Raw genomic sequence first — 57,492 nt, 5'->3', positions numbered from 1 at the left:
CGACGGGCGTCGCGAGGTCGGCGCCGACGTCGAAGAGGTCGTTCTGGATCTGCTGGAGCGGGGCGACGATCGCCTCGGGCGGGGCGCCGACCGACAGCGCGACGCCGATCGCGGCGTTCGCCTCCTCGGAGTCGGCGTAGGCCGACAGCCGGGGGTCGGTCTTGGGCACCCGGGAGAAGTCCGAGAGACCGGTGGTCCCGTCGTCGCCGGTGCGCGTGTAGATCCGGGTCAGGTGAACGGCCACGGCGTCAGTGTAGGGATGCCCTCATCGGTTCAGGGCCTGCGCGAAGAGCGGGGCGGCGCGGTCGAGCGCCGCCGCGGTGCCCGGCACCGAGCCGGACGAGAACGCGTCGCTGGTGGTCTTGTCGTCGAGGACCACGAGGTGACCGGCCTGGGCCGCCGGCGTGCGGGAGAGCACCGGGTCGGTGCGGATCGCGTCGGCGCTCGCGTTGATCGGGAAGACGACGGTGAGGTCGGAGGACAGCAGGCCGACCTGCTCGCCGGACAGCGAGACGTAGAACGAGCCGGCGGCCTGCGGGGCGAGCGCCGCGATCTGCGGCGGGGTGCGGAACCCGAGCCCGCTCATGACGTCGACGCGCGCGTCGCCGGGGACGTAGGCGCCCCACTGGCCGCCGAAGAACGCCCCGACCCCGGCCGCCTTGCTAGCGAACACCGGGTCGGCGGCGGTCGTCGCCCGGAACTTCTCCTCGAGCCCGGCGATCTGCTGCGCGCCCTCCTGGGGCTTGCCCAGCGCGCGGGAGACCATGTCCATCTGCTGGCGCCACGTCGTGCCGTACGCGGCCGCGAGCCCCGGCGGCGGGCCGACGGTCGGCGCGATGCGCGAGAGCGTGTCGTAGCGCTGACGGTCGCCCGAGGAGCGGGTGTCGAGGATGAGGTCGGGGCGCAGGGCGGCGACGGCCTCGTAGTCGAGCTGCGTGGTGCCGAGGATCGTGGGCGGCGTCGTGTAGGGCGGCGACCACGGGCCGACGCCCGTGCCGCCGGACCCGAGCCAGTCCGACGCGCCGACGGGCTGCACGCCGAGCACCAGCGCGGTCTCCGCGTCCGACCAGCCCAGCGCCACGATCCGCTGCGGCGGTTCGTCGATCGTCACGGGACCGAACTGCGTGTCGATCGTCGCCGGGTACGCCGTGCCGACCTGCGAGCCGGGCGGGGCGCCGCTCGGGGCGCCGCCACCGCTGCCGCAGGCCGCGAGGAGGAGCAGGGCGGCGGTGCCGACGGCGACGAGGAGCCGGTCGAGCGGGCGGGGGGACACACGGACTCCTGACGTGGGACGACATTCCGGACACCCTGAGGGTAGGCAACCCTAACGCGTTAGGCTGCGCGCCGTGGTGGTGGATCACGCCCGCGCGCCGGACGCCGGTGCCGGGCCACGCGGGTCGCGGCCCGGGTCGCGGACGGGCGCCGCCGCCCGCGGGTTCGGCCTGCTCGCGCTCGTGGGCGTCGCCCTGCTCGTGCTCCTCGTGAGCATCGGGTTGGGCTCCCGCGACATCGGCCTCACCCAGTCGTGGGCGCTGCTGTGGGGCGGGCCCGGCGCCGGCGACGGCACCGAGGCGGCCATCGTGCGCGAGCTGCGCGTGCCGCGCGGCCTGCTCGCGCTGGCCGTCGGCGCCGCGCTCGGGCTCGCCGGCGCGGTGATGCAGGGCCTGTCGCGCAACCCGCTGGCCGACCCGGGCCTGCTCGGCGTGAACGCCGGCGCCGCGGCCGCCGTCGTCGCCGCGATCGGCGTGTTCGGGGTCGGCACGATCACGGGCTACGTCTGGTTCGGGCTCGTCGGGGCGGCCGTGGCGATGGCGGTGGTGCACGTGCTCGGCGCGACCGGGCGTGCCTCCGGGACGCCGGACCGCCTGGTGCTCGCGGGCGCCGCGGTGACCGCCGTGCTCATCGCGCTGGTCAACGCGGCCCTCGTGCTCTCGCCGCGCACCTTCGACTCGTTCCGGTTCTGGAACCTCGGCTCGCTGTCCGGGCGCGGGCTCGACGTGCTCGTCGCCGTCGCCCCGTTCGTCGCCGTCGGCGTCCTCGCGGCGTTCGCGATGGCGCGCGCGCTCGACACGCTGGCGCTCGGCGACCGCGCCGGCCGGGCGCTCGGGCTGGACGTGGAGCGCACGCGGGTGCTCGCGGGCGCCGTCGTCACCGTCCTGGCCGGCGCCGCGACCGCGGCGGTCGGGCCGATCGCCTTCCTCGGGCTGGCGGTCCCGCACGTGGTGCGCTTCCTCGTCGGACCCGTCCACCGCTGGCTGCTGCCCTACACCGCCGTCCTGGGCGCGATCGTGCTGTTGGTCGCCGACGTCGTCGGGCGCGTCGTCGCCCCGCCCGGGGAGATCCAGGTGGGCGTCACGACGGCCGTGCTCGGCGTCCCCGTGTTCGTGGCCCTGTGCCGCAGGCGCCGGCTGGTGGGCGTGTGAGCGCGCCCCCGGTCACCGGACGCCTCGTCCGCCTCGCGGGGGGCCGCGTCTCGCTGCGCGTCGGGCCCCGCTCGGTGGTCGTGGGCGCGGTCGCGGCGCTGGTGGTCGTGGTCGGGGCCGTGGTGTCGATGACCACCGGCGAGTTCCCGCTGACGCTCGGCGAGGTCGGCGAGACGCTGGTGGGCCAGGGCAGCCGGGCGACCGAGTTCGTCGTGCTCACCCTGCGGCTGCCGCGCCTGCTGCTCGCGATCGGCGTCGGCGTGGCGCTCGCGGTCAGCGGTGCGGTGCTGCAGAGCCTCTCGCGCAACGCCCTGGGCAGCCCCGACGTCATCGGGTTCACCACCGGCGCGTCGACGGGCGCGCTCGTCGCGATCATCGTGCTCGGGGCCGGGACGCTCGGCTCGTCGGTGGGCGCGCTGATCGGCGGCGTCGTCACGGCGCTGGTCGTGGTGACCCTCTCAGCCGGCCGGGGCACGCAGGGCCTGCGCATGGTGCTGATCGGGATCGGCATCGGCGCGGCGCTGCTCGCGGTGAACAGCTGGCTGATCACCACGGCCGTCCTGCAGACCGCCGTCGACGCCCAGGCGTGGCTGCTCGGCGACCTCGGCAACCGCGGCTGGTCGCAGGTCGTCGCCCTCGCCGTCGTGCTGGTCGTGCTGCTGCCGGTCCTGCTCGGCTGGGCGCGGCGGCTCGCGCTGCTGGAGCTCGGCGACCGGCCGGCCGGCGCGCTCGGCATCGACGTCGGCCGCACGCGCACGGTGCTGCTGCTCGGCGCCGTGGGCCTGGCCGCCGCGGCCGTCGCCGCGGCGGGCCCGATCCCGTTCCTCGCCCTCGCGGCACCGCAGATCGCCCGGAGCCTGACCCGGGCGGCCACCCCGGTGCTCGTGCCCAGCGCGCTGGTCGGGGCGGCGCTGCTCGTGGTCAGCGACCTCGCCGTGACCCGCCTGCTCGCCCCGGTCCCGCTGCCGGTCGGCATCGCGACCGGCCTCGTCGGCGGGCTCTACCTCGTCGCGCTGCTGGTGCGCCTGTGGCGGGGGAGCACGACATGATCTCGGAGGGAGCAGCGTGACCCGCCTGCAGACGCAGGACGTGACGCTGGGCTACGAGGGCCGCACCGTGGCCCGGGACCTCTCGGTCGCGATCCCGGACGGCTCGTTCACCGTCATCGTCGGCCCGAACGCGTGCGGCAAGTCGACCTTGCTCGCGGCCCTGGCGCGGGTGCTGGCCCCGAAGGCCGGCACGGTGCTGCTCGACGGGGAGTCGATCGCGAGCTACCGGTCCAAGGAGGTCGCGCGCCGCCTCGGCCTGCTGCCCCAGACCGCCACCGCGCCCGGCGGCATCACGGTCGGCGACCTCGTCGCGCGCGGGCGCTATCCCCACCAGCAGCTGCTCAAGCAGTGGTCGGACGACGACGAGGTGGCCGTCGCCGAGGCCATGGCGCTGACGAACGTCGCGGACCTGGCGCCACGCCTGGTCGACGAGCTCTCCGGCGGCCAGCGCCAGCGGGTGTGGCTCGCGATGGCCCTGGCCCAGGAGACGCCGATCCTGCTGCTCGACGAGCCGACCACCTACCTGGACATCGCCACCCAGGTCGACGTGCTCGAGCTGTGCGCGCGCCTGCACGCCGAGCTGGGGCGCACCCTCGTCGCCGTGCTGCACGACCTCGACCAGGCCGCCCGCTACGCCACGTACGTCGTCGCCCTGCGCCCCGGTGGGGTCGTCGCCGCGAGCGGGCCACCCGGCGAGGTGGTCACCGAGGAGCTCGTCACCGACGTCTTCGGGCTGGCCTGCCGCGTGCTGCCCGACCCGGAGACGGGGACCCCCATGGTCGTGCCCCGCCGCCCCGTCCGTTCGGACGCACAGCGCTCCGCCGACGGGGCCTCGCCGGTGGGCGGGTAGCGTCCCCGCGCGATGAACGAGCACTTCGTGGTGCGCGGCTCCGGGCCGCTCGAGGGCGCGGTCGACGTCGTCGGCGCCAAGAACAGCGTGCTCAAGCTGATGGCGGCCGCGCTGCTGGCCGAGGGCCGGACCGTCATCACCAACTGCCCGGAGATCCTCGACGTCCCCCTCATGGCCGACGTGCTGCGCAGCCTCGGGTGCGCGGTGGCCGTGGCGGGCGACACGGTGACGATCGACGTGCCCCGCGAGCTGGCGCCCGAGGCCGACTACCGGTCGGTCTCCCGGCTGCGCGCCTCGGTGTGCGTGCTCGGGCCGCTGGTCGCCCGCTGCCGCCGCGCGGTGGTGCCGCTGCCCGGCGGCGACGCGATCGGCTCGCGCCCGCTGGACATGCACCAGGCCGGGCTGCGCCTGCTCGGCGCGTCGAGCGAGATCAACCACGGCTGCGTCGTCGCGGGCGCGGAGACCCTGCGCGGCGCCCAGATCTGGCTCGACTTCCCGAGCGTCGGGGCCACCGAGAACATCCTCATGGCCGCGGTGTTCGCCGAGGGCACCACAGTGATCGACAACGCGGCCCGGGAGCCCGAGATCGTCGATCTCGTGACGATGCTCCAGCAGATGGGCGCCAAGATCGAGGGCGGCGGGACCTCGACGCTCACGGTGCACGGCGGCGGCGCGCTCACGCCCACCACGCACCGGGTCATCGGCGACCGGATCGTCGGCGCGACCTGGGGCTTCGCGGCCGCGATGGCCGGCGGGGACGTCACCGTCCACGGCGTCGACCCCCACCACCTCGACCTCGTGCTCGACCGCCTCGGGCAGGCCGGCGCCGAGGTCTCGGCGAACGCCGACGGCTTCCGCGTGGTGATGGGCGGCCGGCCGCGCTCGGTGGACTGGGTGACGCTGCCCTACCCGGGCTTCGCCACCGACCTGCAGCCCATGGCCATCGCCCTCTCGGCCATCTCCGAGGGCACCTCGATGATCACCGAGAACGTGTTCGAGGGGCGCTTCCGGTTCGTCGAGGAGATGGTCCGCCTGGGCGCGGACGCCCGCACTGACGGGCACCACGCCGTCGTCCGCGGGGTGCGGCGCCTGTCGTCGGCGCCGGTGTGGGCCTCGGACATCCGGGCCGGCGCGGGCCTCGTGCTCGCGGGCCTGTGCGCGGACGGCGACACCGAGGTCTGGGACGTCGCCCACATCGACCGCGGCTACCCGCTGTTCGTCGAGAACCTCGCCGCCCTCGGCGGCGCCATCGAGCGGATCGTGGCGCCACCGGTCCGCTGACGCCTACGTGAGCGAACTTTGGTGCTATAGCCCCGAAGTTCGCTCACATGTCGTGGAGGGCCAGGCGGGCGTCGTCGGCGTCGGCCGGGAAGGCGAGCAGGCGCCAGCCGTCCTCGCCGCGGCTCACCGTCACCCGCACCTTCTCGCGTGCCAGCTTCGCGACGAGCACGTCGGCGGCCTCGCGGGTGGGGACGGTGGCGACGGTCTCGAGCAGGCCCAGGTCGCCGTTCTCGTCGGGCAGCGCGCCGGTGGGGCCGCGGCCGAACGTGTAGCGCAGGACGCCCGCGAGCAGGATGAGCAGCGAGATCGCCAGGAGAATCGGGGTGATGTCGCCGACCATCCCGCCAGTGTGGACGCTCCGGCGCCGGTGCGCTGCGTCGCTACCTGACCGATCCTGTGGCTGACGGCATCCCGCACGGCGACCCCACGTCCCGACCCGTCGGTAACATCAGCGGGTCATCCGCTCGGTGACGCCGTACGCACGGAGGTGCTCGACGTGCCCTACCCCAGCGACGACTCCCGCGACCGGCCGTGGGTCATGCGGACCTACGCCGGCCACTCGTCGGCGCGGGCCTCGAACGAGCTCTACCGGCGCAACCTCGAGAAGGGTCAGACCGGGCTCTCGGTCGCCTTCGACCTGCCCACGCAGACCGGCTACGACCCCGACGCCGAGCTGGCGAAGGGCGAGGTCGGCAAGGTCGGCGTCCCGGTGTCGCACCTCGGGGACATGCGGGCGCTGTTCGACGACATCCCGCTGGACGAGGCCAACACCTCGATGACGATCAACGCGACGGCGATGTGGATGCTCGCGCTCTACGTCACCGTCGCCGACGAGCAGGGCGCCGACCGCGCGAAGCTGGCCGGCACCACGCAGAACGACATCGTCAAGGAGTACCTCTCGCGCGGGACCTACGCGTTCCCGCCAGCGCCGAGCGTCCGGCTGATCACCGACATGATCGCCTGGACCTACACGAACGTCCCGAAGTGGAACCCGATCAACATCTGCAGCTACCACCTGCAGGAGGCCGGAGCGACGCCGACGCAGGAGGTCGCGTACACGCTCTCGACCGCGATCGCCGTGCTCGATGCGGTCCGCGACTCCGGCCAGGTGCCGGAGGAGGACTTCGGCACGGTCGTCGGGCGCATCTCGTTCTTCGTCAACGCCGGGCTGCACTTCATCGAGGAGATCGCGAAGCTCCGCGCGTTCGCCCAGCTCTGGGACGAGCTCTGCCGCGAGCGCTACGGCGTCACCGACCCCAAGATGCGGCGGTTCCGCTACGGCGTGCAGGTCAACTCGCTGGGGCTCACCGAGGCCCAGCCCGAGAACAACGTCCAGCGCATCGTGCTCGAGATGCTCGCGGTGACGCTGTCCAAGGACGCCCGGGCCCGCGCGGTGCAGCTCCCCGCGTGGAACGAGGCCCTCGGCCTGCCGCGCCCGTGGGACCAGCAGTGGGCGCTGCGGATGCAGCAGGTGCTGGCCTACGAGACCGACCTGCTCGACCACGACGACGTCTTCGCCGGCTCGCACGTCATGGAGGCCAAGACCGGCGCGATCGTCGAGGGTGCCCGCGCGGAGATGGCCAAGGTCGCCGAGATGGGCGGGGCGGTGCCCGCGGTCGACTCCGGCTACATGAAGTCGCAGCTGGTGTCCTCGCTGGCCCAGCGGCGCCTGCGCCTGGAGTCCGGCGAGGACACGGTCGTCGGCGTCAACAAGTTCACCTCCACCGAGCCCAGCCCGCTGCAGGCCGAGGGCGCGGACGCGATCTTCACGGTCGAGAAGTCGGTCGAGGACGAGGCGGCCCGCGCGGTGCAGGAGTGGCGCGCGTCGCGTGACCAGGACGCGGCCGACACGGCGCTCGCCCGCCTGCGCGAGGCCGCGGGCACCGACGAGAACCTCATGGAGGCCACGCTCGCGTGCGCGAAGGCCGGCGTGACGACGGGGGAGTGGGCCGCCGCCCTGCGCGACGTCTTCGGCTCCTACCGCGCGCCGACCGGCGTCTCGGCGGCGTCCTCGGGCTCCGGCGAGGCCCCCGAGGAGCTCGCCGCGGTCCGCGCCCGCGTCCGCGCGACCGCCGAGGAGATGGGCACGTCCGCCCTGCGCATGCTCGTCGGCAAGCCGGGGCTCGACGGCCACTCCAACGGCGCCGAGCAGATCGCCGTGCGCGCCCGCGACGCCGGGTTCGAGGTGATCTACCAGGGCATCCGGCTGACGCCCGCCGAGATCGTCGCGGCCGCCGTCCAGGAGGGCGTGCACGTCGTGGGCCTGTCGGTGCTCTCGGGCTCGCACCTCGAGGTCGTGCCCGCGGTGCTCGACGGGCTGGCCCGCGCCGGCGCCGACGACATCCCCGTCGTCGTCGGCGGCATCATCCCGCCCGACGACGCCGAGCAGCTGCAGCGCCTCGGCGTGCAGCGCGTCGTCACGCCGAAGACCTACTCGCTTACCGGGATCATGGGCGAGTTCGTCGACGTCGTGCGGGAGGCGAACGGGCTCGACTCCGCCGCCTCCTCGCCGGCGCCGGTCGCGGGGTCCTGACCTCGTCACACCTGATTCTGGCTGGGCACCTTGTCCAGGAAGCCGTGGACCCGCCGCAGGCGGCCGTCCTCGGCGACCTCGGCGACGTCGAAGCCGATCACCACGGGCTCGGCGCCCGCGGGCCCGAGGTGCCAGGTGAACCGGACGACGTCGTGGTGGGCGTCCACCAGCTCGCCGCGGGAGAACTCCAGGCCCGCGAACTGCTGCTGCGCGCCGGCGATGAGGGCGTCGACGCCGTCGTGCCCGGTGACGTCGGCCAGCGGGTCGACGTAGCGGGCGTCGGGGGTGAAGACGGCGGCGATCGCCTCCCGGCGGGCGGCGGGGTCGGTCGCGTTCCAGGCGGCGAGGTAGCGGTCGATGGTCTCCATGGGTCCTCCTTCGTCGGGGTGACGGGGAGAACCCTGACCGCGACGCGGTAGCCGGGTCGATGACCTCGCGGGTCATGGACGATCAGCGCCGCGCGGGTCGACGCTGGTGCCCGTGACCCCCGCCGAGCTCGTCGCCGCCATGCCCTTCGCCGCCGCCCTCGGGATCCGGATCGAGACCGCCGACGCCGACGAGGCCGTCGCGGTCCTGCCCTGGTCCGACACGCACACGACCCTCGGCGGGCTGCTGCACGGCGGCGCGATCATGACGCTCGCGGACACCACCGGCGCGGTCTGTGCGTTCCTCGGCCTCCCGCCCGGCGCCCGCACGGCGACGACGCAGTCCGGCACGCACCTGCTGCGCGCGGTGTCGGGCTCCGACGTGCGGGCCACGGCGCGCCCGGTGCACCGCGGCCGCACCCAGGTCGTCGTGCAGACCGACCTCACCGACGACCGCGGCCGCCTCGTCGCCCGGACGACCCAGACCCAGGCGGTGATCCCCGGGTGAGTGCTACTCGTCGTCGTCGCGGGCGCCGCGGCGCTTGAGGAACGAGAAGCCGGGGATGCCGTCGATGGCCTGGCGGAGGTCCTTGGTGACGTCGAGCAGCTCGTGCAGATCCGGTCCGACGCGGTCCAGGGTGGCGAGGATCGGCATGATGTCGGTGACCATGTGTTCGGTGAGCTGCGGCATCTGGTCGACCAGCTTGATCGCCGCGTCGACCTCCTCCGGGCTCAGCTCGTCGACGAACTTCCCGGCCAGCGGAGCGCCGCGCTCGAGCATCGGCCGGTAGAGGTCCAGCAGCTCCTGGGCCGAGCGGCTCGTGGCGCCGGCGCCCTCGACGATCTCCCGCGCGCCCTCGGTGATGGACCGGGCGTCGCCGACGACGCCCTCGGCGCCGCTGGTGATGGAGCGCGCGGCGTCGACGACCTCACTCGCCCCGCTGGTGATCCCGCGCGCCGACGTCACGACCTCCTCGGCGCCCGAGGTGATCAGGCGGGCCGAGCCGACGACCTCGTCGGCGCCGCTGGTGATCGAGCGTGCGGAGCCGACGACCTCCTCCGCTCCCAGGGTGATCTTGCGAGCGCTGCCGACGACCTCCTCGGCGCCGCTCGTGATCGTGCGCGCGGAGCCGACGACCTCGTTCGCCCCGTCGGTGATGCGCCCGGCCTCGGCGATGACGCCGTCGATCCGTCCGACGATGCCGTCGGCGCGGTCGACCAGGCCCTCGACGCGCCCCGCCAGGACACCCAGCACGCCGACCAGGCGGGTCACCTCGTCGAGCAGCGCGTCGACGCGTCCCGGCAGCCGGGCGCCGACGTCGACGACGTCGCCGACCCAGCCCGCGAACGTGCGGCCGTTCTCGACCACCTCGCCCGGCGTGGGCACCGACAGCGGACCGAGACGCACCAGCGACATGCCCCCACTGTGCCCGTTCCCCTGTGCCCGTTCCCCTGTGCCCGTCAGTCGCCCCGGAGCATCAACAGGGCGTAGGCGGCGAGGGTCTGCGCGTCGGTGATCTCGCCGCCGCGGGCGCGGGCCTCGAACTCCGCCCGCGACACCCAGGCGAAGCGCATGTCGGCCTCGGTCTCCTCGCGGTCGGGCTCGCCGGCCGTGAGGTCGGTGGCCAGGAACGCGCGGCCCCGCTGGGAGGACAGGCCGGGGGCGACGTCGAGCAGGCCGAGGTAGGTGAACGCGCCCGCCCGCAGGCCCGTCTCCTCCCGGAGCTCGCGGGCCGCCAGCTCCTCGGGCGGCATCTCGGCGCGGTCGGGCGCGGTGCCCTGGGGGAACTCCCAGCGCCGCAGCCCGAGCGGGTAGCGGAACTGCTCGACCATGGCGAGGTGGTCGTCCTGGAGGGCCAGGACCAGCGCGTAGTCGGGCTTGTCGACCACGCCGTAGATCCCCTCGGTGCCGTCGGGGCGGCGGATCGCGTCCTCGCGGACGGTCATCCAGGGGTTCGCGTAGACCTGCCGGCTCGCGCTCGTCTCCACGGCCAGCAGATCGTGCCCGATCATCATCAGTGCCGGGTTGCTAGGGTGAGCCCGCACGAGCGCAGTGACGGGCACCGACGGGAGAGCGCGCCGCCATATGAGCACGATTATCGCCGAGATCGTCGGAATCCTGATCATCGGCTACCTGCTGTACCGCTACGTGCTGCCGCCGCTGCGCACGATGACGCAGAACCGCGAGGAGCAGATCCGCCAGCAGGTGGAGGACTCCAAGGCCGCCCGCGAGCGCCTCGAGGCCGCGCAGCAGAAGTACGCGCAGGCCATCAAGGACGCCGAGCACGACGCCTCCCGCATCCGCGACGACGCCCGCGCCGACGCCGACCGGATCATCGAGGAGATCCGGCAGAAGGCCGAGGAGGAGGCGGAGCGCACCCGCCGCCGCGGCGAGGAGGCCCTCGAGAACGCGCGCCTCCAGGTCATCCGCGAGCTGAAGTCCGAGCTCGGCAGCCACTCCGTCGCGCTCTCGGACCGACTCGTGAAGTCCGAGCTCGGCAGCGACGAGGCCAAGCACCAGTCGGTGGACACGTTCCTCGACGAGCTCGAGCGCTCGGCGAACCTGTCGTCCAGCGCGCCGTCGGGCACCCCCACCAACCGGTCCTGACGCCTCCCGCCAGACTGTCCGCGTGCGACTCGTCATCGCCCGCTGCACCGTCGACTACGACGGTCGCCTGACCGCGCACCTGCCGAGCGCGCTGCGCCTGCTGCTGGTGAAGGCCGACGGATCCGTCAGCGTCCACGCCGACGACCGCGCCTACAAGCCGCTGAACTGGATGAGCCCGCCGTGCTGGCTCACCGAGGCCCCCGGCGTCTGGACGGTGCGCAACAAGGCCGACGAGACGCTGACGATCACCCTCGAGGAGATCCAGCACGACTCGTCCCACGAGCTGGGCCTCGACCCGGGTCTGGTCAAGGACGGCGTCGAGGCGCACCTGCAGCAGCTGCTCGCCCAGCACGTCACGACGCTCGGGGACGGCTGGACCCTGGTGCGCCGCGAGTACCCGACCGCGATCGGCCCGGTCGACCTGCTCTGCCGCGACGCCGAGGGCGCCTCGGTGGCCGTGGAGATCAAGCGCCGCGGCGAGATCGACGGCGTCGAGCAGCTGACCCGCTACCTCGAGCTGCTCAACCGCGACCCGCTGCTGACGCCGGTGGCCGGGGTGTTCGCGGCACAGCAGATCAAGCCGCAGGCCCGGACGCTGGCCACCGACCGGGGCATCCGGTGCGTGACGCTCGACTACGACGCCCTGCGCGGCGCCGAGGTCGACGAGTTCCGGCTGTTCTGATGTGGCCGTGAGGTGGACCCGGCGCCCGGCACGCGGTGATGGCGTCCCCGCCGAGATCGACGGCGAGTGCGTCTTCTGCCGCATCGTCGACGGTCGCGCCGAGGCCAGCACCGTCGCGTCGACCGAGCGGTGTGTCGCGTTCCTCGACCTGCAGCCGGTCACGCCCGGCCACGTGCTCGTCGTGCCCCGGTCCCACGCGGCCTCGCTCGCCGAGGTCGACGACGCCGACGGGGCCGCGGTCTGGTCGCTCGCGCGCCGGGTGGCGCAGGGGCTGCGCGACGCGGGGCTCGCCGACGGCGTGAACCTCCTGCTGGCCGACGGGGCGGTGGCCTGGCAGACGGTGTGGCACGTGCACCTGCACGTCATCGCCCGGCGCGCCGGCGACGGTCTGCGTCTGCACGCCGACTGGACCCGCCCGGACCGCGCGGGTCTCGATGCGACCGCCGACCGCATCCGCGCGCATCTCGAGTGATCGAAGTACCGATACGGACGCTGAGTGTCTGCGACGGCACTTCGCTGACAACCTCGTGGCAGTCGCGCCTGACCGCTACTCATGGGTAGATTCCGGGCATGACGAGCACCCGCGACGCGGTGTCGGTGCCCGCGGCCTCGGCGCAGGAGACGTTCGACTCCCTCGACCCCCGGTCCGGCGAGGTGATCGCGTCCTATCCGCGGCACACGCCCGAGCAGGTCGAGGCGACGGTCGCCCGGGCGCGGCGCGCGGCGCGGTGGTGGGCCGACCTCGGGTTCGACGGCCGCGCCCGCAAGCTCGCGGCGTGGCGCCAGCTGATCGACCGCCGGCGCGAGGAGCTCGCCGCGGTGGTCAGTCGCGAGACCGGCAAGCCGATGGACGACGCGCGGATCGAGGGGATCCTCGCGCTCGACCACCTGCACTGGGCCGCGACGCACGCGGAGAAGGTGCTCGGGCCGCGCAACGCCGCCGCCGGCCTGCTGATGATCAACCACAAGGCCACTGTCGAGTACCCGCCGCTGGGTGTCATCGGGGTGCTTGGGCCGTGGAACTACCCGGTGTTCACGCCGATGGGCTCGATCGTCTACGCCCTGTCGGCCGGCAACACCGTGGTGTTCAAGCCCAGCGAGCTCACCCCCGGCGTCGGGAAGTGGCTCGTCGACAGCTTCGCCGAGGCGGTCGGTGACGGCGGCGACCAGGTGTTCCAGCTCGTCACCGGGGAGGGCGAGACGGGCGCGGCGCTGTGCCGGGCCGGGGTCGACAAGGTCGCGTTCACCGGCTCGACGGCCACCGCGAAGAAGGTCATGGCCACGTGCGCCGAGCGCCTGACACCGGTGCTCGTCGAGTGCGGCGGCAAGGACGCGCTGCTCGTGGACGCCGACGCCGACCTCGACGACGCGGCGGCGGCCGTGGTGTGGGGCGCCATGTCCAACGCCGGCCAGACCTGCGTCGGCGTCGAGCGCGTCTACGTCGTCGACGAGGTCGCCGAGGACCTGCTCGACCGGATCGCGCGCCGCGCCGCGACCGTCGCGCCGGGCGGGGCCGCGGACTCCCAGTACGGGCCGATCACGATGCCCTCGCAGCTCGGGATCATCTCCGGCCAGATCGACGACGCGCTCGCCCGGGGCGGGCGCGCCGTGGTGGGCGGCCGCGACTCGGTGCGCGCGCCCTACGTCGAGCCCGTCGTGCTCGCCGACGTGCCGGAGGACTCCACGGCCGTCACCGACGAGACCTTCGGCCCGACCGTCGTGGTCAACCGCGTCCGCGACATCGACGAGGCCGTGGAACGCGCCAACGCTTCGCGCTACGGGCTCGGGGCCTCGGTGTTCGCGACGAAGCGCGGCCACGACGTCGCACGCCGCCTGCGCGCCGGGATGGTGTCGGTCAACGGCGTCATCGCCTTCGCCGGCATCCCGTCGCTGCCCTTCGGCGGCGTCGGCGACTCCGGCTTCGGGCGCATCCACGGCGTCGACGGGCTGCGCGAGTTCACGCGCCCGCTCGCGATCTCCGAGCGCCGGTTCCGCAGCGTCAACATCATGACGTTCGATCGCCCGGGCTGGATCGTGAAGATTCTCGCCGGGCTGGTCAGCGTGCTCTACGGTCGGAGGCGCTGATCACCTGACGCGCGGTCCCTGCGGGGGAGGCCGGCCGGCGGCGTCCCCGGCGAGAGGACCGCCATGCCCCTCGGTGACACCGTCCGGGTCGACGACCGGACGCTCCTGGTGACCGGCCAGGAGCTCGACGTCGCCCACGAGCAGCCCGACGTCGGGAACGCGCTCGTGCACCGGACCGGCGAGTACCTGGTGCTCGTCGACACCGGCGTCACCACGGCCTTCCGGGACGCCGTGCGCCGTGCCGTCGACCAGGTCGGGCCGTGGTCGCGGCTGCTGCTGATCACCACCCACGGGCACACCGACCACGTCGGCAACAACGACCTCGTCGACGAGCTCGCCGCCGAGCGCGGGGTGACCGCCGAGCACTGGGTCCCGGCCCGCGACGTCGAGCAGATGTGCGACCCGGTCTCCTACTGGGAGCGCGCGTTCGACCGCCTCGCCGGCGTCGCCCCGATGCCCGCGCCCCCGGAGCTGTCGGCGAAGAAGGTCGTGTCGCTGTTCCAGCCGCTGCACCCGTTCGGGGCGACGACGCGGGTCCTCGAGGAGCGCCCGCTCGAACGCCTGTCGCTGGGCCCGGCGCGGATGACGGGGTGGTCGTTCGCCGACGGCGCGGTCCGGGTGCTGCGCAGCCAGGGGCACTGTGCCGGCCACGTGATCGTCCACCTGCGGGACGCCGGTCTCGTCCACCTCGGGGACGAGGTCAACGGCCCGTGCGGCGCGATGCGCGACGCCGACCAGCTCAAGCTGGCGACGGTGTTCGGCGCGGTGGCCACGGCGGCGGCCGACGGCGCGGTCTCGGTGATCACCGAGGGCCACGACGACACCGTCCGGCGGGGGGCCGACGCGGTCGCGCACCTCGACGGCATCCTCGACCAGGTCGTGGCGCTGCAGGAGGCCGCCCTGGAGATCACGCGCGGGCACGACACCGTGGCCCCCGGCGAGTTCACGACCGACCTCGGCCGCCGGGTCGCCGAGCTGGGCGGCGGCGGCCCGAACCCGAACCCCGTGTTCAGCGGGATGATGGCGGTCAACATGCTCGGCGAGCTCGGGCTGCGGCCGGCGGGCGGTCGCACCGACGAGCCGTGGTCCCGCCCGTCGCTGGCGGACCCGGAGCCCGTGTCCGGCATGCCGCACGGTGTCGCGCTGCTGCCCGCGGCCGCAGCGATGGTCGGCTGGAAGCTGCGCGGGCGCGACAGGTGAGCGCGCCCGGCGGGGACCCGAAGCGATGGCTCGTGCTGGTCGCCATGACCGGCTCGCTCTCCATGATCATGCTGGACCAGACGGTGGTGTCGGTGGCGCTGCCGACCATGGGCCGGGAGCTGGCGCTGTCCCCGGGCGCGCAGCAGTGGGTGGTCAACGCCTACGTCCTGGCCCTCGCCGCCCTGGTCGCCCTCGGGGGCAAGGCCGCGGACCTGCTCGGTCCGCGACGCGCGTTCCGGTCCGGGGTGACCCTGTTCTTCCTCGCGTCCGTCGGCTGCGGGCTCGCCCCGGCGGGCCCCCTGGGCGAGGCGACGATCATCGCCTTCCGCACCCTGCAGGGCGCGGGGGCGGCGCTGATGGTGCCCGTCTCGGCGGCGATCGTCATCGCGGCGTTCGGGCCCAGCGAGCGCGGACGCGCGATGGCGATCTTCGCGGGCATCAGCCAGGTCTTCGTGGCGCTCGGCCCGCTGATCGGCGGGCTGCTCACCGAGTACGTGTCGTGGCGCGCGGTGTTCTTCCTCAACGTGCCGGTCGGGCTCGCGACGCTCGTGCTCGTCGCGATCGCGCCCGTCCCCGCCGCACGGGTCCCGGGCACCCGCGTGCGGCCCCTCGACGTGCTGCTCGTGGTGGCGGGCCTGGCGGCGACGACGTTCGCCATCCAGGCCGCCAGCACGGTCGGCCCGACCCCGGGGGTGATGGCCCTGCTGGTCGCCGGCGTCGCGGCCACGGCCTGGTTCGTCGTCCGGCAGGTCCGCAGCCCGGACCCGCTCATCCACGTGCGGCTGTTCACCGACCGGGGCTTCACGGGCGCGGCCGCCGTCATGGGGTTCGTCCAGTTCGGGCTGCTCGGGCTCGTGCTCTACAGCTCGATCTACCTGCAGGAGCTGCTCGACTTCGGGCCGATGCAGGCCGGGCTCGCGGTGCTGCCGCTGATCCTGCCGCTGACCCTGGCCGCCCAGGTCGGCGGCCGGTGGTTCGACCGGGCCGGCGTGCGGGGCCCGGTGCTCACGGGCCTCGCGCTCTGCGCGGTCGGCACGGTGGTCTGGCTGCTCACCCTGCCCGGCCTGGACTACGCGGCCCAGACCCCGGGGATGGCCCTGGTCGGCGTCGGTCTGGGGCTCACGCTGTCGCCGACGAACACCGACGCGCTCGCGCGGGTGGCGAACGCCGAGCGCACCCAGGCCTCCGGGGTGGTCCAGACGGTCCGGCAGCTCGGCGGCACGCTCGGCATCGCCGTCATCGGCGCGGTGGTGATCGCGGCGGACGGGGAGCAGCCGGGCCGGACCGCCGCCCCGGCCGGGATCGCCGCGGGGTTCGGGGTCGCGGCGGGAGCGTTCGTCCTCGCGGCGCTGGTCGGGGCCGCGCTCCTGTCCCGCCGGGCGCCGCGCCCTACCGGAACGGTCAAGTTACCCGCTGGTACGAACCCCTCCGTCGGGCCCGGGTGAGACGCCGCCCTCCATGGCAGGATCGCGCCCCGGGGCAGGTGAGAGCGTGTCCCGTGCAGCGGTACTGACAACGGTCGTCGGCAGGAAGGTCTCGACGTGGCGCGCGAATTCGCCCGGGTCGGAGTGGTCGGTCTCGGCACGATGGGAGCCGGGATCGTCGAGGTGTTCGCCCGCGGCGGCATCGAGGTCGTCGCGGTGGAGGTCGACGAGGCGTCGGCCACCAAGGGCCGCGAGACGCTCGAGGCGTCGACCCAGCGGGCCGTCGACCGCTCGAAGCTCGCCGCCGACGACCGCGAGGCCCTGCTCGGCCGCGTGCGCGTCAGCACCAACCTCGACGACCTCGGCGACGTCGACCTCGTGGTCGAGGCCGTCCCCGAGCGCCTCGAGCTCAAGGCCGACGTGTTCTCCAAGCTCGACAAGGTGTGCGGCCCGGAGACGATCTTCGCGTCGAACACCTCGTCGCTGTCGATCACGGAGCTCTCGGTGCGCACCGAGCGCCCGCACCAGGTCGTCGGCATGCACTTCTTCAACCCGGCGCCGGTCCAGGCGCTCGTCGAGGTCGTGCGCACCGTCGTCACCGACCCCGAGGTGCTCTCCGACGTCACCGGCCTCGCCGTCCAGCTCGGCAAGAGCCCGGTGGTGTGCGGCGACCGCGCCGGCTTCATCGCCAACAACCTGCTCTTCACCTACCTCAACCAGGCCGTCGGGATGTTCGAGTCCCACTACGCCGGGCGCGAGGACCTCGACGCGGCCATGCGCTTCGGCTGCGGCTACCCGATGGGCCCGCTGGCCCTCATGGACCTCATCGGGCTCGACACCGCCTACGAGATCCTCGACACGATGTACCGGCAGTCGCGCAACCAGCGCCACGCGCCGGCCCCCGTCCTCAAGCAGATGATCACCGCGGGGCTGCTGGGCCGGAAGTCCGGGCGCGGCTTCTACACCTACGCGGCGCCGGGCTCGCCCGAGGTCGTCGCCGACTCCCTCACACCGCCGCCCCCGGGGCAGGAGGCCGGCGACCAGCGCACCGTCGCCACGGTCGGCGTCGTCGGCACCGGCACGATGGCCACGGGCATCGCCGAGGTGTTCGCCAAGTCCGGCTACGACGTGATCGTGCGGGCGCGCACCGAGGCCAAGGGCGAGGGCGTCGTCGCCGGCATCCGCAAGTCGCTGGAGAAGGCCGTCGTCAAGGGCAAGCTCTCCGAGCAGGCCCGGGACGAGACGCTCGCCCGCGTCCGTCCGACGACGACGTTCGACGACCTCGCGGGCTGCGACCTGGTCGTCGAGGCCGTCGCCGAGGACCTCGAGGTCAAGCAGGCCGTGTTCGGCGCGCTCGACGACGTCGTCAAGCCCGGCGCGATCCTCGCGACCACGACCTCGTCGCTGCCGGTCGTCGAGTGCGCCGCCGCCACCCAGCGCCCCGACGACGTCGTCGGCATGCACTTCTTCAACCCCGCCTCGGTGATGAAGCTGGTCGAGATCGTCAGCCCGATCACCACCGCGCCGGACGTGACGTCGACGGTGCGGGCGGTGACGGCGAAGGTCGGCAAGCACCCGGTGCTCTGCGGCGACCGCGCGGGCTTCATCGTCAACGCGCTGCTCTTCCCGTACCTCAACGACGCGACGGCGATGCTCGAGGCGAACTACGCCACCGCCGACGACATCGACTCGGCGATGAAGAACGGCTGCGGGCTCCCGATGGGGCCGTTCGCGCTGCTCGACGTCGTCGGCCTCGACGTGTCGCTCGCGATCGAGCGCTCGCTCTACCAGGAGTTCCGGGTCCCCGGCTTCGCCCCGGCGCCGCTGCTGGAGCACCTGGTGACCGCTGGGCGTCTCGGCCGCAAGACCGGCCAGGGCTTCCGGGACTACCAGAAGAAGTAGGCCTGTTCCCCGGTCATGGCTGCCCGCCGGTCCCGCCGCCCTCCTCGCCCCGACCCCGTCCCCCCGCCGCTGCGGGGCGGCTGGCTGCGCGAGGAGGGCGGCTGGGTCGTGCGCTCGATCAGCGGGTCGGCGGCGACGAAGACCTACGTCTGCCCCGGGTGCCACCAGGACATCCCGCCGGGGACGCCGCACGTGGTCGCGTGGGACGCCGAGCTCGACACCGGGGACGGCGACACCGAGCGCCGGCACTGGCACACCGGCTGCTGGCGCCGGGAGCGCCGCTCCTAGCGACCCCGTCGTCCCCGCGGTCAGCGACTCGTCGTCGCGCTCCGCTGCTCGGGCGCGGCGGCACCACCCAGGTCGCCGTCGTCCTCCTGGGCCCGCGACTCGCCGTTGGGGGAGGGCCGGGCACCGGCGGCGGGCGGGTCGGGCAGCACCGGCCCGGCGGGGGCGTCCTCGTCGGGGAACGCGTCGACGGTGGGCAGCGCCCCGAGCGCCGAGCGCAGCGTGGCGAGCTGCTGGCCGACGCGGTCGCGCAGGCGGCGCATCTCGGCGACCTCGGCGTCCGCCTCGCGCAGCCGGCGCCGGGCCTCGTCGGAGGCGTCCTTGACGTACTTCTCCGCACGCTCCTTCGACGCCTGCTCGTCGGCCTCGAGCTGGCGCATGGCCTCGCGCCGGCGGGCCGCCATGGCGACGGTGAAGTCGTTCTCGACCTGGTCGCGGCGCTCGCGGCCCTCCGTGTCGAGACGGTCGCGCTCGTGCTCGGCGTCCTGGCGCAGGCGTGTGACGTCGGCGCGGGCGGAGTCCATCACCCCGCGGTGCTCGTCCTCCATCGCGCGGCGACGGCGGTCGTTGTCGGCCAGGCCCTCGTTGTAGCGGCCCCGCGCCTCCTCGGCCTCGGCCTCGGCGCGCTCGTGGATCTCGCGGGCCTGGCGGTGCGCCTCGTCGACCGTGGCGCGGGCCTGCTCGTCGCCGTGCTCGGCGGTCCGGCGGGCGTGGTCGTCGGCCTCGGCGATCTTGGCGCGGGCGTGCTCGTCGGCCTGGTTGGCGGTGCGCCGGGCGTAGTCGTCGGCCTCCTCGCGCACGCGGCGGGCGGCCTCGCCGGCCTCCTCGCGCATCGAGCGCGTCTCGTCCTGGGCGAGCCGCAGCATGCGCTGGAGGCGTTCGGAGAGCCCCTCCATGGTGTCCGGCGGCGCCGAGAGCCGGTCGACCTGGGCGCGGAGGTCCTCCACGTGCGCGCGGTGGTGGTCGAGGGCGCGCGCGAGCTCGGTCGCCTGCGACACGGCGGCGTCGCGGTCCGCCGTGAGGATGCGCAGGTCGGCCTCGACGCGGTCGAGGTGCTCCTCGACCTGACCGCGGTCGTACCCGCGGCGCACGACGTCGAAGCCGGTCCCCAGCGGCAACAGTTCGTGCTCGTCAGAGGCCATGAGCCTCACGGTACCGGCGCGACGGGGACGGCATCACGGACGGGTGACCGACACGCGGCCACCCGTCCGGACGACACGCCGGGGGAGACGTAGCGAAGCGGAGCTCGACCCGTGTGCGTCCGCTAGACGCCACGGAAGCGGTTGATGCCCTCGAGGTGCTGCTGGCGCTTCTCGGTGTTGGTGACCCCGAGGCCCTCCTCGGGCGCCAGCCCGAGGACGCCGACCTTGCCCTGGTGGCTGTTGTGGTGGACGTCGTTGGCGGCCTCGCCGGTCTCGTGCAGCGGGTAGACCCGCGAGACCGTCGGGTGGATCGCGCCCTGGGCCACCAGGCGGTTCGCCAGGTAGGCCTCCTTGTAGTTCGCGAAGTGCGATCCGATGATCCGCTTGAGGTTCATCCACAGGTAGCGGTTGTCGTACTGGTGCATGAACCCGGAGGTCGACGCGCAGGTCACGATCGTCCCGCCGCGCTTGGCGACGTAGACGCTCGCGCCGAAGGTCTCGCGGCCGGGGTGCTCGAAGACGATGTCGGGGTCGTCGCCGCCGGTCAGCTCACGGATCCGCTGCCCGAACCGTTTCCACTCGCGGGGGTCCTGGGTCTCGGGGTCGGACCAGAACTTGTAGCCCTCGGCGGAGCGGTCGATGATCAGGTCGGCGCCCATCTTGCGGCAGATCTCGGCCTTCTCGGGGCTGGAGACCACGCACACCGGGGTGGCGCCGCCGTTGAGCGCGAACTGGGTGGCGTAGGAGCCCAGCCCGCCCGAGGCGCCCCAGATGAGCACGACGTCGCCCTGGGTCATGTTCGCGCCGTGCGGGCTGACCAGCTGGCGGTAGGCCGTGGAGTTGACCAGCCCGGGGGAGGCGGCCTCCTCCCAGGTCAGGTGGTCGGGCTTGGGCATGAGCTGGTTGGTCTTGACCAGCGCCAGCTCGGCGAGCCCGCCGAAGTTGGTCTCGAAGCCCCAGATGCGCTGCTCGGGGTCCATCATCGTGTCGTCGTGCCCGGCGGGGGCCTCGAGCTCGACCGACAGGCAGTGCGCGACGACCTTGTCGCCGGGCTTCCACATCTGGACGCCCTCGCCGGTCTTGAGCACGACGCCGGCGAGGTCGGAGCCGACCACGTGGTAGGGCAGGTCGTGGCGCTTGGCCAGCGGCGAGATCTTCCCGTAGCGCCGCAGGAAGCTGAACGTGGAGACCGGCTCGAAGATCGAGGTCCACACGGTGTTGTAGTTGATGGCGCTGGCCATGACGGCCACCAGCGCCTCACCGGGGGCGACCTCCGGGGTGGGGACGTCGTCGAGGTGCAGCGACTTGCGGGGGTCCTTCTCCCGCGAGGCCATCCCCTCGAACATGTCGGCCTCGTCGGCGTGGACGGTGATGCCTCGATACGACTCCGGGACCGGGATTCCGTTCAGGGCGGCGGTGTCGTCGGCGAGGATGGCGTCGCGGATGTCCTGCACGTTCTTGCCTCCGGGTGTGGTGCGGTGGCGCGAGGCTACCGACCGGTAACAGTCCTGGGGACCGGGGTGTGAGCGGGTCGGCCCTTCAGTGGTCGGTGGCCGGCTCGACGAGCTCGACCAGCACGCCGCCGGCGTCCTTCGGGTGCACGAAGTTGACGCGCGAGTCCGCCGTGCCCCGCCGGGGGGCGTCGTAGAGCAGGCGCAGGCCCTTCTCGCGCAGGGTCGCCGTGCTCTTCTCGATGTCGGTCACCCGGTAGGCCACCTGCTGGAGGCCGGGGCCGTTGCGGTCGATGAACGTGGCGATCGTCGACGACTCGTCGAGCGGCGCCAGCAGCTGCACCGCGGGGCCGGCGTCGTCACCGGGTGCGTGCAGCATCGCCTCCCGCACGCCCTGCTCGTCGTTCGTCTCCTGGTGGGTGGCCACCAGGCCGAGGTTCTCGGCGTACCAGGCGATGGCCGCGTCGAGGTCGGGTACGGCGATCCCCACGTGGTCGATCGTGGTGATGCCGCTGTCGGCCAGGCGCTCGGTTGCCCCGTCGGATGCCATGGCGGGCAGGGTAACCATCTGAATCGAAGTGTCCGCTCCGTGACGCAGCGCACGCTCGATTTACCAAGCACGGGCGGCGGGGCCGGCATCGGTAGCCTGCCGCGCCGTGGAGGACCTGGAGCGGCTGGTCGCCGACGCCCGCGAGGGCGTGCCCCGCGCGGTGGGCAAGCTCGTCTCGCTGGTGGAGGACGGGAGCCCGCGCCTGCGCGAGCTCGCCGCGGCGCTGGCCCCGCACACCGGCCACGCCCGGGTCGTGGGGCTCACCGGCTCGCCCGGCGTCGGCAAGTCGACGACGACGTCGGCGCTGGTCACGGCGCTGCGCGCCGACGGGAGGCGGGTCGGCGTGCTCGCCGTCGACCCCAGCTCGCCCTTCTCCGGCGGTGCCCTGCTCGGCGACCGGGTGCGGATGAGCGAGCACGCGACCGACCCGGGCGTGTTCATCCGGTCGATGGCCACCCGCGGGCACCTCGGGGGCCTCGCGGCCGCCACCCCGCAGGCGCTGCGGGTGCTCGACGCGGCCGGGTGCGACGTGGTCCTGGTCGAGACGGTCGGGGTGGGCCAGTCGGAGGTCGAGGTCGTCGCCCTGGCTGACACGACGGTCGTGCTCCTGGCCCCCGGGATGGGTGACGGGGTGCAGGCGGCCAAGGCGGGGATCCTCGAGGTCGCCGACGTCTTCGCCGTCAACAAGGCCGACCGGGACGGCGCCGACGCCACCGTGCGCGAGCTGCAGCACATGATGTCGCTCAACCGGGTGGAGAAGGGCCCGTCGTGGCGCGTGCCGGTCGTGCGCACCGTGGCGTCGTCCGGGCAGGGGATCGGCGACCTCGTCGCCGCGCTCGACGACCACCACACCTGGATGGCCGACCACGACCGCCTCGCCGAGGGCCCCCGCCGCCGCGCCCGCGCCGAGATCGAGGCGATCGCCCTGGCCGACCTGCGCGCCCGCATCCGGTCCCTCGCCGGCTCGACCGCCCTCGACGCCCTGGCCGAGCGCGTCGTCGACGGCGCGCTGGACCCCTTCGCCGCCGCCGACGAGGTCGTCGCCTCGGTGCGGGGCTGACCTGTCTGTCGCAGCGAACGCCCTATCGGCGTGCTCAGCTGGACGTTCGCTGCTTCTACGCGTACGAACGCCCCGTTCGCTGCTTCGGAGGGCGGCTACCGCAGGAGGCCGGCGGCCGGCAGGGCCGCAGAGAGCCAAGGGATGACGACGGCGACCGTCGGCACGACGACCACCGCGGCGGCGACCAGGTAGGTGCCCGTGGCCAGCGCGCGGCCGCCGCAGCGCCGGGCCCGGACGCGTTCGAGGCGGGCGGCGACCTCGGTGTCCCCGGTGGCGACGAACGCCTCGAGCGCCCCGGCCATGGCGGCGTCCGAGCACCGCGCCCGGCCGGCGTCGTCGGCGAGCATCTCGAGCAGCAGGCCGACGGCGTCGCGCGCCTGGCGGCTGCGCACGAGCACGGGGAAGGCCTGGTGCAGGGCGACGAAGCCCTCGCGGACGAGGTCGTGGCGGGCGTCGAGGTGCGCCTGCTCGTGGGCGAGGACGGCGCGCAGCTCGTCGTCGTCGAGGGTGTCCAGCGCGCCGCCGGTGACGACCACGCGGGGAGCCCGTCCGGGCAGGCAGTAGGCGAACGGGACCGCGCCGTCGAGGACGCGCAGCACGGTCTTCGCGCCGATCCCGCCGACCGCGGCGCTGCGCTCGGCGCGGTCGAGCAGGTCGACCATGTCCCGGTGCCGGGAGCGGCGCCGGCGGGTGCGCACGGCGAGCATCACGAGCACGCCGAGCAGGCGCAGCACGATGAGGCCGGCGAGGGTCGCGGCGACCGCCACGGCGACGACCATCGGGGTCCCGCGGCGTTCCTCGGGCCCCAGGGCACGGAGCAGCTCCTCGGGCGCGGCGAGCGCGCTGCCCACGGCGGCGAGCACGGCGGCGAGGGCGATCGCCTGCCACAGCACGATGGCGGCCCGGGGGACGCGCTGCGGCCAGTGGGCGCGCGCCAGTACCGAGGGGACGGGGCCGGCCAGCACGAGCGCCAGCACGGCCAGCCACACCGAGGCCATGACCGATCAGTCTGGTCCCGATGCGGCCGAGATCACGACTCGGGGCCGCGATCCTCGCCGTCGTGACGCGGTTCGGGGACCTCGGGGATCACGGCGGGTGGGGGAGGGCCGGTCTGCAGGGCCGCCCGCAGGGCCGCGGCCTCCTCGGGGCCCACGCGGTCGACGAACGCCACCAACGCGGCGGTGCGGTCCTCGCCGACGTCGCCGAGCGCGTCGAGCATGAGCGAGGCCGCCATCTGCTCGCGCGTCGAGGCCGCGACGTAGCGGTAGGCCTTGCCGTCCCGCTCCTGGCGCACGACGCCCTTCTTGGCCAGCCGGCCGAGCACCGTCATCACCGTCGTGTACGCGAGCTCCCGCTCGAGGCCCTCGTGCACCTCGCGGACCGTCAAGGGGCCGGGAGCGGCCCACAGCTGCGCCATCACCGCGCGCTCCAGCTCACCCAGGGCCACGTCACGCATCCTAGCCGTGGATCCCCTTGCCAACGCAAGTCGTCGTACTACGCTTGGTCGTAGATACGACGCAGCGTCGTAGGTACGGGAGGTCGTCGTGACCGCACTGGAGCTGTCCCGACTGCAGTTCGCCGTCGTGACCGTGTACCACTACCTGTTCGTCCCGCTGTCGATCTCATTGGCGACGCTGACGGCGCTGCTGCAGACCGTGTCCCACCGCACGGGGGATCCGAGATGGCAGCGGCTGACTCTGCTGGTCGGCAAGCTGCTGATGATCACGTTCGCGGTCGGCGTCGTCACCGGCCTCGTGCAGGAGTTCCAGTTCGGGCTCTCCTGGTCGGCCTTCGCCCGGTTCTACGGGGACGTCTTCGGGCCGACGCTGGCGATCGAGGGGATGCTCGCCTTCTTCCTGGAGGCCACGTTCCTGGGCCTGTGGTGGTTCGGCGCGGGGCGGCTGCGTCCCGCGCTGCACCTGGCGACCATCTGGATCGTCGCGGTCGGCACGCTGATCTCGGCGTACGTCATCCTCGCCGCGAACGCGTTCATGCAGAACCCGGTGGCCTACACGCTCGACCCCGCGACCGGCCGCGCGCGGCTGGGCAGTTTCGCCGACCTGCTGACCAACGAGGTCGTGCTCGCCGCCTTCCCGCACACCATCGCCGGGGCCTTCGCCGGCGGCGGTGCGCTGCTGCTGGCGATCGGGGCGTACCGGATGCGGCGGGGGGACGCCACGGGGCAGTGGGTGCGTCTGACCCGGGTCGGGGCGTGGACGACGCTCGTGTCCGGCGCCGCGGTGGCCCTGACCGGCGACCTGCTGGGCAAGGTCATGACCGCGGTCCAGCCCATGAAGATGGCCGCGGCCGAGGCCCTGTACGTGACACAGTCCGGGGCACCGTTCTCGCTGTTCGCTGTGGGGGCACCGGGCGCGAAGGAGCCGTTCTTCTCCCTCGACGTGCCGTGGCTGCTCTCGTTCGTGGCCACCGGCACCTTCACCGGCACGGTCCAGGGGATCGACGACCTGCAGGCGCAGTACGTCGCGCAGTTCGGCCCGGGCGACTACGTCCCGGTGGTGCCGATGGCCTACTGGAGCTTCCGCTTCATGATCGGCTTCGGGGTGCTGGCGACCGTCGTGGCGGCGTGGGTCCTGTGGCGGCTGCGGCGCGGCGGGGAGCTGTCGGCGGGCCACGTCGTCGACCGGTGGCTCCTGCGGCTGCTCTGGACCGTCCCGGTGCTGCCCGCGCTCGCCGCCACCGCCGGCTGGCTGTTCACCGAGACCGCCCGCCAGCCGTGGCTGGTCTTCGGGCTCTTCCGCACCGCCGACGGCGTCTCGCCGGGGCTGACACCGGTCGAGATCGTCGCCTCGCTGGCCGGGTTCGCGCTGGTCTACGGCGTGCTCGCGGTCGTCTGGGTGCGCCTGGTGCTGCGGGTGGCGCGGACGGCGGAGGACGACCCGGCCGCCGCGGAGCCCGAGCCGGCCGACCGCCCCCTCGTCCCTGCGTACTGAGGAGATCGACGTGGACCTCCCGACCCTCTGGTTCGCGCTGGCGATCACGTGCTGGGTGCTGTTCTTCGCGCTCGAGGGCTTCGACTTCGGCGTCGGGGTGCTCGCCGGCGTGCTCGGGCGCGACGACCACGAGCGCGCCGCCGGCGTCACGACCATCGGCCCGGTCTGGGACGGCAACGAGGTGTGGCTCGTGGCCGCCGTCGGCGTCACGTTCGCCGCGTTCCCGGACTGGTACGCGGCGCTCATGAGCGGGCTCTACCTGCCCAACGTGGCGATCCTGCTCGCGCTGGCCGCCCGCGGCGTGGCGATCGAGTTCCGCGGCAAGGGCGGCACGGCGCGCTGGCGCGCGGTGTGCGACGCCGTGCTCGCGGGGTCGTCGCTGCTGGTCGCGGCGCTGTGGGGCGCGGTGCTGGGCGTCCTCGCGACCGGCCTCGCGCTCGGCGCGGACGGGGAGGTGGCCGGCTCCGGGCTCGAGCGGTCGCTGGCGCCGCTGGTGTCGGGGCCGGCGCTGCTCGGCGCCGTGCTCGGTGTCGCCGTCGCGCTCGTCCAGGGCGCGACGTTCCTGGGGCTGCGCACGACCGGCCCGCTGCGGGCACGGGCCCGGGTCGCGGCGCTGGGGGCGCTGGTGCCCGCGGCCCTCGTCGTGGCCGTCGTGGAGCCGTGGTGGCTGGTGGGGGTCGCGGTGGTCGCCGTTCTGGTGGCGCTGCGCCGTGAGGTGCTCGCGTTCGCCGCGGCCTCGGTGGCCGTGGCCGGCGGGGTCGTCGCCGTCCTGGCGTCGCACCTCCCGGTCGTGCTGCCGAGCACGCTGGGCCCGGCGTTCTCGCTGACCGTCGACGGGGCGGCCGCGAGCCCCGGCGCGCTGAGGCTGATCACGGTCGCCGCGGTGGTCGTCCTGCCCGGTGTCGTCGCGTACCAGGCGTTCTCGTACTGGGTCTTCCGGCGGCGGGTGGCGAGCGAGCGGGTGGCGTCGTGACGTCGGGAGACGCAGCGGAGCGGAGCCCGACCCGTGTGGAGGGCCCGGTCGATCCCCGCCTGCTCGCGCTGTCCCGCGGTGCGTGGCCGGGGGTGCTCGGCCTGGTGCTCGTCGGCGTCGCGCAGGCCGCCGGCACGGTGGCGGCGGCGCTGGCGGCGGCGTCGGTCGTGACGGCGCTCGTGACGGGCCCCGGGGTGGTCCCGCACGCGGCGATCGCGGTGCTGGCCCTCGTCGTGGTCCTCCGGGCGGTGCTCGCCTGGCTCGAGCCGTGGCTCGCGGCGCGGACCGGCGAGCAGGTGGTGGACCGGGAGCGCGAGCGGCTGCTCGGGCACCTCGCCCACGCCGACGCGCCCGCCGTGGTGCCGCTGGCCGCGCACGGGGTCGACGCCCTGCGCGGCTGGTTCACCGCGACCCTGCCCGCGCTGGTGCTCGCGGTCGTGCTGCCGCCGGCGGTGCTCGTGGTGCTGGCGCTCGCCGACCCGACCTCCGCGCTGGTCGTGGCCGTCACGCTGCCGCTGGTGCCGGTGTTCGCGGTGCTGCTCGGCTGGGCGGCGCGGGCCCGGGCGCGCCGGGAGTGGGCGGCGGGGGAGCGCCTGGCCGGCCACTTCCTCGACACCGTCGCGGGCCTGGCGACGCTGCGGCTGTTCGGGCGCGCCCACCGGGCCGTCGACACCGTCACCGACCTCGGCGAGCGCCACCGCGCGGCGTCCGTCCGGGTCCTGCGCGTGGCGTTCCTGTCCTCGACGGCGCTGGAACTGCTCGGGACGCTCTCGGTCGGGCTCGTCGCCGTCGGGGCCGGGGTGCGCCTGGTGGAGGGCGCGGTCGCACTGTGGCCGGCGCTGGTCGCGATCCTGCTGGCCGGGGAGGCCCACCGCCCGCTGCGCGAGGCCGGGGCCCGGTTCCACGACACGGCGCGCGCGACCGCGGTGCTCGACGAGCGGGACGCGCTGCTGGCGACGGCCGTGCCCTCGGGCCTCGTGCGTGCCGTCGCCGACGGGCCGGCGCACGTCCGTGTGCGCGACCTCGTCGTGCGCCACCCCGGCCGTCTCTCCGCTGCGCCGGCGGTGCCGGCGCTGGACGCCACGGGAGGGGAGCTGGTCGTCGTCGCCGGGCCGTCGGGCGCCGGCAAGACGACGCTGCTGCGCGCGGTGTCCGGGACGCTCGACGACGCTGCCGACGCCGCGGGTTCGGTCGTCCTGCGCGGGCGGCTTCTCGTGCTCGGTCAGGACCCGCAGCTGCCGCACGCCGCGACGGTCGGCGAGGCGCTGGGCGACGCGCCGCCGTCGCTGCTGGTGCGCCTCGGCCTTCCGCTCGCCCCGTCGACGGCGGTGGCCGAAGCCGGCCGCTCCCTGTCGTCCGGTCAGCGCCGCCGCCTCGCCCTCGCCGCCGTGCTCGGCGACGCCGCCCGCGACCCGGGTGGCGCCGTCGTCCTGCTCGACGAGCCCACGGCACACCTCGACACCGACACCGAGCGGGCGGTCGTGGCCGAGCTCCGGGCGCTCGCGGGTCGCGGCGCCCTCGTGCTCGCCGTCGCCCACCGCCCAGCGCTGCGTGCCGCGGCCGACCGCGTCGTGGACCTCGCGGCGCCGGGCGTGGATGCAGCGAACGCGCCGTTCGCTGCTTCTATGCGTACGAACGGCGCGTTCGTGTCGACGGCGGGCGAGGCACCGGACGGAGCGAGGGGCGCCCTCGCTGCGTCGGGCGCAGCGAGGGACGCCCTCGCTCCAGCACCCCGCGCGGACGACGTCGCGGCGCCGAGCTCCGCCGCGAACGGGGACTTTGCGCGCATAGAAGCAGCGAACCGCCCGTTCGCTGCACCATTACGCGAACCCCGGGCGCGGCGCGGGCTCCCGACCGCGATGCTGCTCGGCGCCGGGGCGGCGGTGGCGGGCGTCGCGCTGACCGCGGCGGCGGCGTGGCTCATCGCCCGCGCCGCGGCGCAGCCGCCGATCCTCGTGCTCTCGATCGCCGTGGTCGCGGTGCGCGGGTTCGCGATCGCGCGCCCGGTGCTGCGGCACCTCGAGCGCGTCGCGGCGCACGCCGACGGGCTCGCGCGGGTGGTGCGGTGGCGCCGGCGGGTCGTCGCCGCGCTCGTGCCGAGGGTGCCGGGCGCGGTCGCGGGCCGGCGGGGCCACCTGCTGGCGCGGGTGGTCGACGACGTCGACGTCCGCCTCGACGGCCTGGTCCGCGGGGTGCTGCCGCTGGCCGTCGCCACGCTCGCCCTGCCGGTGCTGCTCGGCGCCGCCGCCCTCGCGAGCCCCGCCCTCGCGGCCGCGCTGCTGCCCGGGCTGGCGGTGACGGTCGTCGTCGCGCCGCTGGTCGCCGCGGTGGCCGCACGCCGGGCGGCGCCCGCGGTCGAGGAGGGCACCGACGCCCTGCGGGCCGCTGTCGTCGAGACCCACGCCGCGCGCGACGAGCTCGCCGCGCGGGGCGCCCTGCTCGCGGTCCCCCGGGCACGGGCCGCCGGCCTCGCCCGCGCCCGTCGGCGTGACGCGGCGGGCGGGGCGCTCGCCGGGGCCCTCGCCCAGCTCGGGCTCGGCGCCGCCGCGGTCGCCGCGGCCCTCGCCGCGCCCGCGAGCGCGTCGCCGGAGCTCGCCGCCGTCGCCGTGCTCGCGCCGCTGGCGCTCGGCGAGACCGTCCTCGGCCTGCCCGCGGCGGCCGCCGCCGTGGTGCGCGGCCGGCGGGCGCGTGCGCGCCTCGCGGTCCTCGAGGACCCGGCGCCGCCCGCCACCGAGCCGGCGCAGGCCCGCAGCGTCCGGCGCGGCGACCTGCGCGTCCGCGACCTCACCGCCGGCTGGGGCGCGACGCCCGCGCTGCGCGGCCTGGACCTGGACCTCCCCGCCGGCCGACGGCTCGGGGTCACCGGGGCGTCGGGGTCGGGGAAGTCGACGCTCGCCGCGGTCCTGCTGCGCCTGCTCGACCCTCGCCACGGCACCGTGAGCCTCGGTGGCGTCGACGCGTCCACGGTTCCGGGCGACGCGTGGCGCCGCGCGGTGGCCCTCGTCGGCGAGCACGACCACGTCTTCGCCACGACCGTCCGCGAGAACCTGCGCTTCGCCGCCCCCGCCGCGGGCGACGCCGCGCTCGTCGCCGTCCTGCGCCGCGTCCGGCTCGGGACCTGGTTCGACGGGCTGCCCGACGGCCTCGACACGTGGCTGGACGCCGGGTCGGTCTCCGGCGGGGAGCGACGGCGCCTGGCCACCGCCCGCGCGCTGCTCGCCGACCCGTCGGTGCTCGTGCTCGACGAACCGACCGAGGGGCTCGACCCGGCCACCGCGCGCGAGCTGATCGCCGACCTGCTCGACGCGGGGACCGGCCGGACCGTCGTGCTCCTCGCCCACCGCGCCGAGGGACTCGACCTCGTCGACGAGGTCCGGCACCTCGAGGCCGGGGTGCTGCGGTCGGCTCAGGCGAAGTCGCCCGCGGCGTGACGCACGCGCGAGAGCAGGCCCGTGAGCGCCTCGGTCTGCTCCTCGTCGAGCCCGACGAGGCCGAAGTCGATCGCCGTGACCGAGGCGGTGGCCGCCGCGCACAGCTCGCGGCCGGCGTCGGTGATCTCCACCAGCGTCGTGCGCCCGTCGGTGGGGTGCGGACGGCGGGCGACGAGACCGGAGCCCTGCAGGCGGTCGACGATGTTGGTGATCGACGTGGGGTGGAGCTGGAGCCGCTCGCCCATGATCCGCATCGGCAGCGACCCCGCCCGCGAGAACCGCAGCAGCACCAGTGCCTCGTACCGGGCGAACGTCAGCCCGTGCGCGCGCAGCGCTCCGTCGACCGCCTGCTGGAGGATCTGCTGGACGCGCATGACGCTGGTGACGGCGGCCATCGCGCGCGGCTCGCCGATCCGCTCGCCCCAGATCGACGCGGCCCGTGCGATCGGGTCGAACGGCAGCGGTGCGGACGCGGTCATGACGGGCCCGAACCTAGCAGTGGATCCGTGGCAGGCTGGCGGCCGTGATCGTGGCGTTCAGCGTGTCCCCGTCCGGCGTCGGGGTCGACGGGGCGCCGGCCGAGGACGGGTCGGTGTCCGAGGCGGTGGCCGCCGCGGTCCGCGTCGTGCGCGAGTCCGGCCTGCCGCACGAGACCTCGTCGATGTTCACGTCGGTCGAGGGCGAGTGGGACGAGGTCATGGACGTCGTGCGCCGCGCGACCGAGGCCGCCGGGCGGTACGGCTCGCGGGTCTCGCTCGTGCTCAAGGCCGACATCCGGCCCGGCCACACGGGCCAGATGGAGGCCAAGGTCGCGCGGGTCGAGGAGCGCCTACGGGGCTGAGTCCGGGCCTGAGTCGCCCGCCACTCCCAGGTGGCAGACTTGACGCCGTGGCACGACCCGATTCCCGCCAGGCGGCCCAGGCCGCAGCTCTGTCCTCGGCGATGGCCGGGGCTGTCGACCTGTCCGGCCTCAAGGCCCGCGCCGAGGCTCGGACGTCGGGCGCCGCGCAGCAGCGACCCGGCGGTCCCGTCGACCCCGCCGCGGGCGGACCGCCCGCCGGTGGCGCCGGTGGCGGTGCCCCGGTCACCGTCATCGACGTCGACGAGGCCTCCTTCCAGGCCGAGGTGATCGACCGCTCCAACGAGGTCCCGGTCGTCGTCGACCTGTGGGCCGACTGGTGCCAGCCGTGCAAGCAGCTCTCCCCGGTGCTCGAGAAGCTCGCGGGCGAGGGCGGCGGCGCGTGGGTGCTCGCGAAGATCGACGTCGACGCCAACCCGCGCATCGCGCAGGCGTTCCAGGCGCAGTCGATCCCGATGGTGGTCGTCGTCGCCGGCGGCCAGCCCGTCACCCAGTTCCAGGGCGCCCAGCCCGAGCCGCAGCTGCGCCAGTGGATCGCCCAGCTGCTCGACGCGCTGCGCGACCAGATGCCCGGCATCGCCGAGGCCGAGGCGCGCGGCGGGGGCGCCGTCGCGGGCGAGGAGCCGGTCGAGGAGCCCGACGACCCGCGCATCGTCGCCGCCGAGGAGGCGCTCGAGCGCGGCGACTACGCCGCGGCGACCCAGGCCTACGAGACGATCCTCGCGAGCGAGCCCGACCACGCCGAGGCGCAGGCGGCGCTGGCGCAGGTGAAGTTCCTCCAGCGCGCCGAGTCGGCCGACCCGTCGGCGATCGCCCGCGCCGACGCCGCGCCCGACGACGTCGACGCCCAGATCGCCGCCGCCGACGCGCAGCTGGCGACCTCGGACGTCGCCGGGGCCTTCGACCGGCTCGTGCAGACCGTGTCCCGCACCGCCGGCGACGAGCGCGACCGCGCCCGCACCCACCTCGTCGAGCTGTTCGAGCTCTTCGGCACCGAGGACGAGCGGGTCACCACCGCCCGCCGCGCCCTGGCCCGCGCGCTCTACTAGGCGCCTGCCGGCCGCGGCCGGCGAGTGATCGAAGTACCGATACGGACGCTCAGCGTCTGTGACGGCACTTCGCTGACAAACCTCAGACGCCTCGCAGGCACGCGTCGGCGCCCTGGTCGACGCCGGCGCGGAAGACGCGGATGCGTTCGTAGCCCGTGCCCGCGGCGGCGACGCCGTCGGTGCCGCGGGAGGCGGTGTCCTCGCGCAGCAGCAGGGTCACGGCCTCGTCGAGGTCGCCGGGGGAGAGGGCGAAGCCGCTGTTGCCCGTGCCCACCGCGGCGCTGTAAGCCCCGGCGAGGCACAGGGCGGCGCGCCCGCCCTCGGCGCCCGTGGTCGGCTTCCCCATCGCGGCGAGGGCGGCGGCGCCGTAGCGGGAGGCCAGGAGGGTGCCGGTGGCGTAGTCGCCGATGCGGGCGTGGTCGGCGGCGAGGGTGCCGGTGGTGTCGATGTGCACCGCCGACGGTGTCGCGCACCAGGCCACGGGGCCCTGGACCTCGGTGTCGTCGCCGTCGGAGCACGTCGCGCGCCCCCGCTCGGAGCCGGGCGTCGCCCACTGCCCGCCGCGCTGGCGCACGAGACCGCCGAAGAAGCGGTCGAGGTCGGGCTGCATCGACCGGATCAGCGGGTCGAGCCCGAGGTTGCCGCCGGAGTTCTCGTCGTCGGCGGACCGGAAGGACTGTTGGGTGAAGGTGCGGTCCTGCGTGATGGCCGCGCAGGTGGCGGGCGCGCCGTCGAACCCGTCCTGGAACGACGTGACCCGGTCGAACGCGTTGCCGTGGGCGTCGGCGTTGCGCGGGGACGTGCCCACCGGGTCGCGGAAGGTGATCAGCGCGCCCATCGCGCCGTCGATGCCGTCGACGCCCGTGCGCAGGTCGGGCAGGGAGCCGTCGCGCACGCGGCGCAGGAAGACGCCCGCGTAGCAGTCGGCCTGGGCCTCGAGCACGATCGTCGGTGCCGAGCGCAGCGTGCCGTCGCGGTCGAGGCGCTGCTGGACGCTGTGCCCGAACTCGTGGGAGATCACGACGACGACCGCCGCGTCGCCGAACTCGCGCCGCAGCTGCGGCAGCAGCCCCGAGCGGTCCCAGGCGATGATGTCGGAGTCCGGGCAGTAGAACGCGGTGCCCTCGACCTCGCGCGGGTTGCGCAGGCACGGCACGGCGGGAGCGGGCCCGCTGCGTCCCGAGGGATCGACCGAGTAGTAGCCCTTCAGCGGCGCGAACGCCTGGCCGCCCGCGAGCGTCGGGAACGTCTGGCCCCAGTAGCCCTCGAGGTCGCGCAGCACCGCGGCGGCGAGCCGGTCCTGGTCGCTGCCGTCGGTGCCCTGCACGAACGAGGGGTCGATGCCCGCCGTGACCTCCGGCCCGGCGACGGCCCGCCCGTCCTGGGGGAACGCGCAGGCCCCCGTGACCAGGGCGGCGAGGACGGCACAGACCACGATCGACGCCCGCAGCGATCCCCGCACGCGCGACATCATGCCCGCGACGTGCCCCGCGTGGGTGACGTTCGGCGAATCACAGCAGCCACACCCGTCACGCCGGCGCGAGCCACAGCACGCCCGACGACGGCAGCGTCACCTCGGCCGAGGCGGGCCGGCCGTGCCACGGCGACGAGGTCGCGATGACCGCGCCGTAGTTGCCGACCCCGCGCCCGCCGTAGATCTCGGCGTCAGTGTTGACCACCTCGCGCCAGCGACCCGTGGAGGGCAGCCCGACGCGGTAGTTCGGGTGGTCGACCCCCGAGAAGTTGACCAGGCAGGCGACGGCGTTGCCGGCCCTGTCGAAGCGCAGGAACGAGAGGACGTTGCCGGTGGCGTCGTTGGCGTCGATCCACGAGAAGCCGGTCGGGTCGATGTCGAGCTCGTACATCGGCGGCAGCGAGCGGTAGGCGGCGTTGAGGTCGCCCACGAGCCGGCGCAGACCGCCGTGGCGGGGGTCGTCGAGCAGCTCCCAGTCCAGGGAGCGCTCCTCGGACCACTCGCGGACCTGGCCGAACTCGCCGCCCATGAACACCAGCTGCTTGCCGGGGTGCGCCCACATGTAGCCGAACAGCGCCCGCACGCCCGCGGCCTTGCGGTCGTCGTCGCCGGGCTGGCGCGTCCACAGCGAGCCCTTGCCGTGCACCACCTCGTCGTGCGAGAGCGGCAGCACGTAGTTCTCGCTGTACGCGTAGGTCATCGAGAACGTCATCTGGTTGTGGTGGTAGCCGCGGTGCACGGGGTCGCGCCCGACGTAGTCGAGCGTGTCGTGCATCCAGCCCATGTTCCACTTGAACCCGAAGCCGAGCCCGCCGAGGTGCGTCGGCCGCGTGACGCCGGGCCACGCCGTCGACTCCTCGGCGATCGTCACCGCGCTCGGGTGGTTCTTGTAGACGGTGGCGTTGACCTCCTGCAGGAACGACACCGCCTCGAGGTTCTCCCGCCCGCCGTAGCGGTTGGGCGTCCAGCCGCCGTCGGGCCGCGAGTAGTCGAGGTAGAGCATCGAGGCGACGGCGTCGACGCGCAGCCCGTCGACGTGGAACTCGTCGAGCCAGTAGAGCGCGTTGGCGACGAGGAAGTTGCGGACCTGCGAGCGCCCGAAGTCGAACACGAGCGTGCCCCAGTCGAGCTGCTCGCCGCGGCGCGGGTCGCCGTGCTCGTAGCAGGGCGTGCCGTCGAAACGGGCGAGCGCCCACTCGTCCTTGGGGAAGTGCGCCGGCACCCAGTCGACGAGCACGCCGATGCCCGCGCGGTGCAGGCGGTCGACGAAGTAGCGGAAGTCGTCGGGGCTGCCGAAGCGCGACGTCGGCGCGTAGTACGAGCTGACCTGGTAGCCCCACGAGCCGCCGAACGGGTGCTCGGCGACGGGCAGCAGCTCGACGTGGGTGAAGCCGGAGACGGTGAGGTACTCGGCCAGCTCGTCGGCCAGCTCGCGGTAGGTCAGCCCCTGGCGCCACGAGCCGAGGTGCAGCTCGTAGATGCTCATCGGCTCGGCGTGCGGGGACGAGGCGTCGCGCCGCGCCATCCACTCCTGGTCGGCCCACTCGTGGGTCGAGGTGGTGACCACGGACGCCGGCGTCGGCGGCAGGTCGGCGGCGAACGCCATCGGGTCGGCCTTGTCCAGCCAGTGCCCGTCCGGCGACAGGATCCGGAACCCGTAGCGGGTGCCGTCGCCCAGGCCCGGCACGAACAGCTCCCAGACCCCGGAGCCGAGCGCGCGCATCGGGGTCGCCGTGCCGTCCCAGCCGTCCCAGTCGCCGCACACGCGCACCCCGCGGGCGTGGGGCGCCCACACCGCGAACGAGGTGCCCTCCACGGGGCCCGACGGCGTCGGCCAGCGCCGGAAGTGGGCGCCGAGCGCGTCCCAGAGCCGCTCGTGGCGGCCCTCGCCGATGAGGTGCAGGTCGACCGGCCCGAGCACCGGGGAGAAGCGGTACGGGTCGTCGGTGATCGTCTCGACGGTCTCACCGGTGGCCGGATCGGTGCGGCGCGTCGCGAGGCGGTAGCGCGGCAGGGGGCCGGGCACGCCGGCGGCGAACACGCCCGCGGCGTGCACCTCGGCGAGCGGGTAGCGCCCGGCGGTGGGGCCGTCGTCGACCACGACGTCGACGGCGTCGGCGCCGGGACGCAGGGCCCGCACGACGACCGTGCCCGGCGACTGCGGGTCGCGGTGCGGCCCGAGCACCCCGTGGGGGTCGCGGTGCGAGCCCTCCATCAGCAGGTGGACGTCGAGGTCGGACGGCGTGACGGTGACGCTCCGGTGGGCGGGGACGGCGGGCACGCTCACGGGCTCCTCGAGGTCGGAAGAAGTATCGGGCGGACTACCCCTGGCGCCGGGGTCCCACGCCCGCCGGTCAGGGGGTCAGCGGCGGGCCGCTCCGGTGTCGGTCAGCAGGCGGCGCATGGACCGCAGCGGGATCGACACCCAGGTTGGGCGGTTGCGGGTCTCGTAGAGCACCTCGTACACCGCCTTGTCGAGCTCGTAGGCCCGCAGCAGCGCCGGGTTGTCGCGCGGGTCGGTGCCGGTGATCTCGGCGTAGCCGTCGCAGAACGCGGACCGGTTGCGGTCGGCCCACTCCTGCGCCCGGCGCTCGAGCTGCGGGTCCGCCTCGTCGGCGGACTGCTCCCAGTCCGAGAGCTGGTGGAACGCGGCGTAGTCGAACGAGCGCAGCATCGCCGCGACGTCGCGCATCGGCGAGTCGGGACGCACGCGGTCGGCGAGCGACTTCGACGGCTCGCCCTCGAAGTCGATCACGAGCCAGCCGGTCGGGGTACGCAGCTCCTGGCCCAGGTGCAGGTCGCCGTGGATGCGCTGCACCGTCGACGGGCCCGCCGTGGTGACCCCGCGCAGCACGGCCGCGATCGCGTCGCGCTGCTCGCGGACGCCCTCGGCCGCCTCCGCGGCGTCGTCGAGCCGCTCGAGCATCCACGCCTCGATCTCCGCCGCCCCGGCGGCGTCGAGGGGCCCCGAGCCCAGGGCCGCGGCGAGCTCGCGGTGCACCGAGCCGACGGTCTTGCCGATGCGGTGGGCCTCGCCGGCGAAATCGCCGCCGACCTCGTCGGGCCGCAGGTCGGCCTCGGCGAGCAGGTCGCGCACGCTGGTCAGGGCCATCGACCAGCCGTCGGCGGAGTTCGCGGCGTACGACTGCAGCATGGCCACGGTCATGGGCTCGCCGTCCAGCTCGCCCTCGATCGCGCCGAGCAGCGGTGCGACCTCGGCGCTGCCCTGCCGGCCCAGCGCCCGGTGCAGCTCGAGGTCCGGGTTGAGCCCGACCGTCGCCCGCCGGAACAGCTTCATGATCGCGCGCTCGCCGTAGATCACCGAGCTGTTCGACTGCTCGCCGAGCAGGGGGCGTCCCGGGCCGACGATGGGCGCCTCGGTGCCCGGCTCGGCCACGAAGCGCAGGGTCCCGCGCGCGGCGTCGGAGGTGATCAGCGCCAGGAACAGCCGGCTGATCCGCCCGTCGGCCAGGCCGTCGTAGACGACCTCGTCGCCGCCGTCGGCTGTGCGCCGGCGCCCGATGACCGCGTACTCGACGTCGCCCGGCGGGCTCGCCGCCACCCCCAGGACGAGCTGGTAGCGCTCCTCGGCGCTGCCGGCCCCGTCGGTGAAGGACACGCCGATGACCGCGTGCTCGACCGTGGGCAGCTCGCCGGGGGTGGAGACCACCGCGTGGGCCACGGTGCGCAGGCCCGCGATCTCGCGGCCTTTCGCCGGGAACCAGCGCTGCGTGGGCAGCCACGCGAGCAGGTCGTCGTGCAGTCCGTCGAGCGGGTCGGTCCCGTCGGGACTCGTGGCGGGCATCAGCGCTCCTGGGCCGGATGGATGGCGAACCAGTAGAACCCGTGACCCGGGAGGGTCAACAGGTAGGGCAGTTCCCCGATCGCCGGGAACGGCACACCGCCCGTGAGCTCGGTGGGGACCTTGTCCTTCCACGCGATGAGGTCGAGCTCCACCGGCTGGGGGAAGCGCGACATGTTGTTGACGCAGAGCACGACGTCGCGGTCCCCCTCCGGGCCGACGTGCTCGCGGACGTACGCGAGCACGCTCGGGTTCGAGCCGCCGAGCTCGTGGAAGCTGCCGAGGGCGAACGCGGGGTGCTGCTTACGGATGTCGATCATGCGACGGTTCCAGTGCAGCAGGCTCGCCGTCGAGTTCGACTGCGCCTCGACGTTCACCGCCTGGTAGCCGTAGACCGGGTCCATGATCACGGGGAGGTTCAGCCGCCCCGGGTCGCAGGTGGAGAAGCCGGCGTTGCGGTCCGGCGTCCACTGCATCGGGCTGCGGACGCCGTCGCGGTCGCCCAGCCAGATGTTGTCGCCCATCCCGATCTCGTCGCCGTAGTAGAGGACCGGGCTGCCGGGCAGCGAGAGCAGCAGGGCGGTGAACAGCTCGAGCTGGTTGCGGTCGTTGTCGAGCAGCGGGGCCAGGCGCCGGCGGATGCCGATGTTGGCCTTCATCCGCGGGTCCTTGGCGTACTCCGCGTACATGTAGTCACGCTCGTCGTCGGTGACCATCTCGAGCGTCAGCTCGTCGTGGTTGCGCAGGAAGATGCCCCACTGCGCGTTGTGGGGGATCGCCGGCGTCTGCGCGAGGATCTCCGAGATCGGGAAGCGCGACTCGCGCCGCACCGCCATGAAGATGCGCGGCATCAGCGGGAAGTGGAACGCCATGTGGCACTCGTCGCCGCCGGCGTCGGCGTCGCCGAAGTACTCGACGACGTCGGCGGGCCACTGGTTCGCCTCGGCGAGCAGCACCCGGCCGGGGTACTCGTCGTCGACGACCTTGCGCACCCGGCGCAGGAACGCGTGGGTCTCCGGGAGGTTCTCGCCGTTGGTGCCGTCGCGCTCGTAGAGGTAGGGCACCGCGTCGAGACGGAACCCGTCGATGCCGAGGTCCAGCCAGAACCGCAGCGCGTCGATCATCGCCTCGCACACGGCCGGGTTGTCGAAGTTGAGGTCCGGCTGGTGGGAGAAGAAGCGGTGCCAGTAGAACTGCCCGCGCACCGAGTCGTAGGTCCAGTTCGACGACTCGGTGTCGACGAAGATGATCCGCGCCTCGGGCCAGCGGGTGTCGTCGTCGGACCACACGTAGAAGTCGCCGTACGGCCCCTCCGGGTCGCGCCGCGACTCCTGGAACCAGAAGTGCTGGTCCGACGTGTGGTTCATGACGAGGTCGGTGATGACGCGGATGCCGCGCGCGTGGGCCTGGTCGACGAACTCGACGAAGTCCTCGACGGTGCCGAACTCGCCGAGCACCTTGCGGTAGTCGCGGATGTCGTAGCCGCCGTCGCGCAGCGGGGAGTCGTAGAACGGGGGCAGCCACAGGCAGTCGACGCCGAGCCAGGCGAGGTAGTCGAGCTTGTCGGTGAGTCCGGGGAGGTCGCCGAACCCGTCACGGTTGGAGTCCGCGAACGCGCGGACCAGCACCTCGTAGAAGACCGCGCGCTTGTACCAGCCGTCCTCGACCGGCAGCGTGCGTGCGTGCCGGAAGTCGGCGGCACTGGGGGCGTCGTAGGTGCTGGTGTCGTGTGTCGTGTCGTCCGCCACGAGCTCGTCGCCCGGTGCGCTGACTCCCTCGTTCATCAGGCGTCACGCTAGTGGTCGAACCGAGCGGCGCGCCGCACCGGTCCGGGCGCCGACTCCTGTGGATCAGGAGCCCTCGCCGCTCTCGATGACCCGGCCCTCGATGACGGTGCCGCGGTACGGCGCGCGGCCCGGCCCCGCGTCGGGTCCCGGGCCCCACCCGGCGGGCCCGCTGGCCCCGATGACCGTGACAGCCGGGCCCATCCGGGCGCTCCCGGCGCGCACCGCCCGGTCGGCGGCGCGGCGGGCCAGCGCCCGGCGCACGCCCGGCACCAGCAGCACGAGCGCCGCGACCGTCGAGAGCAGGCCGGGCACGACGAGCAGCACGCCCGCGAGCGCGACGTACATGCCGTCGGCCACCTCGGCCTCGGCCGGGCGCCCGGAGCGCGCGGCCGTGGCCAGCTCGCTCATCGACCGGCGGCCCTCCCGCTTGATCGCCCAGGCGCCGACGACGGCCGAGAGGACGAGGACCCCGAGCAGGCCCCAGAACCCGATCGCCTGGCCCACCAGGACCAGCACGGTGATCTCGACGGCCAGATAGACCGCGAGGGCGACGAGGATGCGCACTTCAGACCTCCCGATGGCTCTCACCGTGTCCAACGGCGCGAGGCCCCGGATCGTGCCCGATGCGCCCGGTTTCTCAGCGGGCGCACAGGGTCGCGGCGCTCAGCTCGCCCCGGCCTGCACCGGCCCGAGGTAGTTGCCGGGCCGCGTCGCGCCGGCCTGGCGCAGCACCGGCCCGCCCGGCCAGTCGAGGACGATGGAGTGCGTCTCGTCGGGCGGTGTGGCGAAGATCTTGGAGGCCGCGTACCCCGAGGGCTCGGGCAGGTACGTGATCGTCGAGTGCGCCCGCTCGCCGGGCGCCAGACGCACCGTGGACGTCGCCCGCTCCTGGCGGGGGAGCGAGTAGCGGTCGTCCGAGCGCGGCGAGGCGACGAGGTCGACGCCGCCGAACCCGGTCATGGTGCAGGAACGGTCCGAGACGTTGGTCCAGACGACGCGGACCTCCTTCTGCCCCGACGAGCCCTGCGGCGGCGCGGTCTCCGCCGAGAGGTCCGTCAGGACGCAGCGCCCGCCGTCGGGCGGCGCCGTCGACGTCGGTGTCCCGCTCGTCGACGGCGGGGCCGCCGACGAGGGCGGCGGTGCCGTCGACGGCGGGGCCGCGACCGGGGCGGGGGGCTGCGCCTGCGTGGCGCAGCCGCCGACGACCGCCGCCCCGACGAGGACGGCCGCGAGGGGAGCGCGACGCATCTACCGACGCACCACCGAGATGATGTGCGCGACGTCGCGCCAGGGCTCGATGCGCACGTAGTTCGCCTCGCCCCACTCGAACGTCTGCCCGCTGACCTCGTCGAACGCCCCGAACCGTTCGTGCCAGTCCAGGCCCAGCGCCGGCATGTCGACGTGGACGGTGCCCTCCTCGACGCCGAACGGGTTCAGCGTCACGACGCAGAGCACCGTGTCCCCGGTGAGTGGGTCGGTCTTCGAGTACGCGAGCAGCGCGTCGTTGTCGGTCTCGTGGAACCGCAGCGTCCGCAGCTGGCGCAGCGCCGGGTGCACCTGCCGCAGCTGGTTGAGCCGCGTGATCCAGGGTTCCAGGCTCCGGCCCTCGGCCAGCGCGCCGGCGAAGTCCCGCGGGCGCAGCTGGTACTTCTCCGAGTCCAGGTACTCCTCGCTGCCCGGGCGCACCGGCTGGTGCTCGAACAGCTCGAAGCCCGAGTACACCCCCCAGCTCGGCGACAGCGTCGCCGCGAGCGCCGCCCGGATCGCGAACATGCCCGGGCCACCCACCTGCAGCGACTCGTGGAGGATGTCCGGGGTGTTGACGAAGCAGTTCGGTCGGCACTCGTCGAGCCGGTCGCGGTGCAGCTCGAAGAACTCCCGCAGCTCATCGCGCCCGGTGCGCCACGTGAAGTACGTGTACGACTGGCTGAACCCGGCCTTCGCCAGCCCGAACAGCCGCGCGGGACGGGTGAACGCCTCGGCGAGGAACACGACGCCCGGGTCGCGGCGGTGCACCTCGGCGATCAGCCAGTTCCAGAAGTTCGGCGGCTTGGTGTGCGGGTTGTCCACCCGGAACACGCGGACGCCGTGCTCCATCCAGTACAGGACCACGCGCAGGACCTCGGCGTAGATCCCCTCGGGATCGGTGTCGAAGTTGACCGGGTAGATGTCCTGGTACTTCTTCGGCGGGTTCTCGGCGTACGCGATCGTCCCGTCGGGCCGGATCGTGAACCACTCCGGGTGCTCGGCGGCCCACGGGTGGTCCGGCGCGCACTGCAGCGCGAGGTCCAGCGCCACCTCGAGCCCGAGGTCGTGGGCGTGGGCGACGAACGCGTCGAAGTCCTCGATCGTGCCGAGGTTCGGGTCGATCGCGTCGTGCCCGCCCGCGGCCGAACCGATCGCCCAGGGCGAGCCGACGTCGTCGGGCCCCGGCGTCAGCGTGTTGTTCGGGCCCTTGCGGTTGACCGTGCCCACCGGGTGGATCGGGGGCAGGTAGGCGATGTCGAAGCCCATCGCCGCGGCGCGGTCGAGCTCGCGGGTCGCGGTGGCGAACGTGCCGTGCACCGGGTCGCCGGCGGAGTCCCACCCGCCGGTCGAGCGGGGGAAGAACTCGTACCAGGCTCCGGCCAGCGCCACCGACCGCTCGACCTGGACGTGGTGCGTGCGGCCCTCGGTGACCAGCTCCCGCACCGGGTGCTCGGTCATCGTGCGGTGCACCGGCGCGGTCATCGCCGGTCCGATGCGGTCGCGGAGGTCCTTGTCGGTGTCGCGCAGGGCCTCCGCGGCGCGGGTGAGCGTGCGCGCCAGCTCGAGGGCGGGCGGCATCGCGATGCCCCCGGTCCTCTCGCTGCCCCCCGCCGCCGTCGACGGCTGACGCGACGAAGGAGCGTCAGACGTCGAACCGGCTTGGCGGGCCAGATCGACCGGGTCGTCGTCGGCGAGGCGCGGGGTGTCGCGCAGGCGCTGCTGGATGCCCTCGGCGCCACGCTCGAGCAGCCGGGCGCCGGTCTCCAGGTCGTTGGCCAGCTCCGCGCTGCCCTGGCCGGCGCGGGTCTTGACGTCGACGGCGTGCCGCCACGTCGCCCACGGGTCGCTCCACGCGTCGACGCGGAAGCTCCACAGGCCCTCGGCGTCCGGGACCACCTGGCCGGCGAACCGGTCGGTCAGCGGCCCGGTCGGCACCATCCGCGTGCTGCGCGGCGCCTCGTCCCCGCAATGGCCCGAAGAGTGTTGCTGTGTGGCGTCGGGGTCCTGCCCGTGGCTCGCCCCGCACTTCTGCCACACGACGGTCGCCGCGACCGCGTCGTGGCCCTCGCGCCACACGGTCGCCTCGACCGGGACGACCTCGCCGACCACGGCCTTCGACGGGAACCGCCCGCCGGAGATCTCCGGCGTCACCTCGTCGATCCCGATCCGGCCCTCGGGCAGCCGGTGCCGGTCGACCGCGTCGGCGGGGATGCCCGGAGCGGGGGTCGACGGCCGGCGGGTCGGCGGCGTCGGGGTCGCGGTGGCGGTCGTACTCGTGCTGGCCGGGCCCGTGGTGGTCGCTTCGGGCGTGGCCGTGGTCGTGCCGGGCGTGGCCGTGTCGGGCGTCGCCGCGGCGGCACCGACTGCGGCGGCGCCGACGGCGGTGGCGCCCACGGCGGCCGCGGCCGCGGTCGGCGAGACCTCGCTCGGGTCGGTGGACGGCGCCCCGGCCGGCTCCTCCGCCGGGACGTCGGCGCCGGTCGGGTCGGGCGCGGTGAGGTCGCCCGGCGCGTCCTCGGCGGCCGTCGGCCGCGACGCGGGCGCGCTGTCGGCGTCGGAGTCGGGGACGTCGTCCCGCGGGCGCTCCGGCGCGAGGCTCGGCACGTCGTCGTCGGGGTCGACGTCCACCGGTCCCACCCCGAGCGGGTCGTCGTCGGCGGACCCGCCGGGCGAGGTGCCGGTCTCCGAGCCGGTGCCCGACGATCCCGAGAACCCGTGTCCCGAGGACACGGTGGTGGCGGCGGGACCGTCATCGGAGCCGGACCCGTGTCCCGAGGACACGGTGGTGGCGGGGGGCTCGTCGCCCGGGCCCGACCCGTGTCCCGAGGACACGGTGGTGGCGGCGGGCTCGTCATCGGAGCCGGACCCGTGTCCCGAGGACACGGTGGTGGCGGCGGGCTCGTCGCCCGGGCCCGACCCGTGTCCCGAGGACACGGTGGTGGCGGCGGGCTCGTCATCGGGGTCCGACCCGTGTCCCGAGGACACGGGTCCTGCGCCGGCATCGTCCCCCAGCCCGTGCCGTGGCGCCCTCGCCGACTCGGAGGCGTCGGGAGAGCTGGTCGTCCCGGGGTCGTCGGCGGCGGCGGGCGGGCCGTGGACCGGACGGCGCGTCCACGGCCCGCCCGACACGGAGGACGAGGACGGGCCCGGGGACATCGAGGAACCCGGCGACGCGGCGGACCCGGTGGAGCTCCACCCACCGGGCCACGACGAGTCTGACGGGGCGGGCCCGTCGGTGCCGTCGGACCGGTCGGCGTCGTCGGTGCCGCGGGCGTGGGCGGCGGCACCGAGTCCGGCGGCGCCCAGGCCGACGGCCCCGAGACCGGCGGCGGTGCGCCATCCGGTGTCGCGGTCCGGAGCGGAGCGTTCGTCCGACGAGCCGGTCGCCGTCGGGGTGTCGTCGGGGGTGCCGTCAGGAGTGTCGTCGGGGATGTCAGGGGTGTCCGAGGCCGCGGACCCGTCGGACGCCTCGGACTCCTCGGCGGCGACCGCGAAGGCCGCGTCGTCGGCGGGCGGGTCCCCGGCGTCCGAGGGCGCGGTGTCCCCGGAGGGCGCGGTGTCGCCGGAGGGCGCGGTGTCGCGAGAGGGCCGGTCGTCGGAGGAGGCGGCGTCGGCCGCGAACGGCGCGGGCGACGGGTCCCGCGTCTCGTCCGGTCCCTGGTCGCCGGTGGTGTGGCGGGGCGGCACCGGCGCGTAGGGCGTGCGCGGCGTGAACCACGACGCCTCGTCGGCCGGGGACGGGCGGCCGGCCGCGCCGCCGGTCCCGGGGTGCGGGGTGGGCCGGTCCGGGGTCCGGTCCGTGGCGGGCGGCGGGGACGCCGGCCGGTCCGGTGACCGGTCGGGTTCGCGGTCCGACGACGAGCTCATGTCGCGTCCGCTACCCGGATCCGCCGGGTTCGATGCGGCCGGCCCGCGCGGGGTCGGCGAGGGACCGCGCGAGGGGCGACCGGTGGCGATGCCCCACGGCGGGGTGGCCGGCCGGCGCCACGGCGGCAGCGTCGGTGCCGGCGAGGCGCCGCCGTCGAGGCCCGGCATGTCGGCGCCGACCGCCCGGAACCCGTGACCCGGCGTCGGCTCGCCGCGGGCCGGACCACCCGGCCGCGCGGCGCCGTTCGCGGGGAACGGGCGTGGCCCGGGGTGGTCGGCGGGATCGGGCGACGCGAAGGGGCCCGAGGGCGCGCCGGCGTGGGGCGGCGGGAACGGTCCGGACGGGGGACCCGCTCCGGCGGGCGACCGGAAGGGCCCCGACGCGGGGTCGGCGACGCCGCCGGGAACCGGGAAGGGACCCGTGGTCGGGCGCGCGTCCGGCGGCGGGGGCGGGCCGATCTCGACGTCGTCGGCGGAACCCCACCCGCGTCGTCGCCGCAGCCAGCCCGCGGACGGCGGCCCGGTGGTGATCTCGGTGTGCCCCGGGTCGTGTGTGGGGGTCCGCCGGTCGTCGTAGCGCGGGTCGTACCGCGGCGGGTACTCGGACGCGGGCTCGTGCTCGAACGCCGGTGCGCTGGCGCCGTCCGACCCGACGACCGGCTGCTCGCCGGTGGCGTCGCGCGGCGCCGTCATCTCCTGCTCAGGACCGTGGTCGGCGTCCTGCTCGGGGGGCTTCCCCGCGTCGTTCGCCCGTCGTCCGGACCGCCACCATCTCCCCAACGCGCTCACGCGACGCAGCGTAGTCAAGGGATCGATCCAGGACAGGTGGGCCCGCACGGCGCGTCGGTGGCCGCGCCGTAGTCTCCTCCCGCGTGAAGGCTCTGCGTCGCTTCTCCGTCCGCGCCCAGCTCCCGGCGGCCCTCGCGCCCCTCCAGGAGCTGGCGACGAACCTCCGCTGGACGTGGCACGGGCCCACCCAGGACCTGTTCGCGAGCGTCGACGAGGCGAGCTGGCGGGCCAGCGGCGGCGACCCCGTCCGGCTGCTCGGCGAGGTGCGCCCGCAGCGGCTGGCCGAGCTCGCGGAGGACGCCGCGTTCGTGGGCCGCGTGCAGGAGCGGGCGGACGACCTGCGCGCCTACCTGTCCGAGCCGCGCTGGTACCAGCAGCGAGCGGGCGAGGGCTTCCCGTCCGCGGTCGGCTACTTCTCGATGGAGTTCGGGGTCAGCGAGGTGCTGCCGAACTACTCAGGTGGGCTCGGCATCCTCGCCGGTGACCACCTGAAGGCCGCGAGCGATCTCGGGGTCCCCCTGGTCGCCGTCGGCCTTCTGTATCGATCCGGGTACTTCCGCCAATCACTCTCGCTGGACGGCTGGCAGCAAGAGCTCTACCCGGCGCTGGACCCCCAGGGCCTGCCGCTGCACCTGCTGACCGAGGCGTCGGGCGCCCCGGTCCTGATCGGCGTCGCGATGCCCGGCGGGCGCACGCTGCGCGCCCGCGTCTGGCAGGCGTCCGTCGGCCGGGTGCCGCTGCTGCTGCTGGACGCGGACATCGAGGAGAACGACCCCGACCTGCGCCAGATCACCGACCGGCTCTACGGCGGCGACGCCGAGCACCGCATCCGCCAGGAGATCCTCGTCGGGATCGGCGGCGTGCGGGCGGTCCGCGCCTTCTGCGGGTTGACCGGCCACCCGGCGCCCGAGGTGTTCCACACCAACGAGGGCCACGCGGGCTTCCTCGGCCTCGAGCGCATCCGCGAGCTGACGGCCGACGCGGGCCTCGACTTCGACCAGGCGCTCGCGACCGTGCGCGCCGGCACCGTCTTCACGACCCACACCCCGGTGCCGGCGGGCATCGACCGGTTCCCGATCGGGCTCGTCGAGCACTACTTCACCGCCGACATGCTGCCGGGCATCGAGCCGACCCGGGTCCTCACGCTGGGCCGGGAACCGGCCGGCGACATGTTCAACATGGCGCACATGGGCCTGCGCCTCGCGCAGCGCTCCAACGGCGTCTCGCAGCTGCACGGCGAGGTGTCGCGAGGCATGTTCCAGTCGCTGTGGGGCGGGTTCGACGCTCCCGAGGTGCCGATCGGGTCGGTGACGAACGGCGTCCACGGCCCCACGTGGACCGCCCGCGAGATCGCCGGGCTGACCGCGGGCGCCGAGGCGGCGGGCAGCCCCGAGCTGTTCGGGGTCTCCGACGCCCTGCTCTGGGAGATGCGCGGGACGCTGCGCAGGCGGCTCGTGGAGGAGGTCCGCCGCCGGGTCCGCGCGTCGTGGCTGCAGCGCGGCGCGTCCGAGCCCGAGCTGGCCTGGACCGAGCGCGTCTTCGACCCCGACGTGCTGACGATCGGCTTCGCCCGCCGCGTCCCGACCTACAAGCGCCTGACGCTGATGCTGCGCGACCAGGAGCGCCTGCGCTCGATCCTGCTCGACCCCGAGCGCCCGGTGCAGCTCGTGATCGCGGGCAAGTCGCACCCCGCCGACGAGGCCGGCAAGGGCCTCATCCAGCAGATGGTGCGCTTCGCCGACGACAACGCGGTGCGCCACCGCATCGCGTTCCTCCCCGACTACGACATGTCGATGGCCCGCTACCTGTACTGGGGCTGCGACGTGTGGCTGAACAACCCGCTGCGCCCGCTCGAGGCGTGCGGGACGTCGGGCATGAAGTCGGCGCTCAACGGCGGGCTGAACCTCTCGGTGCGCGACGGCTGGTGGGACGAGCTCTACGACGGCCGCAACGGCTGGGCGATCCCGACCGCCGACGGCGTCGACGACCCCGACCGCCGCGACGACATCGAGGCCAACGCCCTCTACGACCTGCTCGGCACCCAGGTCGCGCCGCTGTTCTACGACCGCGGCGCCGACGGCGTGCCCGACCGCTGGACCGCTCTCGTGCGGCACACGCTCGCGACGCTCTCGCCGAAGGTCCAGGCGACGCGGATGGTCACCGACTACGTCGAGCAGTGGTACGCGCCCGCGGCCCGTTCGGCGGCGCGGGTGGTGGCGGAGGGCTTCGCGGGCGCCAAGGAGCTCGCGACCTACCGCGCCCGCCTCGACGCGGCGTGGCAGTCGGTGGCGGTCGCCGAGGTCGACGCCTCCGGCGGGGCGGACACCCCGGTGCTCGGCGCGCCCATGACCGTGCGCGCCGAGGTCGTCCTCGGCGGGCTCGACCCCGACGAGGTCCTCGTCCAGGCCGTGGTGGGCCGCGCGGACGACGCCGACGAGCTCTCCGAGTCCGTCGTCGAGCCGATGACCCCGATCGGCCCGGGCCACGACGGCTCGCACCGCTTCGAGGTCGTCGTCCCGCTGCCCCACGCGGGCGTCCTGGGCTACACCGTGCGCGTGCTGCCCCGCCACGACCTGCTCGCCGCGCCCGCTGAGCTGGGCCGCGTGGTCCTGCCGGCGTAGATCCGCACGAGTGGAGCGCGCGTTCAGCTGAGCAGAACGCGCGCTCCACTCGTCAGGATCTCGTCCGCAGCGTCGCCACCAGGCGGGCGAGAAAGACGTCGGGGCGCTCGCGCAGCTCGTACCAGTGGGTCCGGAGCACCAGCCAGCCCGCGGCGGCGAGGGCGGACTGGCGTGGCCCGTCGCCCAGGAACGCGCGCAGGTCGCGGTGGTAGGCCCACCCGTCGACCTCGACGATCACCTTCTCCTCGTCGAACACCACGTCGCCGACGGCGCGTCCGTACCCGGGCAGCGCGAGCGGGGTGTTCGCCGACCACCCGGTGACGCCCCCGGACCGCATCCGAGCGTGGAGCTCCCGCTCCGCCCACGACCGGGCGCCACCGGCGGCGAGGGCGACGATCTGGGCGCCGATCACGGCCCCTGGCCGGCACGCGGCGCGTTTGCGCGTCGCGCAGGCTCTCGACGGTCACCGAACCCTTCTGCAGGGCCGTGTCGGCGACCCGCGCGCCGTCGGTGAGCCCGAGGTGGGCGGCGGCGTCGAGGACGGTGAGCGCGCGCCCGGTCACGGCGATGCCCGAGAGCCTCGTCCTGTCGCACGGCGCGATCGTCCGGCGCGCGACGTCGACGTCGTCCCGCGGGCGGGGGCGCCGGTGCGGCGCGACGGCGACCTGCGTCCGGGCCGGTGGGGTGTTGCGGAAGCCCCACCACCACGCGGCCGACGCGCCGACGAGCGTCGCGTCCGGGCCCAACGAGAGCAGGGCCGCGACGGTCCGGGAGCACGGAGTCTCCCGGTGCTCACCCACCTGGTAGACGCGCGGGCCCACCGGGAACCACGCCTTCGTCGCGACCTTGTACGCCACCATCTGGCGCGAGTACCCGGCCTCCTTCACCTGCTCCAGGCTGACGATCCCGTGCTGGCGCCGGATCAGCCGCCGGAGCTCGATGCCCTGCTCATCGGTGCTGTTCATGCCGGTTTCGACGCAGCGCCGACGTCCCCGGATCCATGCTCGTCCGCGCCGAGATCCCGACGAGTGGAGCGGACGTCGCGCTGAGGCGGACGCGCGCTCCGGTCGCCGAGATCTTGCTCGTCAGCGGGGGCCCGGCGTCGCCCGCAGGACCAGCGCGGAGTGCGCCGGGACCGCGAGCGTCTGCCCGGCGGGCCGGGGATCGGTCGACGGCGGGGCGCCGGTGGGCGTGCCGGGGTCGAGCACGGGCGTCCACGCGGTGTCGCCGAAGGCGTCGGGCAGCAGGACGTCCACCGCCGCGGCACCGGAGTGCAGCACGAGCAGGAGCGCCGGCGCGCCGTCGACGCGGACCACGAGGGTGCGGCCGTGCTCGTGGAAATCCGGCTCGGTGAACTCGCGGCCGTCGGGGTGCAGCCACGCGATGTCCGGGGCAGCTCCGTCGGGGTCGGTGTCCTCGCGGCCGTAGAAGAAGTCGGTGCGGCGTAGCGCCGGGGTGGCGCGGCGCAGGGCGAGGGCGCGGGCGACGAAGTCCACCAGGTCCGGCGAGGACCACGACCGCCACGAGGTCTCGTCGTCGAGGCTGTAGACGTTGTTGTTGCCGTGCTGGGTGTGGCCCAGCTCGTCGCCGCCGAGCAGCATCGGGGTGCCCGCCGAGAGCAGCAGCGTGGTGAGCAGGTTGCGGGACTGGCGCGCGCGCAGGGCCAGGACCGCGAGGTCGTCGGTGGGTCCCTCGACGCCGTGGTTGGCCGAGCGGTTGTCGTCGGTGCCGTCGCGGCCCTGCTCGCCGTTGGCGTCGTTGTGCTTGCGCTCGTAGGCGACGAGGTCGGCGAGGGTGAAGCCGTCGTGCGCGGTGACGAAGTTGACCGAGGCGGCGGGCGTGCGCGCGGGCCAGTAGAGGTCCGAGGAGCCGGCGAGGCGCGTGACGATCCCCGAGAGCGGCCCGTGCCCCCGCCAGAAGTCGCGGACGTCGTCGCGGAAGCGCCCGTTCCACTCCGCCCAGGCCGGGGGGAAGCCGCCCACCTGGTAGCCCTCGCCGGTGGCGTCCCAGGGCTCGGCGACGAGCTTGACCGCCGAGAGCACGGGGTCGGCGGCGATGTCGGCGAGCAGCGGCGCGGCCGGGTCGAACGCGCCGCCGTGGGGGCGCCCGAGGGTCGAGGCGAGGTCGAAGCGGAAGCCGTCGACGCCCATCGTCGTCACCCAGTGCCGCAGCGAGTCCAGGGTGAGCGCGCGCACGAGCGGCGAGGCGGGGTCGAGGGTGTTGCCGCAGCCGGTGAGGTCGACGTCGCGGCCGCGGGCGTCGAGCGCGTACCAGCCGGCGGCGTCGAGGCCGCGCCACGACAGCGACGGCCCGTCGGCGCCGCCCTCGCAGGTGTGGTTGAACACGACGTCGAGCACGACCTCGAGACCCGCCGTGTGCAGCGTCGCGACCATCGCCCGGAACTCCTCGACCTCGCGGCCCGGGGTCGAGGCGTAGCGCGGGTGCGGCGCCAGGTAGGCGAGCGTCGAGTAGCCCCAGTGGTTGCGGCGCCCGCGCGCGAGCAGGGACGGCTCGTCGGCGTTCGCGAACACCGGCAGCAGCTCGACGGTGGTGACGCCGAGCCCGACGAGGTGGTCGACGACGGCGGGGTGGGCGAGCCCGGCGTAGGTGCCGCGCAGGTGCTCGGGGACGTCGGGGTGGCGCATCGTGAGATCACGCACATGGGTCTCGTAGATCACCGTGTCCGCCCAGGGCACCGCCGGCCGCGCGCCCGTCGCGCCGCCGACGGGCGCTGTGACGACCCCGTGCGGCACGGACCCCGCGGAGTCCAGGTCGCCGGGGTGGGCCGAGAACGGGTCGTCGCCGGCGAACGGGCGCGCCGCCGCCAGCGAGGTGACCCGCCCCGTCACGCGGCGGACCCAGGGGTCGACGAGCAGCTTCGCCGGGTTCGTGCGCACCCCCCGCGCGGGGTCCCACGGGCCGTGGACCCGCAGGCCGTAGGGGGTGCCGGCCTCGACGGCGCGGACCTCGCCGCGCCACCACCCGTCCCCGGCCCGGGCGAGCTCGACGCGGCGCTCGCCGTCGCCGCCCAGCAGGCAGAGCTCCACGGCCTCCGCGCTCGGCGCGGCGGGGACGCACGCGCGCAGCACCTCGCCGTCGAGATGCGTACCGCGGGCGTCCGGCAGGTCGGTGGGGGAGCTCGACATCGTGGGGTGATCGTGCCCGATCGGCGGCGGGCCCGTCGCCCGTCGCGGGGGGTGATCCGTCAGGATGGCGGCCGTGACGCAGCCGGACGCGAGGCGCAGCGGAGCCGGAGCCGCAGACCCCGACACCGTCATCCGCATGGAGGGCGTCGGGGTGCGGCGCAGCGGCTCGGACCTGCTGGCCGACCTCGACTGGACCGTCGAGCTCGACGAGCGCTGGGTCGTCCTGGGACCCAACGGCGCGGGCAAGACGACGCTGCTGCGCCTCGCGGCCGCCGAGATGCACCCCACGACGGGCACCGTCGAGCTGCTCGGCGAGCGGCTCGGACGCGTCGACGTCTTCGACCTGCGCCCCCGCATCGGGCTGGCCAGCGCGAACCTCGCCGGACGGGTGCCCGCGGACGAGGCCGCGCACGACGTCGTGCGCAGCGCCGGCTACGGCGTCGTCGGCACCTGGCGGGAGCACTACGACCCCGAGGACGACCGCCGGGCCTCGGGGCTCATGGAGATGATGGGCGTGCTGGACCTCGCCGACCGGCGGTACGCGACGCTCTCGACCGGCGAGCGCCAGCGGGTGCTGCTGGCCCGCGCGCTGATGACCGACCCGGAGATCCTGCTGCTCGACGAGCCGGCCGCGGGGCTCGACCTCGGCGCCCGCGAGGACCTCGTGGAGCTGCTCAGCGAGCTGGCCGCCGACCCGGACGGGCCGGCGACGGTGATGGTGACCCACCACGTCGAGGAGATCCCGCCCAACTGCAGCCACGCGATGCTGATGCGCGACGGCCGGGTGGTGGCGCAGGGGCTGCTGGACGACGTGATGACCTCGGAGAACCTGTCGGCCACGTTCGACCAGCCGCTGGAGCTCTCCAGCCGGCGGCGGCGCTTCACGGCGGTGCGGCGATAGGGTCCCCGCCGACGGAGAACCTGATCGAGGAGGCCCATCGGTGACGGAGTTCGTGCGGCTCGAGGTGGACGGCGGGGTGGGCACGATCCGCCTCGACCGGCCCCCGATGAACGCGGTGAACCGCCAGGTCAACGTCGAGCTGGCCGAGGTGGCCGCGGAGGCGACCAGCCGCGCCGACGTGCGCGCCGTCGTCGTCTACGGCGGCGAGAAGACGCTGGCCGCGGGCGCCGACGTCAAGGAGATGGCCGAGCTCTCGTACGCCGAGATGGCCGAGCGGACCCACGAGCTCTCGCGCGGATTCGGCGCCGTCTCGGAGATCCCGAAGCCCGTGGTCGCCGCGATCACCGGCTACGCGCTCGGCGGCGGCTTCGAGATCGCGCTGTCGTGCGACCGCCGGATCGCCGGCGACAACGCCACGGTCGGCCAGCCCGAGATCCTGCTCGGGATCATCCCGGGCGGCGGCGGGACGCAGCGACTCGCGCGCCTCGTCGGCCCGGCGAAGGCCAAGGACATCATCTTCAGCGGCCGCTTCGTCAAGGCCGCCGAGGCCCTGGAGCTGGGCCTGGTCGACGAGGTCGTCGCGCCCGACGAGGTCTACACGCGCGCCCACGCCTGGGCCGCCCAGTTCGCGAACGGCCCCACACGCGCCCTCGCCGCCGCGAAGCAGGCGATCGACCGCGGGCTGGACATGGACCTGCGCGACGGCCTGACGTTCGAGTCCGAGGTGTTCGCCGCGCTGTTCGGCACCGAGGACCAGACGATCGGCATGCGCTCGTTCGTCGAGAACGGACCGGGCAAGGCCCAGTTCCTGGGCCGATGACGGCGTCCCGGGAGGACGTCGAGGCCGCGTTCAAGGACCCGAAGCTCGCCAACGTCCTGTACCACGACTGGGAGTCGGCCTCGTACGACGAGAAGTGGTCGATCTCGTTCGACGAGCGCTGCACGACGTTCGCGGTGGACCGGTTCCGGGCGGTGAGTCCCGGCTCCGCGACCTATGACCACGCCCTGGAGCTCGGTTGCGGCACCGGCTTCTTCCTGCTCAACCTCATGCAGGGCGGGATCGCCCGGCGCGGCACGGTCACCGACCTCTCGCCGGGGATGGTCTCGACCGCGCTGCGCAACGCCTCGGGTCTCGGCCTGGAGGTGGACGGTCGCGTCGCGGACGCGGAGACGATCCCGGTGCCGGACGCCTCGGTGGACCTGGTCGTCGGGCACGCCGTCCTGCACCACATCCCCGACCTCGACACGGCCTTCCGCGAGATCCTCCGGGTGCTCAGGCCCGGCGGGCGGTTCGTGTTCGCCGGGGAGCCGACGCGCCTCGGTGACCTCTACGCGCGCAAGCTCGGGCAGGCGACGTGGTGGGCGACGACCCGCTGGGCGCCGTCGTCCTGGCTCCGCCCGCAGACCGAGCTCGACGAGTCCTCGCGCGCGGCGGCGCTGGAGTCGGTGGTGGACCAGCACGTCTTCGACCCGGACCGCCTGGAGCGCTTCGCGCACGCCGCGGGCGCGGTCGACGTCCGCGTCGTCACCGAGGAGCTCACCGCCGCCGTGTTCGGGTGGCCGGTGCGGACGTTCGAGGCCGCGGTGCCGACCGAGAAGCTCGGCATGGGCTGGGCGATGTTCGCGTACCGCACGTGGCAGCGGCTGTCGTGGCTGGACGCGCGGCTGGCGCGGGTCGTGCCGCGCGCGCTGTTCTACAACGCGCTGGTCACGGGCGTGAAGCCGCCGGAGCCGGTGCAGCTCTGACGTACGGGTTCACCCTCGACGACGTCACGTACCTGGCCTCGGACGCCGGACGTGACGCCGTCGCGGGGGCCGTGCCGCTGCTGGGCGGTGATCGGCTCCGGGCGGTCGCCGTCCTGCGCGACCGTCTCGGCGACCGCGCCGCGCCCGTGCTCGAGACCGCGCTGCTCCAGGAACGTGCGCGCGGACGGGTCCCGGACGGCTGGCTGCTGACCGCCGACGCCGCGGAGCAGGCCACGGCGGCACCGGTGGCGGCGCACCGGGCGCGGCGGCTCGCGGGGCGCGACGTCCACGACGTGACGTGCTCGGTGGGCGCGGAACTGCACGCGCTGGCCCCGGTCGCGCACTGTCTCGTGGGCTCCGACCTCGACCCGGTGCGCCTGGCCATGGCGCGCGTGAACGTGCCGGGTGTGCCGCTCGTGCGGGCGGACGCGCTGGCGCCGCCGTCGCGGGGCACGGTGCTCGTCGCCGACCCGGCCCGGCGCACCGCCTCCGGCCGCCGGACCTGGCGCCCCGCCGACTTCGCCCCGCCGTTGGATGAGCTCGCCGGGTTGTGTCAGCCTGGCGTCCACGCTGGCGTTCAACGTCAGGAAACCCACCACGATCTTGTCGTCTCGACGGCGCCCGGGCTCGATCCGGCGCTGGCGCCGTGGGCGCGCGAAGTCGAGATCGTCAGCCTCGACGGCCGCGTCCGGGAGGCCGCGTTGTGGTCGGCCGGGCTCGCGGCGACGCGCCGCCGGGCCACCGTCCTGTCCACCCGCGGCGCCGGGTTCGAGGTCACCGACGCCGAGGACGACGCGTGCCCCGTCGCCCCGGCGGGGGAGTGGATCGTCGACCCCGACGGCGCCGTCGTGCGGGCCGGGCTCGTCCGGCAGTACGGCGCGCGGCACGGGCTGTGGCGCCTCGACGAGCACCTCGCCTACCTCTCCGGCGACGCCCCGCCGCCAGGGGTCCGGGCCTTCCGGGTGCTCGAGCACGGCCGCTACGGCGAGAAGACGCTGCGCCGGACGTTGGCCGCGCGCGGTGTCGGCCGCCTCGAGATCCTCGTGCGCGGCCTCGACGTCGACCCCAACGCCCTGCGGCCCCGGCTCAAGCTCGCCGGACCCCACGACGCCACCGTCGTCCTCGCCCGTCTCGCGACCGGGCCGGAGGCCTACGTCTGCGAGGCGGTGCCGGGTTAGCCGGACCGCGGCGGGCGGGCAGACCCCGCGCCATGGATGCACAGCAGGCGCGGGAGCGGATGACCGAGGAACGCCGGCGGCTGCAGGAGCTGGGCCGCGCCGTGACGAACGAGAGGCCCGACCCGTCCGAGGACTCCGAGGGTGCCCTCGGGCGGCGTGAGGCCGACGTCGCGACCGAGGTCGAGACGCGGATGGAGGACCGCGGGATGGCCGACGACGTCGCGCGCCAGATCGCCGAGCTCGACGCCGGCCTCGCGCGCGTCGACGACGGCAGCTGGGGCACCTGCGAGGTGTGCGGGCGGACGATCGACGACGAGCGCCTCGAGGCCCGCCCCCAGGCGACCCGCTGCCGCGATCACCGCTGACCGGTCAACCGCTCCAGCAGCGCGCCGCGCACCGCGTCGACGTCCGTCCCCTCGGGCAGCGCGACGTCGACGGCACGGCCCCCGGTCGCGCGGCCCCGGCGGTCGGCGTGCACGGTGCCGCGGCTCGGGCCGAGCGAGGTGTCGACCTCGAGCTCGAGCGGCACCGTCGCCAGGGTCCCGGGCGCGACGGCCTCGAGCAGCGCGACCGCGTCGTGGATCGGGACCCGGTCCACGCCGAGGGCCTCGCCGCGGCCGTACACGTCGCGCGTCGCCGCCAGTGCCTCCCCGACGGGTCCGGACGCGGCGAGCGCCTCCAGCCACGCGCGGTCGACGGTCACGACGTGGGTGAGGTCCAGCGGGACCAGCGTCGTCGGGACCCGCTCCTCGACGAGGACGCGGCGGGCGGCCTCGGGGTCGGACCAGACGTTGAACTCCGCGGCGGCGCTCACGTTGCCACCGATGCCGATCGAGCCGCCCATGACGACGAGGCGCCCGATCCGCCCGGCGAGGTCGGGACGGGTCGCGAGCAGCAGCGCCACGTCGGTGAGGGGGCCGATCGCGGCGAGGACGACGGGCTCGGCGGCCGCCTCGAGCACGCGGGCGACGAGCTCGAGCCCGCGCCCGACCGGCTCCGGCCCGAGAGGCCCGAAGCGCTCGGCGACGCCGCCGAGCCCGTCGTCGCCGTGGACGTCGGCCGCCCGCTGCGTCGTGGGGTGGATCAACGGGCGCTCGGCGCCGACACCGAGCGGGACGTCGCCGCGCCCGAGCATCCCGAGCAGCCGGCGCGCGTTCGTCATGGTCGTCGCCAGGTCGACGTTGCCGAACACGGCGGTCACCGCGCGCAGGTCGGCCTCGGGCGCGCGAGCGGCGAGGGCGATCGCGTAGGCGTCGTCGACACCCGGGTCGGTGTCGATGACCAGCGGGATCACGGGACGTCGATCTCGTCGAGGGTCGGCAGCGAGGGCTGGGCGCCGGCGCGGGTGGCGGCGAGGGCCCCGGCACGGCAGGCCCGGCGCAGCGCGGTGTCGTCGTCGACCTCGGTCGCCAATGCCAGCGCGAGCGCGGCGGTGAACGCGTCGCCGGCCGCGGTGCCGTCGACGGCGTCGATCGGCGGCGGTTCGGCGCGGGCGACGATCCGTCCGCGCCGGCGCAGCTCGGCGCCCGCCTCGCCGTGGGTGACGGCGACGGCGCGCAGGGCGTCGAGGTCGGCGTGCGCGGCGAGGACGCCGTGCTCGGCGGCGTTGACGCAGAGCAGGTCGACGCCGGCGAGGACGTCACCGGGGACCGCCCGCGCGGGGGCCGCGTTGAGCACGCAGTAGCCCGGGGCGGCCATGGCGGTGGCGACCGCCTCGTCGGGCACCTCGAGCACGGTGAGCACGACGTCGGCGCGGAGGTCGCCGGGGTGCACGACGAGGGCGTCGTTGGCGCCCGGGTCGATGACGATCGTGGTGTCGCCGTCGTCGTCGACCTGGATCATCGCGGTGCCGGTGGGCCGGTCGACGATGGTGATGGCGGAGAGGTCGACGCCGCCGTCACGGAGCAGGGCCAGGGCCTCGCCGGCGAGCGGGTCGTCGCCGACCGCGGCGTGCAGCCGGACCCGGGCGCCCAGGCGCGCGGCGGCGAGCGCCTGGTTGGCGCCCTTGCCGCCGGGCACGCGCGTCACGCCGTGGGCGGACAGCGTCTCCCCGGCCGCGGGCAGGCGTTCGACGCGCGCGACGAGGTCGAGGTTGACGCTGCCGACGACGCTGACCGACGGGCGGGACACCGGGCGATCGTAGGGGGGTCACCGATCGTAGGGTCTCGCACCGTGAGGTCGGACCCGCGCCAGCCGCGACTGCTCACCGCGGACTCGCTGCGCTGGATCGTGCGCCATCGGGCGTGGACGCCCTATCACCTCCGCTGCTACTGGCGGATGATCAAGGTCCGGATCCGGCAGCCGCACATCCTGTTGCACGGCCTCGTGTTCCTCGGCAAGGGCGTGCAGCTCGAGGCGCGGGAGGGTTTCGGGCGCCTGGAGATCGGCCGGTTCGTGCACATCGGCGACCACACGCGCCTGCGCTGCCACGAGGGCTCGCTGCGCATCGGGGACAAGTCGGTGTTCGGCAACGAGAACACGGTCAACTGCTACCTGGACATCGAGTTCGGCGAGGCGACGCTGCTCTCGGACTGGATCTACGTCTGCGACTTCGACCACCGCTACGCCGACGTCCACGTGCCGATCAAGGACCAGGGCATCGTCAAGACGCCGGTGCGCATCGGGCCGGAGACGTGGATCGGGACGAAGGTGACCGTGCTGCGGGGCGCGCGGGTGGGGCGTGGGTGCGTGCTCGGTGCCCACGCCGTGGTGCGCGGCGACGTGCCCGACCACGCCGTCGCCGTCGGCGCCCCCGCACGGGTCGTCCGCGACCGGATGGC

The 57,492-nt window shown here is 74.8% G+C and carries 50 protein-coding genes (2 of these 50 cut by a window edge); 27 read left to right on the top strand and 23 right to left on the bottom strand.

Annotation, left to right across the window (positions count from 1 at the left end; all coding sequences use genetic code 11):
* Both ACR9E3_RS14520 and ACR9E3_RS14515 read right to left on the bottom strand, forming a co-directional pair.
* Positions 1-244 carry the start of a cob(I)yrinic acid a,c-diamide adenosyltransferase gene (locus ACR9E3_RS14520; protein WP_460380996.1) on the bottom strand. 341 nt of this gene lie to the left of the window's left edge, so 244 of the gene's 585 nt are visible here — the first part of the coding sequence; it begins with the start codon at positions 242-244; its stop codon lies off the left edge, out of view.
* Between the two features lie 21 nt (positions 245-265).
* Positions 266-1,273, bottom strand: coding sequence for an iron-siderophore ABC transporter substrate-binding protein (locus ACR9E3_RS14515; protein ID WP_460380995.1), 1,008 nt, complete (start codon positions 1,271-1,273; stop codon positions 266-268).
* Between the two features lie 76 nt (positions 1,274-1,349).
* Here ACR9E3_RS14515 and ACR9E3_RS14510 point away from each other — a divergent pair, with 76 nt between their 5' ends.
* Genes ACR9E3_RS14510 through murA form a run of 4 tightly spaced genes read left to right on the top strand, consistent with a single transcriptional unit; the run spans position 1,350 to position 5,603 of the window.
* Positions 1,350-2,423: a FecCD family ABC transporter permease gene (locus ACR9E3_RS14510; RefSeq protein WP_460381015.1), complete on the top strand. Its 1,074-nt coding sequence runs from the start codon at positions 1,350-1,352 to the stop codon at positions 2,421-2,423.
* A complete protein-coding gene (locus ACR9E3_RS14505) occupies positions 2,420-3,472 on the top strand; it encodes a FecCD family ABC transporter permease (protein WP_460380994.1) in 1,053 nt (350 codons plus the stop codon). The genes ACR9E3_RS14510 and ACR9E3_RS14505 overlap by 4 nt, the downstream gene beginning before the upstream one ends.
* A gap of 16 nt (positions 3,473-3,488) precedes the next feature.
* Positions 3,489-4,322: an ABC transporter ATP-binding protein gene (locus ACR9E3_RS14500; RefSeq protein WP_460380993.1), complete on the top strand. Its 834-nt coding sequence runs from the start codon at positions 3,489-3,491 to the stop codon at positions 4,320-4,322.
* A gap of 12 nt (positions 4,323-4,334) precedes the next feature.
* On the top strand, positions 4,335-5,603 hold the full coding sequence (gene murA / locus ACR9E3_RS14495; protein ID WP_460380992.1) for a UDP-N-acetylglucosamine 1-carboxyvinyltransferase: 1,269 nt from the start codon (positions 4,335-4,337) through the stop codon (positions 5,601-5,603).
* 43 nt (positions 5,604-5,646) lie between these two features.
* On the opposite strand, the gene ACR9E3_RS14490 is transcribed toward murA, so the two are convergent.
* On the bottom strand, positions 5,647-5,943 hold the full coding sequence (locus tag ACR9E3_RS14490) for a hypothetical protein (protein ID WP_460380991.1): 297 nt from the start codon (positions 5,941-5,943) through the stop codon (positions 5,647-5,649).
* A gap of 156 nt (positions 5,944-6,099) precedes the next feature.
* On the opposite strand from ACR9E3_RS14490, the gene ACR9E3_RS14485 reads away from it, so the two are divergent.
* On the top strand, positions 6,100-8,136 hold the full coding sequence (locus ACR9E3_RS14485) for a protein meaA (protein ID WP_460380990.1): 2,037 nt from the start codon (positions 6,100-6,102) through the stop codon (positions 8,134-8,136).
* Positions 8,137-8,141: 5 nt separating this feature from the next.
* On the opposite strand, the gene ACR9E3_RS14480 is transcribed toward ACR9E3_RS14485, so the two are convergent.
* On the bottom strand, positions 8,142-8,504 hold the full coding sequence (locus ACR9E3_RS14480; protein ID WP_460380989.1) for a nuclear transport factor 2 family protein: 363 nt from the start codon (positions 8,502-8,504) through the stop codon (positions 8,142-8,144).
* 112 nt (positions 8,505-8,616) lie between these two features.
* Here ACR9E3_RS14480 and ACR9E3_RS14475 point away from each other — a divergent pair, with 112 nt between their 5' ends.
* Positions 8,617-9,009 (top strand): PaaI family thioesterase, encoded by a 393-nt coding sequence (locus ACR9E3_RS14475; RefSeq protein ID WP_460380988.1) that lies wholly within the window; start codon positions 8,617-8,619, stop codon positions 9,007-9,009.
* A gap of 3 nt (positions 9,010-9,012) precedes the next feature.
* Here ACR9E3_RS14475 and ACR9E3_RS14470 read toward each other — a convergent pair whose 3' ends face one another.
* Positions 9,013-9,918: a hypothetical protein gene (locus tag ACR9E3_RS14470; protein WP_460380987.1), complete on the bottom strand. Its 906-nt coding sequence runs from the start codon at positions 9,916-9,918 to the stop codon at positions 9,013-9,015.
* A 44-nt stretch (positions 9,919-9,962) separates the two neighbouring features.
* Entirely contained in the window at positions 9,963-10,490 is a 528-nt protein-coding gene (locus ACR9E3_RS14465; protein ID WP_460380986.1) for an NUDIX domain-containing protein, read from the bottom strand.
* A gap of 97 nt (positions 10,491-10,587) precedes the next feature.
* Between ACR9E3_RS14465 and atpF the strand changes: the two genes are divergently transcribed.
* The 8 genes from atpF (at position 10,588) to ACR9E3_RS14425 (ending at position 18,690) form a co-directional block, all read left to right on the top strand.
* Positions 10,588-11,109 carry a F0F1 ATP synthase subunit B gene (gene atpF / locus ACR9E3_RS14460; RefSeq protein ID WP_460380985.1) on the top strand — a complete coding sequence of 174 codons (522 nt, stop codon included), beginning with the start codon at positions 10,588-10,590 and terminating at the stop codon, positions 11,107-11,109.
* 22 nt (positions 11,110-11,131) lie between these two features.
* The gene (gene nucS, locus ACR9E3_RS14455; RefSeq protein ID WP_460380984.1) at positions 11,132-11,791 is read left to right on the top strand and encodes an endonuclease NucS; all 660 of its coding nucleotides are present in this window, start codon (positions 11,132-11,134) and stop codon (positions 11,789-11,791) included.
* A 7-nt stretch (positions 11,792-11,798) separates the two neighbouring features.
* Complete coding sequence (locus ACR9E3_RS14450; RefSeq protein ID WP_460380983.1) at positions 11,799-12,263, top strand: HIT family protein; 465 nt, start codon at positions 11,799-11,801, stop codon at positions 12,261-12,263.
* 98 nt (positions 12,264-12,361) lie between these two features.
* On the top strand, positions 12,362-13,876 hold the full coding sequence (locus tag ACR9E3_RS14445) for an aldehyde dehydrogenase family protein (protein ID WP_460380982.1): 1,515 nt from the start codon (positions 12,362-12,364) through the stop codon (positions 13,874-13,876).
* A gap of 63 nt (positions 13,877-13,939) precedes the next feature.
* Positions 13,940-15,076 (top strand): MBL fold metallo-hydrolase, encoded by a 1,137-nt coding sequence (locus tag ACR9E3_RS14440; RefSeq protein WP_460380981.1) that lies wholly within the window; start codon positions 13,940-13,942, stop codon positions 15,074-15,076.
* Complete coding sequence (locus ACR9E3_RS14435; RefSeq protein WP_460380980.1) at positions 15,073-16,521, top strand: DHA2 family efflux MFS transporter permease subunit; 1,449 nt, start codon at positions 15,073-15,075, stop codon at positions 16,519-16,521. Before ACR9E3_RS14440 ends, ACR9E3_RS14435 begins: the two co-directional genes overlap by 4 nt.
* Positions 16,522-16,617: 96 nt before the next feature.
* Positions 16,618-18,402 carry a 3-hydroxyacyl-CoA dehydrogenase family protein gene (locus ACR9E3_RS14430; RefSeq protein ID WP_460380979.1) on the top strand — a complete coding sequence of 595 codons (1,785 nt, stop codon included), beginning with the start codon at positions 16,618-16,620 and terminating at the stop codon, positions 18,400-18,402.
* Positions 18,403-18,417: 15 nt separating this feature from the next.
* Entirely contained in the window at positions 18,418-18,690 is a 273-nt protein-coding gene (locus tag ACR9E3_RS14425; protein ID WP_460380978.1) for a hypothetical protein, read from the top strand.
* 20 nt (positions 18,691-18,710) lie between these two features.
* Here ACR9E3_RS14425 and ACR9E3_RS14420 read toward each other — a convergent pair whose 3' ends face one another.
* The 3 genes from ACR9E3_RS14420 to mce all read right to left on the bottom strand — a co-directional run bounded on the left by ACR9E3_RS14420 (position 18,711) and on the right by mce (position 21,830).
* Complete coding sequence (locus ACR9E3_RS14420; RefSeq protein WP_460380977.1) at positions 18,711-19,829, bottom strand: DivIVA domain-containing protein; 1,119 nt, start codon at positions 19,827-19,829, stop codon at positions 18,711-18,713.
* 122 nt (positions 19,830-19,951) lie between these two features.
* Positions 19,952-21,283: a crotonyl-CoA carboxylase/reductase gene (gene ccrA / locus ACR9E3_RS14415; RefSeq protein WP_460380976.1), complete on the bottom strand. Its 1,332-nt coding sequence runs from the start codon at positions 21,281-21,283 to the stop codon at positions 19,952-19,954.
* An 85-nt stretch (positions 21,284-21,368) separates the two neighbouring features.
* The gene (gene mce / locus ACR9E3_RS14410) at positions 21,369-21,830 is read right to left on the bottom strand and encodes a methylmalonyl-CoA epimerase (RefSeq protein WP_460380975.1); all 462 of its coding nucleotides are present in this window, start codon (positions 21,828-21,830) and stop codon (positions 21,369-21,371) included.
* A 106-nt stretch (positions 21,831-21,936) separates the two neighbouring features.
* Here mce and meaB point away from each other — a divergent pair, with 106 nt between their 5' ends.
* The gene (meaB, locus tag ACR9E3_RS14405) at positions 21,937-22,890 is read left to right on the top strand and encodes a methylmalonyl Co-A mutase-associated GTPase MeaB (protein WP_460380974.1); all 954 of its coding nucleotides are present in this window, start codon (positions 21,937-21,939) and stop codon (positions 22,888-22,890) included.
* Between the two features lie 95 nt (positions 22,891-22,985).
* On the opposite strand, the gene ACR9E3_RS14400 is transcribed toward meaB, so the two are convergent.
* Complete coding sequence (locus ACR9E3_RS14400) at positions 22,986-23,888, bottom strand: M56 family metallopeptidase (protein WP_460380973.1); 903 nt, start codon at positions 23,886-23,888, stop codon at positions 22,986-22,988.
* Positions 23,889-23,920: 32 nt separating this feature from the next.
* A complete protein-coding gene (locus ACR9E3_RS14395; RefSeq protein ID WP_285656166.1) occupies positions 23,921-24,346 on the bottom strand; it encodes a BlaI/MecI/CopY family transcriptional regulator in 426 nt (141 codons plus the stop codon).
* 88 nt (positions 24,347-24,434) lie between these two features.
* On the opposite strand from ACR9E3_RS14395, the gene ACR9E3_RS14390 reads away from it, so the two are divergent.
* The 3 genes from ACR9E3_RS14390 to cydC are packed head-to-tail and all read left to right on the top strand — an operon-like array spanning position 24,435 to position 30,245.
* Complete coding sequence (locus ACR9E3_RS14390) at positions 24,435-25,841, top strand: cytochrome ubiquinol oxidase subunit I (protein WP_460380972.1); 1,407 nt, start codon at positions 24,435-24,437, stop codon at positions 25,839-25,841.
* A gap of 10 nt (positions 25,842-25,851) precedes the next feature.
* The gene (gene cydB / locus ACR9E3_RS14385; RefSeq protein WP_460380971.1) at positions 25,852-26,814 is read left to right on the top strand and encodes a cytochrome d ubiquinol oxidase subunit II; all 963 of its coding nucleotides are present in this window, start codon (positions 25,852-25,854) and stop codon (positions 26,812-26,814) included.
* Between the two features lie 35 nt (positions 26,815-26,849).
* Positions 26,850-30,245, top strand: a complete 3,396-nt coding sequence (gene cydC, locus ACR9E3_RS14380; RefSeq protein WP_460380970.1) for a thiol reductant ABC exporter subunit CydC — start codon at positions 26,850-26,852, stop codon at positions 30,243-30,245.
* Here the strand turns inward: cydC and ACR9E3_RS14375 are convergent.
* Positions 30,221-30,724: a MarR family winged helix-turn-helix transcriptional regulator gene (locus ACR9E3_RS14375; protein WP_460380969.1), complete on the bottom strand. Its 504-nt coding sequence runs from the start codon at positions 30,722-30,724 to the stop codon at positions 30,221-30,223. The genes cydC and ACR9E3_RS14375 overlap by 25 nt on opposite strands.
* A gap of 44 nt (positions 30,725-30,768) precedes the next feature.
* Between ACR9E3_RS14375 and ACR9E3_RS14370 the strand changes: the two genes are divergently transcribed.
* Both ACR9E3_RS14370 and ACR9E3_RS14365 read left to right on the top strand, forming a co-directional pair.
* Positions 30,769-31,086, top strand: coding sequence for a thiamine-binding protein (locus tag ACR9E3_RS14370; protein ID WP_460380968.1), 318 nt, complete (start codon positions 30,769-30,771; stop codon positions 31,084-31,086).
* 101 nt (positions 31,087-31,187) lie between these two features.
* Positions 31,188-32,153, top strand: coding sequence for a tetratricopeptide repeat protein (locus tag ACR9E3_RS14365; protein ID WP_460381014.1), 966 nt, complete (start codon positions 31,188-31,190; stop codon positions 32,151-32,153).
* A gap of 82 nt (positions 32,154-32,235) precedes the next feature.
* Here ACR9E3_RS14365 and ACR9E3_RS14360 read toward each other — a convergent pair whose 3' ends face one another.
* From ACR9E3_RS14360 to ACR9E3_RS14330, 7 genes are all read right to left on the bottom strand, one after another.
* On the bottom strand, positions 32,236-33,624 hold the full coding sequence (locus ACR9E3_RS14360) for a neutral zinc metallopeptidase (RefSeq protein WP_460381013.1): 1,389 nt from the start codon (positions 33,622-33,624) through the stop codon (positions 32,236-32,238).
* Positions 33,625-33,682: 58 nt separating this feature from the next.
* Positions 33,683-35,908, bottom strand: a complete 2,226-nt coding sequence (gene glgB / locus ACR9E3_RS14355; RefSeq protein WP_460381012.1) for a 1,4-alpha-glucan branching protein GlgB — start codon at positions 35,906-35,908, stop codon at positions 33,683-33,685.
* Positions 35,909-35,989: 81 nt separating this feature from the next.
* Positions 35,990-37,432, bottom strand: a complete 1,443-nt coding sequence (locus ACR9E3_RS14350; protein WP_460380967.1) for a maltokinase N-terminal cap-like domain-containing protein — start codon at positions 37,430-37,432, stop codon at positions 35,990-35,992.
* Entirely contained in the window at positions 37,432-39,213 is a 1,782-nt protein-coding gene (treS, locus tag ACR9E3_RS14345) for a maltose alpha-D-glucosyltransferase (RefSeq protein WP_460380966.1), read from the bottom strand. Before treS ends, ACR9E3_RS14350 begins: the two co-directional genes overlap by 1 nt.
* 66 nt (positions 39,214-39,279) lie before the next feature.
* Positions 39,280-39,780 (bottom strand): FxsA family protein, encoded by a 501-nt coding sequence (locus ACR9E3_RS14340; protein ID WP_460380965.1) that lies wholly within the window; start codon positions 39,778-39,780, stop codon positions 39,280-39,282.
* A 99-nt stretch (positions 39,781-39,879) separates the two neighbouring features.
* Positions 39,880-40,464 (bottom strand): DUF4232 domain-containing protein, encoded by a 585-nt coding sequence (locus ACR9E3_RS14335; RefSeq protein WP_460380964.1) that lies wholly within the window; start codon positions 40,462-40,464, stop codon positions 39,880-39,882.
* Positions 40,465-42,645: an alpha-1,4-glucan--maltose-1-phosphate maltosyltransferase gene (locus tag ACR9E3_RS14330; protein WP_460381011.1), complete on the bottom strand. Its 2,181-nt coding sequence runs from the start codon at positions 42,643-42,645 to the stop codon at positions 40,465-40,467.
* Positions 42,646-45,203: 2,558 nt separating this feature from the next.
* Here ACR9E3_RS14330 and glgP point away from each other — a divergent pair.
* Positions 45,204-47,741 carry an alpha-glucan family phosphorylase gene (gene glgP, locus ACR9E3_RS14325; RefSeq protein WP_460380963.1) on the top strand — a complete coding sequence of 846 codons (2,538 nt, stop codon included), beginning with the start codon at positions 45,204-45,206 and terminating at the stop codon, positions 47,739-47,741.
* 52 nt (positions 47,742-47,793) lie between these two features.
* Here glgP and ACR9E3_RS14320 read toward each other — a convergent pair whose 3' ends face one another.
* Positions 47,794-48,153, bottom strand: a complete 360-nt coding sequence (locus ACR9E3_RS14320) for an endonuclease domain-containing protein (protein ID WP_460380962.1) — start codon at positions 48,151-48,153, stop codon at positions 47,794-47,796.
* Positions 48,154-48,826: 673 nt separating this feature from the next.
* Positions 48,827-50,887 carry a glycogen debranching protein GlgX gene (gene glgX, locus ACR9E3_RS14315; RefSeq protein WP_460380961.1) on the bottom strand — a complete coding sequence of 687 codons (2,061 nt, stop codon included), beginning with the start codon at positions 50,885-50,887 and terminating at the stop codon, positions 48,827-48,829.
* A 136-nt stretch (positions 50,888-51,023) separates the two neighbouring features.
* Between glgX and ACR9E3_RS14310 the strand changes: the two genes are divergently transcribed.
* Genes ACR9E3_RS14310 through ACR9E3_RS14290 form a run of 5 tightly spaced genes read left to right on the top strand, consistent with a single transcriptional unit; the run spans position 51,024 to position 55,077 of the window.
* Positions 51,024-51,788 (top strand): ABC transporter ATP-binding protein, encoded by a 765-nt coding sequence (locus ACR9E3_RS14310; RefSeq protein ID WP_285656382.1) that lies wholly within the window; start codon positions 51,024-51,026, stop codon positions 51,786-51,788.
* A 40-nt stretch (positions 51,789-51,828) separates the two neighbouring features.
* Positions 51,829-52,608, top strand: coding sequence for an enoyl-CoA hydratase/isomerase family protein (locus ACR9E3_RS14305; protein WP_285656132.1), 780 nt, complete (start codon positions 51,829-51,831; stop codon positions 52,606-52,608).
* Positions 52,605-53,534, top strand: a complete 930-nt coding sequence (locus ACR9E3_RS14300) for a class I SAM-dependent methyltransferase (protein WP_460380960.1) — start codon at positions 52,605-52,607, stop codon at positions 53,532-53,534. Before ACR9E3_RS14305 ends, ACR9E3_RS14300 begins: the two co-directional genes overlap by 4 nt.
* A complete protein-coding gene (locus tag ACR9E3_RS14295) occupies positions 53,531-54,712 on the top strand; it encodes a THUMP-like domain-containing protein (protein WP_460381010.1) in 1,182 nt (393 codons plus the stop codon). The genes ACR9E3_RS14300 and ACR9E3_RS14295 overlap by 4 nt, the downstream gene beginning before the upstream one ends.
* 32 nt (positions 54,713-54,744) lie before the next feature.
* Positions 54,745-55,077 (top strand): TraR/DksA C4-type zinc finger protein, encoded by a 333-nt coding sequence (locus ACR9E3_RS14290; RefSeq protein WP_460380959.1) that lies wholly within the window; start codon positions 54,745-54,747, stop codon positions 55,075-55,077.
* Here the strand turns inward: ACR9E3_RS14290 and ACR9E3_RS14285 are convergent.
* Together ACR9E3_RS14285 and ACR9E3_RS14280 are read right to left on the bottom strand one after the other, a co-directional pair.
* On the bottom strand, positions 55,068-56,006 hold the full coding sequence (locus tag ACR9E3_RS14285) for a nucleoside hydrolase (protein ID WP_460380958.1): 939 nt from the start codon (positions 56,004-56,006) through the stop codon (positions 55,068-55,070). The genes ACR9E3_RS14290 and ACR9E3_RS14285 overlap by 10 nt on opposite strands.
* A complete protein-coding gene (locus tag ACR9E3_RS14280; RefSeq protein ID WP_460380957.1) occupies positions 56,003-56,842 on the bottom strand; it encodes a PfkB family carbohydrate kinase in 840 nt (279 codons plus the stop codon). The genes ACR9E3_RS14285 and ACR9E3_RS14280 overlap by 4 nt, the downstream gene beginning before the upstream one ends.
* Before the next feature lie 42 nt (positions 56,843-56,884).
* Between ACR9E3_RS14280 and ACR9E3_RS14275 the strand changes: the two genes are divergently transcribed.
* Positions 56,885-57,492 carry the 5' portion of an acyltransferase gene (locus ACR9E3_RS14275; RefSeq protein WP_460380956.1) on the top strand. The gene runs 136 nt beyond the window's last position, so 608 of the gene's 744 nt are visible here — the first part of the coding sequence; it begins with the start codon at positions 56,885-56,887; its stop codon lies off the right edge, out of view.

The organism is Actinomycetospora sp. C-140 (genome assembly GCF_054796175.1).
The sequence above is the reverse complement of the archived record's forward strand: the minus strand, read 5'-3'. Positions and strand labels throughout refer to the sequence as shown.

Excerpts from the sequence above, each read along its gene's own strand:
- ACR9E3_RS14350 (WP_460380967.1), bottom strand. The coding sequence starts at position 37,432 with ATGCCCGCCACGAGTCCCGACGGGACCGACCCGCTCGACGGACTGCAC.
- ACR9E3_RS14400 (WP_460380973.1), bottom strand. The coding sequence starts at position 23,888 with ATGGCCTCGGTGTGGCTGGCCGTGCTGGCGCTCGTGCTGGCCGGCCCC.
- ACR9E3_RS14445 (WP_460380982.1), top strand. The coding sequence starts at position 12,362 with ATGACGAGCACCCGCGACGCGGTGTCGGTGCCCGCGGCCTCGGCGCAG.
- ACR9E3_RS14395 (WP_285656166.1), bottom strand. The coding sequence starts at position 24,346 with ATGCGTGACGTGGCCCTGGGTGAGCTGGAGCGCGCGGTGATGGCGCAG.
- ACR9E3_RS14440 (WP_460380981.1), top strand. The coding sequence starts at position 13,940 with ATGCCCCTCGGTGACACCGTCCGGGTCGACGACCGGACGCTCCTGGTG.
- ACR9E3_RS14300 (WP_460380960.1), top strand. The coding sequence starts at position 52,605 with ATGACGGCGTCCCGGGAGGACGTCGAGGCCGCGTTCAAGGACCCGAAG.
- ACR9E3_RS14425 (WP_460380978.1), top strand. The coding sequence starts at position 18,418 with ATGGCTGCCCGCCGGTCCCGCCGCCCTCCTCGCCCCGACCCCGTCCCC.
- atpF (WP_460380985.1), top strand. The coding sequence starts at position 10,588 with ATGAGCACGATTATCGCCGAGATCGTCGGAATCCTGATCATCGGCTAC.
- mce (WP_460380975.1), bottom strand. The coding sequence starts at position 21,830 with ATGGCATCCGACGGGGCAACCGAGCGCCTGGCCGACAGCGGCATCACC.
- ACR9E3_RS14335 (WP_460380964.1), bottom strand. The coding sequence starts at position 40,464 with ATGCGTCGCGCTCCCCTCGCGGCCGTCCTCGTCGGGGCGGCGGTCGTC.
- glgX (WP_460380961.1), bottom strand. The coding sequence starts at position 50,887 with ATGTCGAGCTCCCCCACCGACCTGCCGGACGCCCGCGGTACGCATCTC.
- ACR9E3_RS14365 (WP_460381014.1), top strand. The coding sequence starts at position 31,188 with ATGGCCGGGGCTGTCGACCTGTCCGGCCTCAAGGCCCGCGCCGAGGCT.
- ACR9E3_RS14490 (WP_460380991.1), bottom strand. The coding sequence starts at position 5,943 with ATGGTCGGCGACATCACCCCGATTCTCCTGGCGATCTCGCTGCTCATC.
- ACR9E3_RS14375 (WP_460380969.1), bottom strand. The coding sequence starts at position 30,724 with ATGACCGCGTCCGCACCGCTGCCGTTCGACCCGATCGCACGGGCCGCG.
- treS (WP_460380966.1), bottom strand. The coding sequence starts at position 39,213 with ATGAACGAGGGAGTCAGCGCACCGGGCGACGAGCTCGTGGCGGACGAC.
- ACR9E3_RS14480 (WP_460380989.1), bottom strand. The coding sequence starts at position 8,504 with ATGGAGACCATCGACCGCTACCTCGCCGCCTGGAACGCGACCGACCCC.
- ACR9E3_RS14310 (WP_285656382.1), top strand. The coding sequence starts at position 51,024 with ATGGAGGGCGTCGGGGTGCGGCGCAGCGGCTCGGACCTGCTGGCCGAC.
- murA (WP_460380992.1), top strand. The coding sequence starts at position 4,335 with ATGAACGAGCACTTCGTGGTGCGCGGCTCCGGGCCGCTCGAGGGCGCG.
- ACR9E3_RS14420 (WP_460380977.1), bottom strand. The coding sequence starts at position 19,829 with ATGGCCTCTGACGAGCACGAACTGTTGCCGCTGGGGACCGGCTTCGAC.
- ACR9E3_RS14290 (WP_460380959.1), top strand. The coding sequence starts at position 54,745 with ATGGATGCACAGCAGGCGCGGGAGCGGATGACCGAGGAACGCCGGCGG.
- ACR9E3_RS14470 (WP_460380987.1), bottom strand. The coding sequence starts at position 9,918 with ATGTCGCTGGTGCGTCTCGGTCCGCTGTCGGTGCCCACGCCGGGCGAG.
- ACR9E3_RS14360 (WP_460381013.1), bottom strand. The coding sequence starts at position 33,624 with ATGTCGCGCGTGCGGGGATCGCTGCGGGCGTCGATCGTGGTCTGTGCC.